The organism is Halomonas sp. DP5Y7-2, assembly GCF_019802025.1.
Lineage (GTDB): Bacteria > Pseudomonadota > Gammaproteobacteria > Pseudomonadales > Halomonadaceae > Halomonas > Halomonas litopenaei_A.
In genome coordinates this window covers 401587-459257 of the sequence record NZ_JAHVHY010000004.1, presented here as the reverse complement: position 1 = coordinate 459257, position 57671 = coordinate 401587, and the positions used below count along the sequence as shown (strand labels likewise).

The window sequence follows — 57671 nt, the reverse complement described above, 5'->3', positions numbered from 1 at the left end:
AAGGTACCTGGAGCAAAGGGCGCCGCCCCACTGCCAAGCCCGAAGGCAAGAAAGTGGGTCGGCCGGTGCCAGACGCTAGCCGGTGCTTTGTTCACGATGTCCCTCCGTGGAAATGTTGCCAGCCAGCCCTGGATGGGATCTTCACGCCCTGTATGCCCGGCGTCTCGGTCAAATGACCGATCGGCGTCAGCTCGATGCCCAGAGCCAGCAGCGAAGCCTTCGCCTGGGCGACCCGTGACGGGGGCAAGGAGACCAGCAACTCATAGTCATCCCCGCCGCATAGCGCCGCCTCAATGGCGGCATCCTGGCCCAGCCTCGCGGCCAGACCGTCGGCCAGAGGCAGCGACGCGCTGTCCAGGACAGCACCGACGCCTGAGGCGCTGAGCACGTGATCCAGGTCAGCCAGCAAGCCATCGGACACGTCGATGGCCGCATTCGCCAACCCGCGCAGGACTTCACCGGCCTGCCAGCGCGCTTCGGGCAGCAGGTAACGCTTCAGCAGAGGCTGCTCCATATCTCGCGCTCCGCCTTGCCATGCGGCAAGACCGCCGGCGCCTCCGCCGAGGGCTCCGGTCACCGCCAGCACGTCACCGGCCTTGGCCCCATCACGGCGCAGTGCCTGCCCGGTCGGCACCTCGCCCATGACGGTGACACTGATGGCGCGCTGACCGCGGGTCACATCTCCGCCGACCAGCACCATACCGGCGCTATCGCACACAGCATGGAAGCCACGAGCGAATTCTGCCACCCAGTCGTCGTTGGCGTCAGGCAGGGTCAATGCCATCAGACACCAGCGTGGTCTGGCGCCCATGGCCGCCAGATCACTGAGACTGACAGCCACGGCTCGATGCCCCAGCGCAGCGGCGGGCGCACCTGGCGGAAAGTGCTGCCCCTCGACCGACGTGTCGACGCTGACCACCAGCTCATGGCCCGGGGTGGGCTGCATCAGGCTGGCATCGTCACCGACGCCCAGGCTTACGCCGGACGCGTCAGCAGACCCGCGTCTCGCCGGTGCCAGCCAGCGCTGGATGAGTTCGAATTCTCCGTACATCAGCAGCGACCTTCAGCGGCGACGGGCACTGACCTCGGCACTTCTCAGCTTGATCGCCAGCTTGTCGAGAATGCTGTTGATGTACTTGTGCCCATCCGTCGCACCGAACGACTTGGCCAGCTCGACCCCTTCGTTGATGACCGCACGGTACGGCACTTCGAGGCGCCGCGACAGCTCGTAGGCACCGAGGCGCAAGATGGCCAGCTCGATCGGATCGATGTCCTCGAGACGACGGTCGAGCAAGGGAGCGATGTCCGCGTCGAGCTCCTTGCGATAGCGAGCGACGTTGTGCAGCAGCTCATGGAACAGCGCCAGGTCGGCGATTTCCATCACCTTGAGCCAGTTCTCATGGGTTTCCAGGTCATCATCCGGCACCTGGCTGCGGAACTCGGCTTCCACCGCGCTGATCGATTTCTCGGTCATCTGCCACTGGTAGAGTCCCTGCACCGCCAGCTCGCGGGCGGCACGACGGGATTGCTGAGCCTTGGTCGGCGCACGCTGTTCACGGCTCATGCGGAGGTCTCCTCGCCATCGTCACCAAAGTGGCGCAACAGGGAGACCATTTCCATGGCGGCCATGGCCGCTTCGGTTCCCTTGTTGCCTGCCTTGGTACCGGCACGCTCGATCGCCTGCTCGATGGAGTTCACGGTCAGCACGCCATTCGCCACCGGCGTGTCAAAGTCGAGCTGAAGACGCGACAGGGCCGAGTTGCACTCGCCGGCCACGTGCTCGAAGTGAGGCGTGCCACCGCGGATGACGGCGCCCAGGGCGATCACCGCGTCGGGCTTGGCCACCTGCAACACCCGCTTGACGGCCAGAGGCAGTTCCCAGGCGCCAGGAACATGAACGATATCGATCATCTCCATGTCCACGCCATGGCGCACCAGGCTGTCCACAGCGCCTTCCACCAGAGAGTCCACCACATGGTGGTTGAAGCGGCCCACGACGATCACGTAGCGGCCCTGAACCTCGACAAAGCTGCCTTCGACTTGGGAGATAGGTTGCATCTTGAAATTTCCTGAATTCGCCGGCACCTGGCCGGCAGTCGGGGATAATCCCCTAATGGATAGCCGAATCCCCAGGTGATGCCTTGGGGCATCGCCTGGGAATCATCATGCGTCTAGATCAGTGGGCGACACGATGTCCACCACTTCCAGGTCAAAGCCTGACAGCGCCGAAAACTTCCAGGGGGAGCTAAGCAGGCGCATCTTGCCCACTCCAAGCTCGCGCAGGACCTGGGAGCCGGTGCCGATGGTCAGGTAGTTGCCCGACCCGTCCGACTCACTGCCGCGGGCAGTGCGGCGGCGCTCGAGAAAGACCTGTAGCAGGTCGTTGAGGTCCTGGCGGGAGCGCATGTCATCGAGTAGCACAAACACGCCGTGCTCGGCTCGCGCCACCTCTTCCAGGGCCTGATGCGCACGCCAGGATGCTTCTTCACCCTTGACCAGGCACATCAGGTCACGCATCTCGTTGGCCAGATGGACGCGCACCGTGGTCACGCCATCCGGTGTCGGGTGTCCCTTGACCAGCGCCAGATGGTGCACCTTGTGGATGCGGTCGGCAAAGACGTGGGCCGTCAGCTCGCCATAGGCAGTGCTGACCGGCAACCGCTCTACCTCTTCCACCGTCTGCTCGTTATGGATGCGGTAGTGGATCAGGTCGGCGATGGTGCCCATCTTGATGCCATGGGTCTCGGCGAAGCGCTCGAGCTCCGGCCGGCGGGCCATGGTGCCATCTTCGTTCATGATTTCACAGATCACACCGCTGGGGTCACACCCGGCAAGCGCCGCCAGATCACAGGCCGCCTCGGTGTGGCCGGCACGCCGCAGCACCCCACCCGGCTCCGCCATCAGCGGAAAGATGTGGCCCGGCTGAACGATGTCCTCGGGGCGCGCATTGCGAGCGCTGGCCGCCTGCACGGTGCGTGCGCGATCCGCTGCAGAGATGCCGGTGCTGACGCCCTCGGCGGCCTCGATGGACAGGGTGAACTTGGTGCCGTAACCAGAACCGTTATCCTGCACCATCAGCGGAAGCTTGAGCTGCTCGCAACGCTCGCGGGTCATCGGCATGCAAATCAGGCCGCGGGCGTGAACCGCCATGAAATTGATATGGCTGGCCTCTACCTTCTCGGCCGCCATGATGATGTCACCTTCGTTTTCCCGGTCCTCATCATCCATCAAGATGACCATGCGGCCTTGACGGATATCCTCGACGAGTTCGGCAATAGGGGCCAGGCCCCCGCTGGAAGACTGCGACATGTGTGCTCCCTGGATCTGAAGTGGCCACACGGCGACGGCGGCCAGAAACGGCCGTCAGGGTACCGTGGGACGCGGCTGGGCGCCAGTGGCGGCGAATGAGAGGGTATGCGGATAACCACGTATCCACGCGGGCACCTGCACCCGCCCCGTATCGGGGCGCTAGAATAATCAGGGCTCTAGGTCATCAGGGCTCTAGGTTATCAGGGCTCTGTCATTTTCAGGGCGTTAGCTCAGCGCCCTGTGCAGGCAGGCAGTGCGGGGCGAGCCAAAATTCGCCAGTCCTGGCCCAAGGCGCGAATATCGATGATCTCGAGCGGTCGCTGATGAGCCATCTGGTCAATCCCGCTCAATGACATCAGTCCACGGGCCTCGGGTCCAAGCAGCGTCGGCGCCATGTAGAGGCGCAGCTCATCCACCAGACAGGCATCCATCATGGCACCGGCAAGGGTCGCACCGGTTTCGACCAGCAGCTCGTTGCATCCTTCTTCACGCCCCAGCCAGTCGAGCAGCGTCGGCAGATCTACGCGACCGTCCTCGCCGGCCGGCATTTCCAGTACTCGGGCCCCGCTGCGCTCCAGCGCTTCCCGGCGAGGAGACTCGACGCCTTCGACGCAGACCACCAGGGTCTGACCGGGCTCGCTCAGACAGGCAGCCGCCAACGGCATGCGCAGACGCGAATCGACCACCACGCGCAGCGGCTGGCGACGGGCAATGGTGTCAGCCTGATCGAGCCCCAGTTGCTCGGCTCGCACCGTCAGTCGCGAGTTATCGAAGATGATGGAGTCGACGCCAGTCAGAATCGCGCAGCTCTGGGCACGCAGGCGCTGCACATCGCGGCGTGCCGCAGGGCCGGTGATCCACTGGGACTCGCCGGAGGCCATGGCGGTACGCCCATCGAGGCTCATGGCCAGCTTCAGGCGCACCCGCGGGCGCCCCTTGGTCATGCGCGATACGAAGCCCGCATTCAAGGTCAGCGCATCGTCCTCAAGACAACCGACCAGCACCTCGATACCTGCCTCACGCAGCCTCTGGATGCCACGCCCAGCGACCTGTGGGTTGGGGTCCTGCATGGCCACCACGACCCGGGCGACGCCCGCCTTGATCAAGGCATCGCAGCAGGGGCCGGTGCGACCATGATGCGAGCATGGCTCCAGCGTCACATAGGCGGTTGCACCACGGGAGCGCTCACCGGCGCCGTTCAGCGCATGGATTTCCGCATGGGGCTCACCGGCACGCTCATGAAAGCCCTCGGCCAGCCACTCGCCGTCCTTGACCAGCACGCAACCGACACGCGGATTCGGCATGCTGGTGTAGCGGCCATGCTCAGCCAGGCGAAGCGCCCTCGCCATCCAGTGGGCATCATGGCCAGGGGCTGACGCCGGAGGTGCATCGTCGCGGCTCATGACGGCTCCTCATTGTCGGGGGTGAAGCTCGGCTCCTGAGCCAACCGGTCAATCTCGGCACGAAACTCGTCGATGTCCTGAAATCTGCGATACACCGAGGCGAAGCGAATGTAAGCCACCTGGTCCAGGCGCTTGAGCGCATTCATCACTTCCTCACCCACGACCCGCGCCTGGACCTCACGCTCCCCTCGGGCCCTCAGGTTCTGGCGTATGCGCTCCACCGCCGCTTCGATGGATTCCGCACTGACCGGGCGTTTTTCCAGAGCCCTCAGCATGCCCGCTCGCAGCTTGCTCTCGTCAAACACCTCACGGGAGCCATCGGCCTTGACGATCCGCGGCATCACCAGTTCGGCGGTCTCATAGGTAGTGAAGCGCTCCCCGCATCCCGCGCACTGCCGACGTCGACGCACCTGGTCGCCTTCGGCAACCAGCCGGGAATCGGTCACACGAGTCTCTTGAGCGCCACAGAAAGGGCAATGCATAGCGGGCAGTCCGGCAGGAGAAAATGTCGCCATAGTGTAACGGTTGCGGCCTTTTTCGCCCAGCGCAACCGTCCGCCAAGCCCTTTGCGCGATGCCAGTTGGCACGCCCTGTGCTTGATGTTGTGCATTATCCTGCCAATAAGACGTCGGGCACAGGCGCAACCTCCCGCCTCGCCCGCCCAAGGAGGACGCCATGGCCCCACCACTCACAGCGATGGACGCAGACCGCTTCCAGCAGCATGCCAAAGCCTTGCTGACACCTCTTTATGGAGAACGTAGCGAGGAAGTGCTGCGCCGCCTGCTGCGCCTGATCGAAGCGCAGGGCGCCCGTCTTTCGCACCGTCATGGTGCAAGAAACGAACTGTGGAGTGAAAAGGATCAATGGCTGATTCTGTACGGTGATTCGCTGATCGATGAGCACGAATCACGCTCGGACAGCGGTCAGGAGACGTCGCCCAAACCTCCCCTGGCCGTGCTCGATGACTTTCTTCACAGCCGACTGGCTGGCGTGTTCAGCGGGGTGCACGTGCTGCCCTTCTTTCCCTGGAGCAGCGACGATGGCTTCTCGGTCATTCACTACCGCGAGGTCGACCCGGCCCTGGGCGAGTGGCGAGACATCAGGCGGCTGGCCAGCCGCCACGACCTGATGGTGGATCTGGTCTTGAATCATGTCTCAAGGGAGTCGCTGTGGTTTGCCGACTACCTGGGCGGCAACCTGCCCGGTCGCGACTACTTCATCGAGATGGACCCGGAAACGGATCTCAGCGACGTCGTACGGCCACGCAGTTCTCCACTGCTGGTACCGGTCAGTACCCGTCGGGGGGTACGCCATCTGTGGGCCACCTTCTCGGAGGACCAGATCGACCTGAACTTTGCCAACCCCGACGTGCTGATCGAATTCATCGGCATACTGCTGTTCTATCTTCAGCAGGGCGCGCGGATCGTGCGCCTGGACGCCGTCGCCTTCCTGTGGAAACGGCCCGGCACCCGTTGCATTCACCTTCCCGAAACCCACGCCGTGGTGCGTCTGCTGCGCGCCATCGTCGATCATGTGGCTCCCGGCACCTTGATCATCACCGAGACCAACGTGCCTCACGCCGAGAACATCAGCTACTTTGGCCTGGAGCGTGAGCACACACCACCGGATGAAGCCCATCTGGTCTATCAGTTCCCGCTGCCCCCACTGCTGCTGCATACCCTGACCAGCGGTGAGGCCGGCACCATCGCCCGCTGGCTCAACACGCTGCCCGAGCTTCCAGAGGGCTGCAGCTATCTCAACTTCACAGCCAGCCACGACGGCATCGGGGTACGACCGCTGGAAGGCTGGCTCGAGCAACACGAAATCGATGCTCTGGTTGGCTTGATGCAGCGCTTCGGTGGCTTTGTCAGCATGCGCCGCCAAAGCGACGGCAGTGACAGTCCCTACGAACTGAACATCACCTGGTTCGATGCCATGAGCGGCACCCGCCGAGGCCCCGACCCCTGGCAGGTCGAGCGCTTCTTGTTGAGTCAGCACCTGATGCTGGTCCTGAAGGGCATTCCCGGGGTCTACATTCACTGTCTGACGGCTACCCAGAATGACCATGATGGCGTCGAGCGCAGCGGGCGCCTGCGCTCCATCAACCGCAAGCGCTGGCAGCGCCAGGAACTGGGGATGCTGCTGGACAGCCGGCACACGCCGACCCGTGAGGTATTCGTCGCCCTCACGCGTCGCCTTGAACTGCGCCGCCGAGAGCCTTGCTTCCACCCCGACGCCGCTCAGACGGTGGTGCCAACCGCGCCACAATTGCTGGCCATTCAGCGTGGGCCGATTGCCAGCGGCCGTCGCCTGCTGGCGATCCATAATGTTACCGACCGCCCGCAACCTCTGGTCATGGCGGAACTCGAACGTCCTGGCTGGGAGGACCTGCTGGAGGGCGGCGAATGGCGCCATTGCGATACCCTGGCGCCCTATCGCTCACTATGGCTGGTGCGTCATGATTGAGCATTCAGGAAACACTGCATCACTGCCTGCACCAACGATTCGCTGCGTTGCGCGCCCCTCGATCGCCTCACCTGTAGCGCAAAGGCTCCGGCGCCTGCGCTGCGGGCGCCTGGCGCCGCTCGGCTGATGACTTCAGCGTTTCCTTTATCCGTAACCCCACCAACCGGGCCGGCCACCGAACTGACCTCTCATCCTGTTGTCCCAGCTGGTGTCACAGCACTGGCCGCCCTACCACCGGGATGATCAGGTCACCTCTGCGCGCCCCTCCGACAACGACATGCGAGCCCGAACACCGATGAGTCAGGACACCCCCCGCCGCCCCGATGCCCCATCGCGCCCGCGTTACCCGCGATCCTTCATGACCCTTGCTGCGGTGGCCTTCGGTCTGCTGCCGCTATCCAGCGTCGAAGCCAAGGATTACCCCGCGCCTATCGAGGCCCTCGAGAAAGAAGGCCTGGAAGTGCATGGAGAATTTGATGCCCCTGGAGGCCTGGAGGGCTACGCTGCCAGCCACCGAGGCCAGCCCATGACAATCTTCGTGACTGCCGATGGCGAGCACGCCATTGTCGGCAACCTGATTGACGGTGAGGCCAACAACCTGTCGGAAGAGCCGCTGGAGCGACTGGTGCAAGGACCTCAGGATGAAGCGGTGTGGCAGGACCTGGCTGACAGCGCCTGGATCGCTGATGGCGACCCGGACGCGCCGCGCACGGTATACGTCTTCACCGATCCCAACTGCCCATACTGCACCCGCCTGTGGCAGATGACCCGCCCCTTCGTGGAGAGCGGAGAGGTCCAGCTACGCCACGTCATGGTGGGCATACTGGATCCAGCGAGCCCACGCCAGGCGGTCACCATGCTGGCCGCGGACGACCCCTCTGCCGCCCTGGCCGCTCACGAAGGGGGTGATCCAATTACGCCGATGCGCCAGCTACCCCGCGACCTGGAACAGCGTCTACAGAGCAATCATGAGCTGTTCCGAGGCTTCGGCATGGTGGCCACCCCAGGCATGGTCTATCGCCATGATGGCAAGGTCGAAATGACTCAGGGACTGCCGGGACAGGCCCTGTTCGAGACCATCATGGGAAGCGCCAGCCCCTGAGGGGCTGGCACCACAGCGGATCAACTTTGTCATCACCGGGGCCTTGCCATGGCGAGCCCCCGTGACAGGCACTCTCCCTCCTAGACATCTCCGGCGTTGTCGGCTTCCACCGCCTGATAAAGGCGCTGTGGAAGATCCGGCAGCGCCGCTCTTACCCTGTTCCAACTGGGAATGAAGGGCTTCTCCCGGGGGTTGTCGAGGAAAGCATTTCCCGCCTCGATCAGATTCGCCGCAAACAGCTCTACGGCCTGCTCTTCGGCGTGGCGATCGAGGCTCAGGCCATTCATGGTGGCATCGTGGTCGTAGGACTCGATCAAATCCAGAGCGAGTCGGTAGTAGGTCGCCTTCAGCGTGCGAAAACCCTCGGAGGAGAACCCCACCCCCTGCGTTGCCAGCTTGCGATACAGCGCCTTGGCAATATCCAGACTCATGCGGTTGAGCCCCGCACTGGCATCATCGGCAGAGACCGGCTGATGCTTATGATCGTAGACATCGGCAATGTCGACCTGACACAGACGGTTGGTCGAATGGTCACGGTGCACCTCGGACAGCACCCCGATCTCCAGTCCCCAGTCGGCGGGTATGCGCAGGTTGTCGAGCACCTCCGTGCGCATGGAAAACTCGCCTGACAGCGGGTAGCGATAGCTATCGAGATAGTCCAGATAAGGCAGCGGCCCGTGCATGATCTTCAGCGCCCGCAGCAGCGGCGTGACCAGTAGCCGGGACACCCGTCCGTTCAGCTTGCCTTCGGCGATGCGCGAGTAGTAGCCCTTGCAGAACGCGTAGTTGAAGCGTGGATGCGCCACGGGGTACATCAGTCTGGCCAGCAGCGAGCGGTCGTAGGTCAGAATATCGCAATCGTGCAGTCCCACCGCTGCTGTGCGCCCCGATGCCTGGACATAGCCCGCACAGAACCAGACGTTGCGCCCCTTGCCCGGCTGCTGTGGGGCAAGCCCCTCGGCAGACAGGTCTGCGTCGAGCTCGCGCAGGCGAGGTCCATCATTCCACAGGATGCGGTGGTGCTGAGGCAGGCGGGAGAAGAATTCCCGAGCACGCAGAAACTGATCGCGGTCGGCACGATCCAGGCCGATGACAATCTCGGACAAGTAGTCGGCACTCGACAAGGTCTCGACGATCGCATCCAGTGCCGGTCCTTCCAGTTCAGAATAGAGCGACGGCAGGATCAGCCCCAGCGGCCGCTGTCTGGCGAACTGCTCAAGGTCCGCCTCAAGCTCTTCGGCAGAACGACGGGTCAGGTTGTGAAAATCGGTAATGATGCCGTTCTGATGGAAATCGCTCATGCGTCGTCCTCTTTTCCGCCAAGATGGTGATGCTGATCGTCTGTCTGCACGCCCTGGTCACCCCTGGCCGCTGCCTCGAGGGCCTGAGGGTTCGCTCCCCAGCAATGGGCTACCCCTTCGGCCCAGCCCCGTGGCCCCATCGCTTCACTGCGGTAGAGGTTTGGCTGATCCGGCCGGACATCCAGACCATGCTGGCCGCGAATGACCACCGCGGCGTCGGTTGCCTCCAGCATGGCCACGTCATTGGGGCCGTCGCCCAGGGACAGGGTGGTCGGTCGTTTGCCCTTCAACGCCTCGTAGCGCGCACACAGCCAACGCACCGCCTGGCCCTTGTCGGTGTCCCCCAGCACATGCCAGAAGCGTCCGCCACGGGTCATGCGCAGGCCATCGCCTGCCAGCCCTTCGCGAAAGCGTTGCAACAGCGCATCGTCGTCTTCCCACAGCAGCGGCTCGCTGCCTTCGCGCAGGCGCGCCAGGCGTGCCTCCTGTTCATCCAGGCCGGTGAACGCCACGACGTCCTCCAGTGCCATTTCACTCATGGTCAGAAAGCGCGCCGACAGACGCTCCCGCCAGATCGCCACGCGCCGACGAATCAGTCCGATATCGACACCCAGGGTGCGAATGACCAGGCCATCGGGGCCCACTGGACCCTCGCGCCTGGCATGGCACCAGCTTTCGGGCAGGGCGATGACCGCTCCGTTCTCGGCAATAAAGGGCTGATCAGCAAGTCCCAGCGCCTGGCGCAAGCCAAGCAGCTCACTGCGCGTCTTGCTGGTCACCGGAATCACCCCGACACCGGCCTTGCGCAGCGTCTCGAGCCACGGCTGGGCAGGCGCCCAATCGTAGTCATGGTGGTCAAGTAGAGAGCCATCCAGATCGGTAAACAGAAGGCGGGGTTCAGCGCTGTCGCCCAGGCAGGGCGTGGCAGTGGCGTGCATGGCAGGGCCTTCGCATCAAAAGAGTTCACCTTGACTCATAGCAAGGGGTACGCCACCGCGTTAAGGAAGATAAATAAAACAGTCACATGCAAAAACATGTGCACAACGAAGCATCCACCGAGGTCAGGACAGGTGCACACCCAGGCACCAACATGGTGCAGCAGCACCCGGCAGGCTTGGCCGGCCCCCTGGATGAGCCTGCCGCCAGCATGAAAATGCCCCCACGAGCAGGGCTCATGGGGGCATTCCGTCGTGCAGGCTACGTCATCAGGCTACGGTTCCTGATGGTGCTTACCCTGCCGCTATCAGGCGTAGACCGGAAGACGAGCGCAGACTGCCTCGACCTTGGCTTTTACGTCCGCTTCAACGGCTTCGCTGGACTCACCGCTGGCCATGACGTCGAGAATGTCGCAGATCCAGCCGGCCAGGTCGCCGCACTCGGCCTCGCCAAAGCCGCGAGTGGTCACCGCCGGGGTGCCGATACGCAGGCCAGAGGTCACGAACGGGCTCTGGGGATCGCCAGGCACGGCGTTCTTGTTGACCGTGATATGAGCGCGACCCAGAGCGGCATCCGCATCCTTGCCGGTCAGGCCTTGCTTGATCAGGGAGAGCAGGAACAGGTGATCTTCGGTGCCACCGGACACCACATCGTAGCCGCGCTCGATAAACACCTTGGCCATCACCTGGGCGTTCTTGACCACCTGCTGCTGGTAGGTCTTGAACTCGGGCGCCATGGCTTCCTTGAAGCAGATCGCCTTGGCCGCGATCACGTGCTCGAGCGGCCCACCCTGGCCACCAGGGAAGACGGCGGACTGCAGCTTCTTCTCGATGTCGGCATCGTTCTCGGCGGACAGGATCAGGCCACCGCGGGGTCCGCGCAGCGTCTTGTGGGTGGTCGTGGTGACCACATGGGCGTGGGGCAGCGGCGTCGGGTAGACACCCGCCGCCACCAGACCCGCCACGTGGGCCATGTCGACCAGCAGGTAGGCGCCCACTTCGTCAGCGATCTTGCGGAACTTAGCCCAGTCGATGATCTGGGAGTAGGCAGAGAAGCCTGCAATGATCATCTTCGGCTGGTGCTCGCGGGCCAGACGTGCCACTTCCTCGTAGTCGATACGTCCGGACTCGTCGATGCCATACTGGACGGCATTGTAATGCTTGCCGGAGAAGTTGGGACGTGCGCCGTGGGTCAGGTGGCCCCCAGCGTCCAGGCTCATGCCGAGGACGGTATCACCCGGCTTGACCAGCGCCTGGAAGACCGCGCCGTTGGCCTGGGAGCCAGAGTGCGGCTGAACGTTGGCGTAGCTGGCACCAAACAGCTCCTTGGCGTAGTCGATGGCCAGCTGCTCGACAATGTCGACGTACTCGCAGCCACCGTAGTAGCGCTTGCCGGGATAGCCTTCCGCGTACTTGTTGGTCAGCTGGCTACCCTGAGCCTCCATCACGCGGGGGCTGGCATAGTTCTCGGAGGCGATCAGTTCGATGTGGGCTTCCTGACGAGCCACTTCCTTTTGCATGGCATCGAACAGGGCATCATCGAAACCGGCAATCTGCATATCACGGCTGAACATCGGCGGCATAACCTCGCGGCAGGGGAAAGACGACAGAGAATCGTATAAATCGGGCCGCCATAATAGCGCAGCCCATGACCGCTTTCACATGAAAGACCGTCATGAGCTGTTCCATGATTTCTCATCTTGGGGTTAGTTTTACTGAACCACGCCTGAACAGGCCGGTTATTTGGACGCCGACGACGTGGCCGCCGTCGGCGCAGCGACTCATCCTTCCCTTGCGATGCGCCGCTTTACCGCGATTACTCCACCGTGACCTGCATCGACAGCGCGTCCGGCAGACCCATCGGGTCTTCCTTGGCCAGTTTCTGAATATGCTGGCTGGGCGGAAGCTCGGTGGTGATCTGCATGCTGCTGGCTTCGCCCGCCATCATCTTGACGATACCGCTGAGCACCGCCCCGATCTGGGGCCCCATCATGATGCCGAAGCCTTCCGCCTGGGTCCGGAACTGCTCAAGCAGCGCGTCCTCCGAGACTCCCTGGGTCGCCGCGATCACCGGGGCAATCCGTCCGAAGACGCCGAGATCGCCGATATCGAGCGACACATCGCCGCCCTGCAGATCCAGCTCGGTCCAGTCGTTCAGGCCCGCGAAATAGGTCGCGGGGTCCTGGCCCTTGGGAAGATTGACGGGCAGGTCGCTATCGAAACCGATACGCAGGGCGTCACGGGCCGTCATGGTAAAGCGACTGGCCACCTGGCCATTGGATCCCTGTGCTTCCCAGGTGCCGTCCATGTCGGCATCCAGGGTCAACTGCCCGGTGCCTCCGGTCAGCACATTGGCGACCATGCGCAGCTGGGTGCGCTCATCCGCCGGCGCCAGCTCGATCATCTTCGCCAGGTCCAGGGCCAGTCCTTCCATGCGACCGCTGTAGGCCCCATCCGTCATGTCGCCATCCGCCACCAGGCTGGCCAAGGAGGCCACCACACGATCGGAATCCAGCGAGAAGTCGGACAGCTCAAGCACGTCGACGGTCGGCGAATCGCCTTCCATTCCCTTCAAGCCGGTCAGGCTCAGCGACGGCAGGGCAAAGGTCCCGGTGCCCAGGTCTTCGTCCCCCTGGAACGCCCCCGTCAGACCCGACAGCACCAGACTACCGATGGCATCCTGGCTGAGTTCAGTCGCTTCCAGGCTGTCGATATTGATCTGTCCGGGAAACTCGCCCCAGGGCAGGTCCGCGCCCACCGATCCTTCGCTCTGGTCCATGACCAGGCCTTCCAGACGTAGCCCCGCCAGGGGATTGTCCTGGCCCCAGGGCAGTTCACGCAGGTCCAGAACCGCCTGACCGGGCTCCTCGAAGCTTAACCGGGTGAGGGTCATGCTCGCGCCACGGTCAATCAGTTCCACCTCTTCCAGCACGACTTCGTCGGGCGACTCGTAGTCACCTTCGACCAGATAGCGAGCAACACTGAGCCGCTCTCCATCAGGGCCCGTCAACACCAGATCCTCGGCGCTGGTGGTGCTGCCGAAGAGTTCATCGGACACGTCACCGATCTCCAGCGTGCCCTCGCCTCCCAGCATCGTCTTGAGGTCCGCCTCAAGACGCTCGGCATCGGCCTGCGCCATACCGGACCCCAGCGCCAGCAGTAGCGCAAGTGGCGCCCCATGGCGCGGTTGAATCAGATACTTCATCGAGGTTCACCTCCCCTGTGAATTCGGTTATCAGCCTTTCAGCCATCTCAACAATTGGCTGTCGCAACGTCTGTGTCGTCCGACCGGTCCATCCGTCCGGTCGCCAGCAAGATGGGCCTGAGTGAATCACTGTAGCCTGTCGTCATGACCGCCGACAGCCTTGTTATGACGCCAGCCCTGACGCCACACTGCTATCACACCACTCTTACACCTCTCGACGACACCTCTCGACCGACTCAGGCACCGTCGCTGTGGTACCCGGTAGACCCGAAGGGATAATCATGCCAAGGGCAGCCTGGCGGCAAGCCGCCGACTGACTTCCTGGATCACCTCCAGCCGCGCCCTGCGCTTGTCATTGGCGTCGATCAGCGTCCACTCGGCACCGGGCACATGAGTCTGGCTGAACATCTCGTCGATCGCCTGCTGGTAATCGTCCCACCGCTCGCGGTTACGCCAGTCCTCATCGGTCAACTTGTGGCGCTTGTGGGGCGTGGCGGCGCGAGCCTCGAAGCGGGCCAGTTGCTCATCCTTGTCGATGGCAAGGAACAGCTTGACCACTACCGCCCCATGCTCCAGCAGACGCGCCTCGAACTGGCGTATTTCTTCGTAGCCTCTACGCCAGTCATCTTCCACGGCCAGGCCCTCCACCCGCTCGACCAGCACGCGGCCGTACCAGGAGCGGTCGAACACCGCGACCCTGCCATCCCTGGGGAGTCGCTGCCAGAAGCGCCATTGCCAGGGATGCAGCAACTCTTCCTCGGTCGGTGCCGCGATCTGGTGCACCTGATAGAGCCGGGCATCCAGGGCAGACGTCAGGCGGTGAATGCCACCGCCCTTGCCCGCCGCATCGTGGCCTTCGAACATGACCACCAGCGGGACTCGCTGGCGCGCGGCGCTGCGGGCCAGTTCCGCCAGGCGGGCCTGAGACTCGGACAGGCGTTCAACATAGTCGCGCTTCTTTAGCCGCTCAGGTGCTTCTCGCTGCACCAGCGCCGCCAGGGAGGGAGGCTGAACCGCCTCCAGCGCCGGTGACGACTCCGCTTCCAGGGCGGGAGGAGGCGTTGTCATGACGTTCTCGAGAAGCGTGGCCACCTGGGGCAGCAGCGAGTCGCCAGAACTGGCGTCCAGCTCAATCCAGGGACTGTGGCGGCGGTGGGTGCGCTTGCGCAGGTCCCGCGCCAATTCATCCAGCAGCCCGTGCTGAGCGTGCCGCCGCCACTTGTCTTCGGTGACCTGCCAGCGAGTCGCCGGGTCTGCCGCCAGCATCTCGAGCCGTCGGCGTTGACTCTCGGCGTCGATCTGCAGCCACAGCTTGACCAGCTGCACCCCATCGGCCGCGAGCTCGGCTTCGAACTGGCGCATCTGCTCGATACGGTCACTGTAAGCGCCTTCGCCCAGCGCCCTGGAAGCCCGCGCGAGGACCGCGTCGCCAACCCAGCCGTGCACGAACACTCCCAGCCGTCCGCGCGTCGGCAGGCGATGCCAGAAGCGCCACCAGTAGGGACGACAGCGCTCCTCGTCTCCTGGCGCCAGGGCGTGCACCTCCGTCAGCCGGTTCTCCAGCCAGTGGTTGAGCTGATTGATCAGCTCGCCCTTGCCGGTCGCCGCATGTCCCGCAACCAGTACCAACACCGCCCGATCCGCCTGCTGAGCCAGGGTCAGTTGCGCAGACAGCAGGCCGAAGCGCAGCCGCTCTTCGGCCGACATCTTGTTGCTGGCCTGTCGTTTGTCCGGCTTGGCGCGCTTGCGCTTTACGCTCGCCCCTGAAGCGCTCTGCATACCATCGCCACTGGCTCCCTTCTCGGTCGTTCCCTGCGCAGACTTGCCCATGTTCACTCCTTCGCGGCGGTCGCGACCGCTGCGCTGATGTCGCTTGCCCAGGAACCACTGTGCGCCCTGCCCTGCTCGACAGCTACTCAGCGCTTCCCAACAGCCCAAGGCTTGCCGCAGGCGCTTGGCGCCGCAGGCCTCGAGACAACAGGTGCCCTACCGCCCCCAGGATCAACGCGCCAGACAACGGCACCACCAACCAGATCCATAGATGAAAGCGGGGAGGAAGGTCCAACCACAGCAGGTATAACGCCGCAGTGGCGACCTCGGCCAGCAGTGCGGCCATCAGTCCACTGGCCAAGCCCAGAACGGCAAACTCGGACCACTGCACGCGGTCCAGCAGCCGTCGTCCCGCGCCAAACACGCGCAGTAGTCCACTTTCGTGGGCCCTTACCGGCTGACTGGCAATCAGAGCGGCATAGAGCACGCTAACCCCCGCCAGCAGCACGAACGCCAATACCACCTCGACGGCGCGAGTCACCTGTCCCAGCACGTCGCGCACCTGGCCCAGCAGCGCATCCACATCCAGCAAGGTCACGCCGGGAAAGGACGCCACCAGCTGCCCCAGGTCAGCCTTGCGATCCGCCTCCAGATAGAAGGCGGTGATGAAGCTGTGTCCGAAACGCTCCAGCACTCCCGGCGGGAAGATCACATAGAAGTTGGGCTTGAAGCTGTCCCAATCGAGATCACGAAGGCTGGTGATTTCTCCGACCAGGGTGTCGGCCCCGATACTGAAACTGAGTCGATCCCCAAGCGTTAGTCCCAGGCGCTCTGCCAGCTCACGTTCCACAGAAATGGGGGCTGTCACTGTCTCGGGAGACGACGCGGCTGGCTCAGCGTCCACCTGCGACAGCCAGTCATCTGCGTTGGCTGACGCGGCGAACCACTCACCAGCCACCAGCCGATTGCCGCTTGGCAGTGACGCTCGCCAGGTCAGGTTAAGCTCCCGGCGCAGCGCATTCTCTCCCTGAGCTTCGGCGGGGACGGCCTGCCGCGGGGGCTCGCCATTGATTGCCGTGATTCTTCCTCTGACCATGGGATAGAGGTCACTGGTGGTCTGGGCAATATCACCAAGCTGTCGTTCGAAGGCATCTCGCTCGGTCGGCTGGATATTGATCGCAAAGTGGTTGGGCGTGTCGTCGGGCAGTTGGGCCTGCCAGGTGGTCAGCAGATCCCCTCGCACCAGAGCAATCATGGTCATGGCAAAGAAGGTGACCGCGAAGGCGAGCATCTGTCCAAGACTCGCGGTGCGGCGACGGGCCAGCTGGCGGGCGCCGAGACGCAGGGCATTGGCGACGCTGTCAGGTCGGCCATGTTGCCACCGGGAGACGAGCTTCAGCACTCCGTCAAGTATCAGCCCGGCCAGCCCCCACAGCAGCGCCAGTGCCAGCATCCCGCCCACCAGTAGTCCTGCCGCCAGTCCCAGACTGCCAGAATACAGCCACAGCAATCCGCCAAAGGCCAGCGCTGCCGCCCCCAGCAGGGTCCAGCCGGAGGCCGGCAAGGGGTCAAGCTCACGCCGCAGGACCTTGAGTGCGCTGACACGCTTCAATCGCAGCAGCGTCGGCCCGGCGAAGCCCGCCAGCACCGCGACGGCGGTCAAGATGCCAAGCCATAGCGGCAAGATGCCAGGAGGCGGCAGCTCCAGCGGCAGAAAGCGTTGCATCAAGGCGAGCAGCGCCGCCTGGCCTGCCAACCCTAATGCTGCTCCCAACGTACTGGCGACAACAGCCAAGCCCGCCAGCTGCAGCGCAAAGACACGGGTCAGGTCCTGCTGCGACGCGCCGAAGCAGCGCAGCAACGCAGCGGTATCCAGATGTCGGTCCACATAGCGACGGGTGGCCATGGCAACCGCCACGCCAGCCAGCAGGACAGCAGCAAGGCCGGCCAGGCTGAGGTAGGTCTCCGCCCGCTCCAGGGCCGAGCCAAGACGCGGTCGATCCACCCGCACATCGCGCACCTCGACACCTTCGGCGCGAAGCTGCGCCAGCCAACCGGACAGGGAGGCCACTGCATCAGGCGAGCCGGCCGCCAGAATTTCGTACTCGATACGTGAGCCTGGCTGAATCAGGCCGGTGGACTCGACGTCATCGACGTGCATCATCACCCGGGGATTGAAACTGCCGAACCCGGCGGACTGATCGGCCTCGCGTTCGATCCAGCCAGATACGCGAAAGCTCCCCTGCCCCAGGTCCAGCTGGTCGCCAAGTTCGATATCGAGCAGGGTTTCGAGCCTGGGGGCCAGCCACACCTCACCCGGAGCCGGGCCCGTGGTCAGTTCCTCGGTACCCTGCCCCTGGTCGACCCGTGACGCCCCGTAGAGGGGGTAATCCTGATCAACGGCCTTGATACTGACGGGCTGAAAGGCACCGTCACGACTGGCCATGGAGACCAGGTCGACCTGGTCGCTCAGCGTCATTCCTGCCGTTTCGAGGCGCTGACGCACCTCAGCGGTAAAGGGATCGGACTGCTCCAGCACCACGTCCCCGCCCATCATCTGGCTGGCCTGGCGGGTCAGGCCTCGCTCGAGACGATCGAGAAAGAAGCCCATCATGGTGGAGGCAGCCACCGCCAGGGTGAGTGCCACCAGTAGCGCGCGCACGTCCCCGGCCCGCAGATCACGCCGCAGCGAGCGCAGTGCCATCAGGCACTGCCGCATGAACACCCGGGCATGACGGCTTCCCATCCCCTCGGCGGCTGACGCCGATGCTGTGCTGCTTGGCTGGTGGGAGCCTGCACTCATGACGACACCTCCGCGGCGGGACCCAGCTGCGACAGGGGCATGTCGACCAGCTTGCCGGAGGCCAGCTGCAGGCAGCGATCGCAGCGCCGTGCCAGGGCATGGTCATGGGTGACCAGCACCAGCGTGGTTCGCTCGGAACGGTTGAGCTCAAACAGGGTCTGAATGATGCGCTCCCCGGTCTCGGGGTCCAGATTTCCCGTGGGCTCGTCCGCAAAGACCAGCTCGGGCCCAGTCACAAAGGCGCGCGCCAGGGCGACACGCTGCTGCTCGCCACCGGACAGCTGCTTGGGCAGGTGAGCAAGCCGCTCACCCAGGCCAACCCGCTCGAGCCACTGGCGGGCACGCTGCTCGGGGCGATCCAGCGGGGTTAGCTCGGTAGGCAGCAACACGTTTTCCAGCGCGGTCAGGGTCGGCAACAGCTGAAAGTTCTGGAACACGAAACCGACCCGGCCGTTGCGCAGCGCCGCTCGGCCGTCTTCATCGAGCGCGGTCAGTGACGTACCGAACATGTCGAGCTCGCCAGCACTGGGCGTATCGAGACCGGCGAGCAGCGCCAGCAGCGTCGACTTGCCGGCACCGCTTTGCCCGAGAATGGCCAGGCTTTCCCCGGGCTGTACCTCAAGCTCCAGGTCGCGCAGGATAGTCAGTTCGCGACTGCCGCTAGCGACATGCTTGGACAGGCCACGCGCCAGAAGGACCGGAGCAGCAGCAGAGTTGACGGATTCACACGTGGGAGACAGCGACATGGTGATAGCAATTCCTCGGACGATGGCAAGAATAGGAGCGTCGTTCGCCGGCTCTTGCGTGAGGGCCACCAGGCGCAGGTGGCTGCCGGTCTTGTCGGGACTTGTGCTGGCGCTGCCCCTGTCGGGGGCACTATGGGCCCAGTCTGACACAGCACCACCGACTCTGCTGGTGGTCGGCGACAGCCTTAGCGCCGCCTACGGCATAGAGCGCGAACAAGGCTGGGTGGCCTTGCTGGCACAACGCCTCGATCAGCGCGCCGATGTCGTCAATGCCAGTATCAGCGGCGAGACCACCAGCGGTGGCGCCACGCGTCTGCCCGAACTTCTGCGACAGCATGACCCGGATTTGGTTCTGCTGGAGCTCGGCGGCAACGACGGCCTGCGAGGCCTGCCCCCGGCCCAGATGTCCGCCAATCTCGAGAGCATGATTGAACGTAGCCAACAGTCTGGGGCCGAGGTCCTGCTGCTGGGTATCGACATTCCCCCCAACTACGGTGATGCCTATCGTGAGGCCTTTACCGGTGTGTTCAGAGAGCTGTCGCAGCGTCATCAGGTGCCTCTGGTCCCATTCCTGCTCGAGGGGGTAGCGCTGACACCGGAACTGATGCAGGACGACGGCATTCACCCCACCGCAGAGGCGCAGCCCATCATGCTCGACAACGTCTGGCCGGCCCTGTCACCGTTGCTGGATGGCGCCGCCACGACCAGCGAAGCGGGCGACCCGGCGTCAGCGGAGACCTCATAGGCCAGTCCGGCATCACCGCCAGCGCAGGCGAATCGCTGCCTTGCCTCATTCGCTGTCTTGCCTCACTCATTGGCAGTGGCGACCGCTGGCGCCTTCTGCCACTGCTGCAGGCCGAGCCCTCCCAGAATCAGCACCAGCCCCAACAGGGTCGACGCCTGGATAGGCTCTCCGACCACCAGGTACAGCAGCATCAGCGATACCGGCGGCGATAGAAAGATCAAGTTGGACACCTTGGCCGTGCGCGAGACCCGCTGTATGGCCGCCTGCCACAGGACGAAGGCAATCCCCATCTCGAACAGGCCCACGTAGATGCCGGCGGCGAAGGACACCGTGCCATGCCATTGCATCCCTGGCCCCAGCACCAGCAGCACGGTCAGCACCGGCACCCCAACACTGAAGTTCTGCCATTGCGCCACCAGCGGAGGACGCTGATCGCGAGCATTGAGCAGCCAGTAAAGGGCCCAGATCAGGGTTGAGGCCAGCGCCAGCGCGACCCCCAGGGGGTCGGCAAAATCCACATTGAAGACCTGGCCGCGGGTGGCAATCACCCACACGCCGGCGTAGGCCACGAGTCCGGCTACCATGTCCATGCGGGTCAGGCGCTGCTTGAGGATCGGCACCGCCAGCAGCGCCATGGCCAGCGCCCAGGTGTAGTTGAGCGCCATGGCTTCCTGGCCGGGCAGTCGGTCATAGGCGGCGAACAGCACCAGGTAATAGGCCACCGGGTTCATCAGTCCTGCCCAAAACGCCGTCTTCCAGCCCCTCTTCAGCGCGTGGCGAAGCTGACCGCGATAGATCACCAGCCCCCCCATCAGCGCCCAGGACACCAGCGCCGCCAGCCACATCAATTCCAGCGGGCTCATGTGCGTCAGGGCCAGCTTGAAGGCAGTGGCCACGGTGGACCACAGCGCTACGGCGCCCAGCCCAAAGGCCATCGCCTGTCGATCAGAAGTCATTGCAGTTCCTTGCATCATGGCGCAGCAGTGGCAGCGACAGCGGGGCTACGCAAGATCACACGCAAGATCACACGCGAGACCACACGCGAGACCACGCTGATCGCACAGCATTCACAGCAGCAGGCCGGTTTCCCATGGCCTTCGGTGATTAGGCGGGGGCGCACCCGCGCCCCCCCTGCTAGCGGTCGATATGTCCCAGGTCGCGCCCTGGGGCGATGGCATCCCGAACACGCTGTTTCAGCGACTTGATATCCGGGAAGCCGCCATCTTGCTTGCGCTCCCAGATTACCTCGTCATCAACATGGATCTCGAACTGCCCCCCATGAGACGGCACCAGGGTGACTTCTGCCAACTCCTCGCCAAAGGTGGACAACAACTCCTGAGCGTACCAGCCGCTACGCAAAAGCCACTGACATTGCGTACAGTAGATAATTCGGATTCGTGCCAAGTTCAGTCTCCCTGTTCAAGCACGTGGATACCTTTAGCATCTTATCAGCCAGGAACCCTCACATGGCCATAGGCGAGACCCAGACCCGACTCTACGAATGGCTGACCGGCGACGAGGACAGCCGGCTGTGCAAGGACATCCCCGACAGCGCCTGCAACGAACAGCCCCGCAACTTCTTCCTGCACCTGTTCGCCGCTCTCGGCAACAAGCTGGCCGACGAGCTGTCCAGCGCACGTCTGGTACTGCCCTGGCTGCTGGGCGCGATTGGCGCGCCGACCTGGATGGTCGGCCTGCTGGTGCCCATCCGCGAAGCGGGCGCCCTGCTGCCCCAACTGTTTGTGGCTGGCTTCATTCGCCTCAAGCCCCAGCGCAAATGGGTGTGGGTGGTCGGGGGCTTGCTGCAGGCGATCGCCGCCGCCGTCCTCGCGGGACTGGCACTGTGGGGGTCCGGCAGCCTGGGCGGCAGTCTGGTGCTGCTGACCCTGATCGTGCTGTCGCTGGCCAGGGGGCTCTCCTCCATCGCTACCAAGGATGTGCTGGGCAAGACCATTTCCAAGCAGCGGCGCGGCACGTTGATGGGCTGGAGCGGCAGCGTAGCGGGCGCAGTGACACTGGCAGCGGGTGCGGTGCTGGTCCTGTTCGATGACCGGCCAGGTCAGCTGGCCCTGGCCATTCTGCTCAGCGTCGCTGCACTTGGCTGGACGCTCAACGCCTTGTGCGCGGCGGCCATCGAGGAAGCCGAGGGGGCCACCGACGGCGGCGACAGCGTCTGGCACTCGATCAAGACCGGGTTAGCGCTGATGCGTGACGACGTCGCCTTCCGGCACTTCAACCTGACTCGGGCATTGCTGCTGTCCAGCGCCCTGGCACTGCCCTATGTCGCGCTCATGGCCCAGAACAATGGCAGCGCCGAGCTGGGTGGCCTGGGCCTGCTGATCCTGGTATCCGGTGTCGCCGGCATGGTCGCGAGCCCCATCTGGGGCAAGCGATCCGACGCTTCCAGCAGAACCGTCATGCGCGATGGCGCCATCGGCACCACACTCTGCTGTCTGCTGGGCGCGGGGCTGGCCTGGGCGCCGGCGGCCGTTGCCGCCAGTACCTGGCCCTATGCCCTGGTCTACGGACTGCTGGTCATCGTCCACTCCGGTATTCGGCTCGGCCGCAAGACCTACGTGGTAGACATGGCTGGCGCCGATGACCGGGCACTGTACGTGGCACTCTCCAACACCATCACCGGTGTTCTGATGCTGGCCGTCGGTGCGTTCATCGGCGGCCTGGCCCAGTGGCTCGGCACGGGGCCATTGATGCTGGTACTGGCAGCCACGGCAGGCCTTGCGGCGTTAAGCGCACGCAGGCTCCCTGAAGTCGAGGAGTGACGAGGGGTTGCTTTGCTCTGGGTGACCCACAAGATGTCTTCGACAGACATTGATTTAAATGACATGCATCCCCATGCTAGGGACCCAACTATGCTGAAAGTGACACCACTTCCCTCGGCCTTCCGGGTGAAGCCCCCGTGCAGCCTTTAACAGGACGTCCCATGAAACGACCCAGCATGATCGACCCGGAACTGCTTGAACGCATCATCAATGCCTCTGAGGACGGGATCGTGGTGGCCGAAAAGGAAGGCGACGAACACATCCTGATCTACGTCAATCAGGGCTTTGAGCGTCTTACCGGCTACAGCGCAGACGAGATTCTCTACCGCGACTGCCGCTTCCTGCAGAATGACGATACCGACCAGCCTGGCCTCGATGCGGTCCGCGAGGCGCTGCGCGAGCTGCGCCCCTGCCGGGAAGTCCTGCGCAACTACAAGAAGGATGGCACCCTCTTCTATAACGAACTCTCATTGACCCCCGTCTTCGATGAAAGCGACGAACTGGTCTACTTCATCGGGGTCCAGAAGGACGTCTCGGAGCGCGTTGCAGATCACGAGGAGCTGGGACGCCTACGTTCAGCCGCCAGCGGCGCCTGACAGCCCATTGCTCTTCCCCTCTTGCACTTTTCTCGATTCGCGCTTATATAGCCAACAGAATCCAAGGATTCTGTTGGCGCTTTCCGGGTACCGGAAGCATGGAGTGATATTACGCGCCCCGGCGCTCTGGCCATGGGAGACTCCACATGAGCCGCGATTCCCTTCTCGATGATGCCTATCTCGACCTGTCCGATCAGGACGCGGTCAACGACGAAGACTACTCACGCAGTCGATCCTCAAGCCGCAGTGATACCCTGCGCGCCAGGCGACGAGTCGAAGCCCTGCTGGAAGAACGCCGATTGCGCCAGGCCATCGACGATGACTGGGACTACGACGAGGAAGAATAGGGCAAGTCTCTGACGCGCAAGTTGCCAAACGAGCCACCGAGGCCATAGGGATGCCGATCGGGCTTGCGCGTACTGCTCTTGCGTCTCTCTCGGTGGGGCTTGCATAAGCCCTTCCGCTGTCGGCAGGCGGTGAATCTTGGTTGGTGGCTGGCGTTCGCTGTGCTCCGGCTCTATCATCTGTGGCCAGCATTTTTTCCGCGAACCCAACTGAGGAAGCCGGACAACATGAGCGCTGACGACGTCCAGGTACGCCGACAGCCCTGCATGGCACCGCTTCCCAACTTTAGCGAGTTCCCATGGCGCAATACGTCTACACCATGAACCGGGTGGGCAAGGTCGTGCCCCCCAAGAAGCAGATCCTCAAGGACATCTCTCTGTCCTTCTTCCCGGGGGCAAAGATCGGCGTGCTCGGCCTGAACGGTGCCGGTAAATCCACCCTGCTGCGCATCATGGCCGGCGTGGATACCGAGATCGAAGGCGAGGCTCGTCCGATGCCCGGCCTCAACGTTGGCTATCTGCCGCAGGAACCCGAGCTCGACGACAGCAAGAACGTGCGCGAGACCGTCGAAGAGGCACTGGGCGAGATCAAGGACGCCCAGACTAAACTGGACGCCGTCTACGCTGCCTATGCTGAACCGGATGCCGACTTCGACGCTCTGGCCGCCGAACAGGCCAAGCTGGAAAACCTGATCGAAGCCGCCGACGCCCACAACCTCGAGCGCAAGCTGGAAGTGGCCGCCGACGCTCTCAGGCTTCCGCCCTGGGAGGCCAACGTCGGGCACCTGTCTGGAGGTGAACGCCGCCGCGTAGCGCTGTGTCGCCTGCTGCTGTCAAGCCCAGACATGCTGCTGCTGGATGAGCCGACCAACCACCTGGATGCCGAGTCCGTGGCCTGGCTGGAGCGCTTTCTCCACGACTATTCCGGCACCGTGGTGGCCATCACCCACGACCGTTACTTCCTCGACAACGTGGCCGGCTGGATCCTGGAGCTGGATCGTGGCCAGGGCATCCCCTTCGAAGGCAACTACTCCCAGTGGCTGGAAGCCAAGGAAAAGCGCCTCGAACAGGAAGCCAAGGCCGAGGCCTCTCGCCAGAAGGCGATCAAGCACGAGCTCGAGTGGGTGCGCTCCAATGCCAAAGGCCGCCAGGCCAAGAGCAAGGCGCGTCTTAACCGTTTCGAGGAAATGCAGTCCGGCGATTTCCAGAAGCGCAACGAGACCAACGAGATCTATATTCCGCCTGGCCCGCGCCTCGGCGACAAGGTCATCGAATTCCACAATGTGACCAAGCGCTTCGACGACAAGCTGCTCTACGAAGACCTGAGTTTCACCATCCCCCAGGGTGCCATCGTCGGTATCGTCGGCGGCAACGGTGCCGGCAAGTCCACCCTGTTCAAGCTGATTCAGGGCAGCGAGTCACCGGACGCTGGCGAAGTGGTCAAGGGTGACACCGTCGATATCGCCTACGTCGAGCAGATGCGTGATGCCCTCGACGACAAGCAGACCGTGTGGGAGGCGGTGTCCGACGGACAGGACATCCTCAACATCAACGGTTACGAGGTGTCTTCTCGCGCCTACGTCGGTCGCTTCAACTTCAAGGGCAACGATCAGCAGAAGTTCCTGCGTGACCTGTCCGGCGGTGAGCGTGGCCGTCTGCAGCTGGCGCAGACACTCAAGCAGGGCGCCAACGTGCTGCTGCTTGACGAACCGTCCAACGACCTGGATATCGAGACCCTACGCGCCCTGGAAGAAGCCCTGCTGGCCTTCCCTGGCTGCGCCATGGTGATCTCGCACGATCGCTGGTTCCTGGACCGCATCGCGACGCATATCCTGGCCTTCGAGGGCGACTCGCACGTCGAATTCTTTGATGGCAACTACACCGAGTACGAGGCGGACCACAAGAAGCGTGTCGGCGACGACACCCCGCACCGCATGAAGTACAAGCGCATCGACGCTTGATCTGACAGGTTGTTGACCTGACGCCTCGACGCCACCGGTAGCTCCGGTGGCGTCGCTGTTTGTGACCGGCTCACTGCCTCTGCAACACCCCCTGCCTTGAGCGCTCACTCCCCCTGAAACAGATAGCGCTTGCCAGCTCCCCCCTTCCGGCGCCATAAACGTCAGGGTAAATGCATCATTGCCTCGTCCTGACGCCGAGGTGATACCAAGGATCCGCCGGGACGCTTCCATGTCATCTGTCAGTCTGAATCCGGTGCGCCTGTTGCGTGCCTTCTACACCAGTATCGCCTATCTGCCGACACTATCTGCCTTGATCTATGGCGCACTCGGCCTGCTGGCATTGATGCCGCCCATCAGCGATACCTCCTTGCCCGACGTCATTCAGCGCTTGAGCCTGACCGCGCCAGGAAGTGCTCAGTCGCTGCTGGCTGCGCTGCTGGGGGGCATGATCTCGCTGATGGTGTTCAGTTTTTCGATGGTCATGTCCGTGCTCTCCCAGGCCGGCGGAAATTTCTCCCACAAGCTGGTCTTCGGCCTGGTGACCGAGCGCGCCAATCAGTGGGTGCTTGGCCACTATCTCGGCACCATCCTGTTCATCCTGATTCTGCTGATCGTCCCGGAGGTCGATGAAGGCGAGGCCGCCTGGCGCTCACTGGCTCTGTACCTGGCCTGCGCCATGGTCCTGCATTGCCTGGCACTGTTCGTCTACTTCATCCATAACGCCTCGCAGTCGATCCAGGTCGACGCGGTGATCTCCGGCCTGCATGCCGCCACCCAGCGCAGCATGGAGCGCAAGCGTCAGACCGAAGCCTCAGACCCCTGGCGGTATCTGCCCGCCAGCGCCCCCGCTCAGGGGGCGTGGCATCCCCTCAGGGCCCAGATGACCGGCTACGTGCAGAACGCCAATCTCGAGCGCCTGGCAGCGCTGGCGGAGAGCATCGGTGGCACCCTGCACCTCGATTTTCGCTTTGGCGACTACGTGGTGGAAGGCACGCCGATCATGATTCTGGAATGCGACGATGCGCCCAACGAGGAGTGGTGCAGCGAGGTGCTTGCCACGCTGACCTACCTCGACGGCGAATCCATTGATGAGCACTTCGTGCACGGCATGACCCAGATGATGGAGGTCGCCATCAAGGCGCTGTCACCGGGTATCAATGACCCTGGGACCGCCAGGCTCTGCCTGCATAGGATGACGGATCTGCTATGCCGCTACATGTCCTGGCAACCTGCCAACACCTTGGTCGATGCCCAGGGCAGGCGCAGGGTCTGCTGGCCGGTGGAACGCTTCGATAGCCTGCTGCATCGCCTCTTCGTGCCCCTGCTGCACTACGGAGCAAACGACCAGAGCATTCTCCTGGGGCTGCTCAAGTCATTGAAGTCGCTATCGCTGTTTGCAGAACCTCATCATCTCGAGACCCTGCAACTGATGACACAAAGAGTTGGCCAGGCGCTGGCTCATGACAGCGCCCACCGCATGGACCTGACGTTCGTTCTCGAGCGGCTGGATCAAGGGGCCCACCGCCTCGACATGGCCCCGGTTCGGGACCAGTTGACGGTGCGACTGCATGAGATTGCGTGAGGCGTGGGCTGCCGGCCAGGGGCACTGTCCTGGCTAGCCTGCCTAGGGCTTCTACGAAAAGTGCCTGCGCTTGGTGATCCGGCGTTAAAAATCGCATCAAAATGCTCATTTACACCTCGTAAACTGCGCTTTCTCACCGATTTTTGCCTTGTCTAACCTTCGCTCGTCGACTTTTCGGACAAAGCCTATCGAATCAGTAGATCTTGGCCTCGCCCCTGGGCCTGGTCTTGAAACGTCGATGCATCCACAGATATTGCTCCGGGTGACGGCGAATCGCCTGTTCGATCACCTGATTGATCCGGGCCGCATCGGCAACTTCATCTCCGCTGGGAAAGTTATCCAGCGGTGGCAGGTATTCCAGACTGTAGGTCCGGTCGTCGGGATTGCGATGGAAGATCAGCGGCATCACCGGCGCCCCGGTCATCTTGGCGATCTTGGCGGTCAACTTGATCGACGCCGCCTCGACGCCAAAGAAGGGAGCAAACACGCTGGCATCGCGGCCGAAATCCTGATCAGGGCTGTACCAGACGTGGTGTCCCGTCTTGATCCGACGCACCACGCCACGCAAGTCATGGCGGTCGATGGCCGTACCAAAGATGCCGTTGCGCGCCCGGGTCATGAAGCGTTCGAATACCGGGTTGTCATGGGGACGGTAGACCACATCGGCGGGGAAAAACAGCGAGTGCAGGGCACCGCCAAGATCCAGCGTGGAAAAGTGAATGCCGATGATCAGCGCGCCCTTCCCCGCCTCCTCGACCCGAGCCATATGCTGCTGGCCCTTGAACGTCACGCGGTGGCGCAGGTGCTCGGGATCGCGACACCAGCCCGTCGCGGTCTCGAAGATGCCGATACCGTTGGCCATGAAGCTGTCCTTGACCAGGCGGGCCTGGGCCGCCTCGTCCAGCTCGGGAAAGCACAGACGAATATTGGTCTCGGTGATCTGGCGACGGCGCTTGGCAAAGCGCCAGGCGGCAAGCCCCGTCAGGCGCCCAAGCCCGAGCTTGACCCGCCAAGGCAGCCAGGCACTGACACGCATGCCGGCAATCGCCAGGTAAGTCGGCCAGTAGCGGGGCTGGGTCCAGTAGCGTGGCTTGGTCGATGTGTCCTCTGACATGCGATCCCTCGTCGGTCGGTCCAGGCGACCAACGGAGGCAGGCCGTCAGTCGATATGGCCGCCATTGTAACGCCTGGGCACCCTGGGCAGCACCCCGGTCAGCAAGGTATAGCTGATGGTATCGCAGTAGGTCGCGACCTCATCCACGGAGAGCACAGTACCAGTCTGGCTGCGCCCCCACAGCACCACCTCGCTGCCGATATCGGCCTGAGGCATGTCGGTGAGGTCCACCGTCATCATGTCCATGGATACCTTGCCCGCCAGACGACAGCGTTGACCATCGACCAGCACAGGGGTGCCATCTACCGCGTGTCGGTCGTAGCCATCACCGTAGCCGCAGGCCACCACACCGATGCGAGTCGGCGCAGAAGTGACAAAGCGGCCGCCGTAGCCAACCGGTTCACCTGCGCCAAGTTCGCGCACCGCGATGATCTCGCTGCGCAGCGTCATGACCGGAGACAGCTGCTGGCTGGCGTCATTGGCCTGTTCGAGGGGATCGGAACCATACAGCATCACCCCCGGCCGGTTGATCGCCCCGTGGGCCTCGACGTGGGCCAGAATGCTGGGAGAGTTGGCCACGCACAGCGGAGCATCAAGCTGTTCCGCGAGCGCCATGATGATCTCTCGCTGCTGCGCGAAGTAGCGGTCGTCGCGACTGTCGGCGGTGGCAAAGTGGCTCATCAGATGCAGGTCCCTCACCACTTCAGGTGCCGCCTTGAGCGCCTTCCACACGGCGGCGGCGCGGTCGGGAGAAAAGCCGAGCCGATGCATGCCGGAGTCCACCTTCAGCCAGGTCATGACCGGCCTGGCCGGCCGCCAGGCCAGCACCGCTTCGAGCTGCCAGTCACTGTGAATGGCCATACCCAGCTCCAGCGACTCCACCAGCGCCAGCTCATCGGCGCTGAAGATTCCCTCGAGCAGCACGATAGGCTCGCGAATACCGGCCTCACGCAGTGCCATGGCCTCCTCGATCGCCGCCACAGCGAACATCGGCGCCAGGCCCGCCAGCGCCTTGGCACAGGTCACCGCCCCGTGACCATAGGCATCCGCCTTGAGCACCGCCACACTCAGGCTGTCGGGAGCAAGCCCGGCCGCCAAACGGTAGTTATGACGCAAGGCGTCCAGGTCGATATGGGCGATGAGCGGGCGGGACATGGGGGCTCCGATGACAGGATTCAGGGATGGTTCGCCACCACATTATGCTCGATACTCGGAGCCATTTCATGGCATTAAACGCCATTAAATCCTGTGTACCTAGCTGTTCTTTCTCAACAAATAGAGCTCTTTAGAAAAATCCCATAAAAAACGCCGGGAGTGCATCTGGAGTGATCCAGAGCAGCGCCCGGCGCTTGAGCAAGTCGGTTGATGTTTCCACGCCGCACTGGCGTTCACTGAGCGATCTCTTCGCTCAACCGCCGTCCATCCGGCGGCGTCAAGCGACTCGGCTTACTCGAAGATGGCGTCCAGGGACAGGCCCTGCTTGTCGAGCATGCGACGCAGCTTCTTGAGTGCCTCGACCTGAATCTGGCGCACTCGCTCCCGGGTCAGGCCAATCTCTTCACCGACCTGCTCCAGAGTTGCCGCCTCGTGCCCGCGCAGGCCAAAGCGACGTACCACGACCTCGCACTGTTTCTCGGTCAGCTCGGCCAGCCAATGATCGACGTGGGCCTTGACGTCGCCATCCACCAGCGTCGACTCGGGCCCCTGATCGTTGTCATCGGTCAGGGTCTCGATCAAGGGCTTGTCGCTCTCGCCGCCCATCGGGTAGTCGACCGAGGATACGCGCTCGTTAAGCCCCATCATCTTCTTGACCGTATCCACCGGCTTGTCCAGATGCTCGGCGATCTCTTCGGCGGTCGCCTCGTGATCCAGCTTCTGGGTCAGCTCACGGGCCGCGCGCAGGTAGATATTGAGTTCCTTGACCACGTGGATGGGCAAGCGAATCGTGCGGGTCTGGTTCATCAGTGCCCGCTCGATGGTCTGGCGAATCCACCAGGTGGCATAGGTCGAGAAACGAAAGCCACGCTCGGGGTCAAACTTCTCGACAGCGCGAATCAGACCGAGGTTGCCCTCTTCGATCAGGTCGAGCAGCGTCAGCCCACGGTTGAGGTAGCGGCGCGCGATCTTGACGACCAGGCGCAGGTTGGACTCGATCATGCGAGCCCGTCCCTGGGGGTCTCCCTTGCGCGCCAATCGCCCGAAATAGACCTCTTCCTCGGGCGTCAGCAGCGGGGAAAACCCGATCTCGTTCAGATAGATCTGGGTGGCATCCAGACTCTGGCGCGCGTAGCGATCCTCACGGCCCAGAGCCTTCTCGAAGGCCTCGGAATCGTCATCGGCGTCCTCGATGTCATCGGCCTCGTCTGTCACATCCTCGACAGCGTCATCATCGGCCTCGTCTACGGTATCGAGGTTCACATCCTGAAGGTCCCGTTCAAGCATGCTCATCGTATAACTACCCCGTGGTTGCGACCCGGCGTTGTCGTGAACCTCCACGATCAACGCCAAAGATTATTATTGTGTGACGCTCATCCGGGAGAAACGTGGAGTTTCTCAACGGGAAGGAAGATATTTCGTCGGATCCTGTGGTTGGCCATCCTTGCGCACTTCAAAGTGCAGGCGAACATCCTCGGCGTCGCTGTCTCCCATCGTGGCGATCACCTGACCGGCCTCGACGACGTCATTCTCGCTGACCTTCAGGCTGTCGTTATGAGCGTAAGCACTGAGATATTCGTCGTTGTGCTTGAGCAGGATGAGCTTTCCATAGCCCCTTACACCGCTGCCCGCGTAGACCACCTTGCCTGGACCCGCCGCTCTGACAGGTTGCCCCTTTTGACCGCCGATATCAATGCCAGCGGTGATGCTGGAACTTTCGCCAAATTGGCTGACTACCTGGCCATCGGCAGGCCACTGCCAGGGCACCTCGTCCACTGGCGTGTAGGTACGCGTGGTGCTGGCTGAAGCGCTACCGGAGCCGCTGCTGGACGCTTCCTCGGAGGCGGCTTGAGCAGTGCTGGAATCCGCTTCACTGGCCGAGCCAGATTGTGCAGATTCGCTATTTTCAGACATCTCACGCGCCTCTTCATCGGCGGCGGCCACCACCGACTCCTCGGCCTCGCGTCTGGCCCGCTCGGCCTGGTCACTGTCGCTCAGGCCTTCGGCTCCGGGGCTGTCATAGTCATAAACAGGACCCGGGCTGCCAGCGCTGGCTCCCGCCACACCGGCAGCGCCCTGCACGGCCGCTGACGATACCTGCTCAGCGCCATTGCTGACCGTTTCCGTGCTGCCGTCCGGCAACAGCCATTCGAGATCTTCACCGGAGGGCTGGCTGGCCGGAGTGGATTGGCCCAATGGCGTGGCCACGGCGCCCTCGTTGGCGCTGGCGACAGCACCGGTGGCCGCCATGCCTCCTGCCTGGGAGCCATCGGCGGACAGGCGCAGCGTCTGGCCGACGTCGATCCGATAGGGCGGTGTGATGTTATTGAGACGTGCCAGCTCACGAAAATCCATGTCATGCCGCCAGGCGATACCGTAGAGCGTGTCGCCGGACTGCACGGTGTACTGAGCCGGCACCTGGGCCGCTCTGGCCGAGGACAGGTCCTGGACCTGAACCGGTTGACTGGCGCCCTGCTGATTGGCACAGCCTGCCAGGGCCAAAGCCAGGCTGGAGATGACGAAAATCTTGTGCATCGTGTGATGTCTCCTTGTCGGCAGTCCGCTAGTGGCGGCCGGCGATAGTGTCTTTGCGAGTGGCTGAGGTGTCTCCGACCCTGGCGACGATGATCACCAGCAGCATGCCGAAGATAGCCAGCGCGGTCACCCCCACCAACTGCGCGGAGTCTCCGGTAACCGCAGAATAATCCCAGGGCGCCAGATAGCGGTAGTCCAGCGGTATGACCTGGCCATCGGATCCCAGCTGATAGCGGGTCAGCTCGCGCCACGGCCACAGAATCGGCAGTGAACCCACGATAAATCCTACCAGCAGTTGCAGCGTGGCCGTGTGATGACGTTGCAGCAGCCAGGACAGGACCCGGGAAAAGGTGAACAGGCCAATCAGACAGCCCAATGCGAACAGTCCCAGCAGCGGAATGTCGAATCCGCGTATCCCCTGCATCACGACATCGTAGAGGCCCATGCTCAGCAGCAGGAAGCTGCCGGAAACCCCGGGTAACAGCATGGCGCTGATGGCGATGGCACCGCCCACGATCAGCACCAGCGCCGGCGTGCCCAAGGCATTGACCAGCGGCATCAGCGACGGCAGAGCCTGGGCCAACACCAGCCCGAGCGCCAGCGGCAAGATGTGCCACCAGCGCCAGTCGGCAGGGTGCTTGCCCACCACCAGCGCGGAGGCCGCGACCAAGCCAAAGAAGAAGCCATTAAGCAACAGCGGGTGCGCGTCCAGCAGCCATACCACCAGGTGGGCCACCGTGATCAGGCTGGCCAGGATGCCCGCCATCAGCGGAAGCAGGAAGCTCAGGTTGAGATGAACCACCAGCCCCTTGAGGCCACCGCTACGCAGCGCACCGAAAGCGCTCGGGCCGAAACGCTTGATGGTGTGGATCAGTTCTTCATAAATACCGGTGACGAAGGCAATCGTGCCCCCCGAGACTCCCGGTACGGCATCTGCCGCCCCCATTCCCGCCCCTCGCAGGAACAGGCCAAGCGAATGTTTCAACGAATCACTCCTTCCAATAAGGGCACGAAGCGCACCGGCTCCAACCGTTCGTATTCATAGCGTTCTCCATGGCGGCGCACCCGCGTCAGCCACTGCTGTCCGTCCTGCCCCTCCAACGGAGCGATCAGTACCCCCTGATCGACCAGCTGTGACAGCAAGGGCTCCGGCAATTCGCTGGCACAGGCGGTCAACAGGATGACATCAAAAGGGGCCGCTTCCGGCCAGCCATGCCCACCGTCGGCCAACCGCAGCCTGGCGTTGTGGGCTTTCAGCAGGCGCAGTCGAGATGCCGCCACGCGATGCAGAGCATTGATCCTCTCCACCGACCAGAGTTCCTCGACAAGGCGCGCCAGGATCAAGGTCTGGTATCCCGACCCGGTACCTACCTCGAGCACCCGCCGGGGAGACTCCTGCAGCACCAGCTCGCTCATGCGCCCGACTATCCATGGCTGGGACAGGGTCTGACCGTGACCGATGGGCAGCGCCGTGTCCTCGTAGGCGCGGTGCGACAGCGCTTCATCAAGGAAAAGATGGCGCGGCTCGCTAGCCATCACCTCCAGCACCTGGGATGCACACACCCCTTGATCGCGAAGCCGCTGGACCATCCGGTCCCGCGTTCGCTGGGAGGTCATGCCGACGCCTTTGAGATCAGGTGAGCGCATCAAGCCAATCCTGCACATCGTTGCGCGCGGCGTGGCGCGTCAGGTCGGTCTGCAGCGGGGTAATGGACACGTAGCCCTGCGCCACGGCAGCAAAGTCGGTGTCATCGGCATCGTCTGCGTTGTCCCCGACAGGAGCAATCCAGTAGCGCACGCGGCCGCGGGGGTCTCGCGCCTCAATGGGACGCTCGGCGGGTCCACGATAGCCCATGCGGGTTACCCGGAAGCCCTTGATCTCCTCCCAAGGGAGATCAGGCACATTGACATTAAGCAAGCTGCGCGGCGGCAGAGACAGTTGCTCGAGCCCTCCCACCAGGCTCGCCGCGACCCTTCCCGCAGTGGCAAAGTGGTGCTCGCCGACCAGTGACATGGCAATCGCCGTCATGCCGAGGTTTCTGCCTTCCATGGCGGCAGCCACCGTGCCCGAGTAGAGCACGTCATCGCCAAGGTTTCCGCCATGATTGATGCCGGAAATGACCAGATCCGGCGTCTCGTCCCACACCCCATTGGCGCCAAGATAGACGCAGTCGGCGGGGGTCCCATCGACACTGTAGAACCCATCATGGGTCGGGGTCAGCGACAGCGGCCGCGACAGCGTCAGCGAGTTGCTGGCTCCACTGCGATCACGGTCAGGGGCCACGACCCTGAGCCTGGCGCAGGGCACCAGCGCGTCATGCAGCGCCTTAAGGCCAGGCGCATGGACGCCGTCATCGTTCGATAGCAGCAGTCGCCTCATGGGGTATCTCCTTGTTCGTCAGCGATGTTCCGCCCACCTGCGGTGGCCTCTGACGCAGTGCGAAACTGCAGGCTCGGGTGGGTCATCAACTCGCGCAACACGGCGGTGGCAAAGGCACCGGCGGGTAGCCGAAAGCTCAACCACACGGCCTCCCCTTCCCGCACCAGGCTGGCCTCACCAAGCATCACCCGCAAGGCCCTGCGCGATGCCTGCACGCCCGCCTTCTCCAGGCCCTGACACAGTGCGGAGGCGGCGCCAAGCACGTCCTTCTCCCACGCGCCGGCATCGGCCCGGGCGCGGCTTCCGCCGCGGCCCCACAGCACTGCAGTAGGATGAATGTCACCCTGGGCGAGCCGCAGGGACAGGTCATCATCCGACGGCCCCTCGCCACTACCTGAGTCGGCGCTCGCTGCGTGGCTGCCTGCTGGCACGCTATCTGCTGACGTGGCTGCGAGCGCCTCGCTGGCGCCGACCTCGAACAGACTGCGGCTGCCTTCCAGCATCATCACGTCACCCGAGAGAACCTGACGCCACTCTCCCCGGCGCAGTCGTTCGGCGAGCTGGGCGTTGAACAGGTAGCTGCGCGCGGCGGACAGCAGCATGCCATCGCGATCATCACGCTTGCGCCAGCCTCGCGCCAGCACCGCCACGGCGCGGCTGAGGTTACGTCCCTCTGGACCAAAGCGCTGCGGGCCAAAGTAGTTAGGCACGCCATCCTTGATGACCGCGTCAAAGCGCGCCGCCAGCTGTGTATCGTGCACCACCGGCCCCGTCACCTTCAGTCGAAACCGGTTGCCGCGATGCACGCCACGCTTGAGCTTGCGCGGGTGACGGGCGCGCGCTTCCACCTGGTAGCCCTCGGCGGCCAGGCGCGCTTCCAGGTCGGCGGGAGCCTCCTTGCCGGGCAGGTGCACCGAGAACCACTGGCGCGTCACCGCCACCCGGTCCTTCATGCCGGCATACCCCACGTCACGGCGAGTGACGCCGCATAGATGGGCCAGGGACGAGGCGACCCGGGAGGTGGTGGCATCACGCTTGGCGATCCACAGCCAGAGATGTTCCCCCTGCCCTTCCGGCGCAAAGCCCAGGTCCTCCTCGACCAGGAAGTCGTCCGGCGTCTGCCGGTACTCACCCGGCTGGGGTGCACCCAGGCGATCATCCAGATAACGAGGCCACTCTGGCGGCCAGACAATGGCGTCGGTCATGGACGCTCCTGTCCCTGAGCCCGCTCCCGTTCTCCCTGCTGGTCGATACCGACCGCCTCGATTGCGGACAGCAGCACCACCGCCTCGGCGGCGATGCCCTCGCCCCGGCCGGTAAAGCCAAGGCGCTCTGTCGTGGTGGCCTTGACGTTGACGGCGGCGAGATCGATTCCCAGGTCTTCCGCCAAGTGCCCCCGCATGGCCAGGAGATGAGGCGCCATCTTGGGCGCCTGAGCCATCAAGGTGGCATCCAGGTTGGCCACCTGATACCCCGCAGCGGTCACTTCCTGCATCACGCGCCGGAGCAGGTCGCGACTGTCGGCACCCTTCCAGGCCGGATCGGTATCGGGAAACAGGTGGCCAATATCTCCCAGCGCACAGGCTCCGAGCAGCGCATCACTGACGGCATGGAGCAGCACGTCCCCATCGGAGTGAGCGACGAAGCCGTGAGCAAACGGCAGGCGCACGCCGCCGATCATCAGATGGTCGCCGTCGCCAAAGCGATGTACGTCAAATCCGTGGCCTATCCGCAAAGGCAGTAGCATAGTCGATGAGTCTCTTACGTTTCCCGCGGCGCGCCCGCGCTGGAGAGCAACAGCTCTGCCAGACGCAGGTCCTCGGGATGGGTGATCTTGATGTTGTCGCGGCGTCCTGACACCAGCCGGGGCGAGAGGCCCAGCGCTTCCACCGCCGAGGCCTCATCAGTGATGCGCGCAACGCCGATGCCATCGGCGGACAGCGCCTGCCCCAGCGCGCGCTGCAACAGCGCAAAACGAAAGGCCTGCGGGGTCTGGGCCTGCCACAGGCCGCGACGATCTTCGGTGCCGGCGATGTGCCCCTGACCGTTGTCACGCTTGATAGTATCCGCCACCGGCGAGGCCAGCAGGGCACCCTCCGTAGCCTCCAGTGCCGCCTGATACAGATGCTTCAGGTCCTCGCTGCTGACACAGGGACGAGCCACGTCATGCACCATCACCAGGTCATCCGGCTGGCACTGGGTCTGGATCGCTGCCAGCGCATTGACCACGCTGTGCACCCGTTCGGCACCGCCAGGAACACGCTGCCAGTGTGGAAACGGCACCAGCGCTGGGTCGAACCAGACATCCTCCGGCGACAGGCAAAGACACAGGTGGGCATCGGGAAAGGCCTGATACAGGCGTTCAAGGGTATGCGCCATGACCGGACGCCCGGCCACCTCCCGGTATTGCTTGGGCATATCGCCCCCGACTCGGCGCCCGACGCCGGCGGCTGGCACGATCAACCACAGTCGTGGAGCGGCAGCACTCATTGGCTACTCGCTCCCTGCCCGCTGCCTGGCTCAGGCTGGGGAGACGGCGCGACGTCCGTCTCGACCCCGGGCACCCAGAAGAACTGCTCGTCGGTGCGCACCATCCCGACATCGCTGCGCGCACGCTCTTCAATGGCATCCAGACCGGTCTTGAGGTCCACCACCTCGGCGCTCAGCCGCGAGTTACGGTCACGCAGCGGCTGATTCTGGGCTTCCAGTGCTTCCACACGCCCGCTGACTTCATTCATTTCCATGACACCACCCTGGCCCAGCCACAGTCGATACTGAAGCAGGGCGAGCAGTGCCAGCAGCACTATCGCCAAGGTCTTGAGCATGAGGGTACCGTCGACATTCGATTCGGCGCCTAGTATGCCATCGCCCGCCCATCCGGGGCGAGCCGCAGGGCCATCCGGAGCGTGCGGCGGCTATCCCCGGCTCGATGTCGCCACAACACACCGCGGCCACAACCGCTCGCTACCGCAGCAGACGGATATGACAGGGAGTCGATATGCCAGGGTGCCGATACGACAGCGGCCGCCATATCATGGCGGCCGCTGGGTCACGGGTCCGACTACTGTTGCATCCGACTACCGTTACAGCTGGAACGGCATGCGGAAGGTCAAGCTGATGTCCGAGGCGTCATCGGTCATGCCGATGCCCAGGTTGGTGACCACCGAGGTGGAGTCGGACATGGCGTAGGTACCACCAATATTGAACACACCGATGTTGGCATCACTGCCGATGACGTCGGTCTTGCGACCGCCATCCGGGGTGATCTCGGTCTTGCGGATGTACTCATGTGAATACGACAGCGCAAGGCTCAAGCGCTCGTTCAAGGCAAACGCCGTACCAAAGCCCGCGCTGATGCTGTCCCCCAGGTCCACTTCGGCCTTCTGGTCTCCCTCGCCTGCCGAAATGTCGTCGAACTCTTCCTCGATATTGTAGGTGTACCCCAGGTTGGCAAAGACGATGGCGGGATCCAGGGTCTTCAACACCGAGACCCCAGCCGTCACGCCCCAGACCCCGTTACCGGTAGGCAACTCCTTGGGCACCGAGAGGTTACCCGCCGAGTCGACCTGCTCGATCTCGATCCCGTAGGGGTCCTTGCCGGTCGGTGCGCGCACTCCGAGACTCACCACCACGTCGGGCCGCTCCGTGGTCTCGGGCAGCAGGCGATAGGACAGACTCGCCGAGATGTCACCCAATCCGGCCTCGTCGACATCCTCCTCGACATTCTGTTCGGTGGAAAACTCGCCACCGATGGACTGGATGGTGGTCGTCCGATAGACGAAGGGCACGTTGATGCTGGCCTCCAGCCTGTCGGTCAAACCATAGCGGGTGTTGATATCCAGCGTGGTGATATGGGTCTCGACATTATCCAGATTGAGCTCGCCGAGGAAGATCGCATCGAGGGCCAGAAAGCCGCGTAGGGCCAGGCTGTCGCGATCAGAGTAGGTATAGGTGATGCCCGGCTCGATGGTCAGTCGGTCCGAGAACAGCGCGTGTTCCTCACGGAAGATATCCTGCACGCTGCGCGAGGCTTCCTGAGACTCCAGCGCCTGCTGCTGCTCGGCACCCACGGTCTGCTGGGCGAAAACCGGTGTCGCGGCACCGGCAAGCAAAAGGCCCGCCAGGGGCGGGCAGAGCGTCCTGTTGATGACGATATTCACGTCGTTCTCCTTGTCCCCGAAATGGTCGCTTGTCGTTCTTCACTCTTTCTCGAGGGGCTACCTGCAACCGGTCGTCTGGCGCGCCCGTCAGGGGGAGGCCTGGCCCACCTGCATGCCAGTACCAGCGTGCCTCCCGTGCTCCTCTCCCGGCAGGAGTTCCCTGTCACCCCTGCTCAAGCGTAGTTAATGTGTACGTTAAAAGAGTCTTAAATACCGCGATTCGGGCATTTATTGTCAACGCAAGGCGGCTGCCGCCTTGATTCCACTCAGCATGCCGGGCGTCGCACGATCCCCCACGCCGGACTGATTGCCCATATACAGCTGCAGCCGGGTGAGGTTTCGCACCTGCTGCAGGCTGCTGGACAGCTGAATCGCCTGACTAAGCCCACTGCCTGGCACGATGGCCTGACGAATGTTGCCCATGCCCGGCATGTCGATGGACACGCTCATGTCGTTGCCCACCGCGGACACCGCGATGGTGCTGCCAGCGACCTGGCGGGTTCGGGTACCTCCCCCACTCGCGCTGCTGGTGCTGAAGCTGGAGGCATCCAGCACATCGATCACCAGGTCATTGGCGGCCACGTTGAAGTCACCGCCGGCCTGGATCGACTGCACGACCCCGGAGGCATTGGCGGTCCCCTGGTCGACCACCCGGGCGCCATTGCCAAGTCGCGCCAGACCCGCTCGGCTTTCCACGACGGTGATCGTGGGTTCAAAGCTGACACTGGGCTGCTGCCGGCTGAGATCCCCCAACATGCGAGCGCCCGCGGCCAGCTGGTCACCGGCGGCGGTGCGCCACTCACTGACCATCTGCACGCCAAAGAACATCAGCCGCCCCTTGTCGGCAAAACGGCCTCGCTGCACGCCAAGCTCGTTATCCGAAAGCTGGCGTGCACTGGCGAAGCCTTCAAAGGTGGTAAAATCGGTGGTGGCGGCCTGTGCCGCCGGTATCGACAGGGACAACGCCAGCGCCAACAGCATGGCGCCCCTGCCTGCCCCTGTTCCCTTGTCCTGTCCCATCATGTTCGTGCCCCCTGATCGACGGCGCCTCACCACGCCGCAGAGCCTTGCCGCTTTGTGATCGTTGTTGTCAGAACAGCTCGGCGTGACGGAAACCGAAGTCGATCATCTGTTCGCGTGATACGGGAGAAAACACGTCCTTCATACGATGCGCCGTCAACGGCTGGCGCGGATCCAGCAAGGCGGTATAGCGGTCGAAACCGTCTCCCACCACCGCGAAAATGATGTTGTTCCAGGCGGCCAGGAAGTCGTCACGGGTCATTACCCGATTGCCCAACGCCGGATCGCCGATGTAGACGCGATCCCCGCTGGCCTTCTTCATGACCACGAAGTGTCTGTATCCGTTGAGGTCCAAAAGGACGATCACCGGTATCGATACCTGGTCCAGGGTGTCGCCATCGACTTCATAGCCGCGGCCCCTGAGACCCAGCGTCTCGACATAGTTCTTGAGATCCAGCAGGGAGAAGCCCTGCTGCTGCACCAGCTCCAGATCGGCCACCTCGAGCATGCCCGCCAGGACATCGTGCTCGGTGGTATCGGACATCTGGTAGGCGTACTTGAGAAGCGTGGCTAGTGACGCGGCACCACAGGAAAAGTCGGTGCGCTGCTCCACCAGGTTCTCGTAGCGACGTTCACGGATGGACTGGACGTCCTTGTTGATCACCGTCCCCGGCACAATGCCGCCCAGGCGGATGGTGGCGGCGTGCCCGTCGAGGGCGGGCAGTGCCAGGCCAAGGGCGATTGCCGTGGCCAGCGACCAGCGTGGCAGCGTCATGGTCGGTCTCCCTTCGTGCTGAACGTCGTGGTGAAAGAACCCCGGCCCGCAAGGGCCGGGGAGTATCACGAGAGTGATGTTGGCTTAGTTCTCGCCACCGCCACCACCCATGGAGGTGCCACCCATGCTGGAGGCAATGGACAGCGAGTTGCGCTGCATGTTGCCGCCGCCAGCGGCGATGTTGACGCCGATGTTGCCGGTGGCCCCGGCCAGGGCGTTGGTGCCGAGAGAGGCGTTGTTTTCCTGGTAGACCAGGCGCTGGCGTGTATCGATGCTGAAGCCAGCGGAGACGCCACCCAGGCTGATCCGGCCGCGCTCGCGGAAGCTCAGAGTGCCGCTTTCCTCACCCTCGAACTTGCCTTCGTTCTTCAGGCCGCCAATGGTCGGACCATTGTCGTCGAAGTCGATGTGGCCCCACAGCACCTCGCCACCAGAGTGTCCAGCGCCGCCCTGCCAGATTTCCGGATAGACGTCGTTGGTCTGTGCCCAGTCACCTTCGTAGGAGCCGCGACCGCCACCCACATAGCCACCGCGCAGTGCGGTCTTCTCGAGATAGGCAGAGGTGTTGGTCAGAGTCACGACTTCGCCGCCTGTCATAGAGGTGTTGCCAAAGCTGGCCTGGACGCCGCCGGATGTGGCATCGGCGCTGCCGCTGGCAGTGTTGACCGACGCGGCCAGACTGTTGTGCTGGGCGTTGCCGATACCGGCGGCCACGTTGACACCCACATTACCGCTGGCATTACGCAGCGCGTTGGTGCCCATGCGTGCATTGTTCGGGCTGGCGCTGATGTCGGTAGTGTTGTTGGAGGCGGACTGGAAGGAGAACGACGCAGACTGGCCGAACACGGTGGCGGCGTCAGAAGATGACAGCGCGGCATCGTTGGCCTGCTGGTTGTTGTCACCGGCCGCCACGTTGACGCCGACGTTACCCGAGGCGCCCTGGAGGGCACCGCTGCCCAGGGTGGCATTGTTCTTGGTCAGGCTCTGAGAGGCTTCGTTGTCGTCGCTGAACTGCTTGCTATCCACAGTCGCGCCAGAGTAGTTGGGATCATAGAAGATCGACCCGCCCAGGGCGCCCAGGCGCTTGTAGGTGTGGGAGTCGTTCTTGATATGAACGTCGTAGCGGTTGTTGACGTCGGAATCCATGTAGGAATCGGTGTCGAAACGGTTTTCCGCCATTGCCGCGGGCGCGGCCAGAAGTGCAGAGATGGCCAGAGCGAGCGGAGCTTTTTGGAAAGTTTTCATGGTCGTTCTCCTGAATGAACCGTACTGCCTATTCACTGCTGTTATTGACGTCACCCTTTGCTTCGTATCTTGACGCTATTGGTTGAAGCGAAAGCTGAAGCTATTGCGAGTGGCGTTCCCCGTGCCGGCTGACTGGTTGACTTGAATCACTCCTCTGGCCCCCGCAAAACTGCTCTCGTCAATGTCGAGATTGCGGGTCACGCCGTTGGAGTCACTGCCGTCCCCCCCGTTCAGCCCCTGCCTTGGAGCCAGCACCTGTTGCAGACTGTCGTCGCTCAGGCCGCTGACCGTGCTCCCCAGAGCCATGCCGAAGCTGTTGCTCTGAAGGTTGCCTACTCCCGCCGTCTGGTTGACGGACATCCATCCGGAAGATTGCCCAAAGGCCCCTTCTCTGATGGCCGTCCCTACCTCCATGTCGGCGAGTCGCTCGTCGATGCGCACCTGCTGCACCAGACGATTGTTGATCGTGGCAGCGTCACCGGTTGCCAGTGAGCCGCTGCTGGATTGAAGATTCTGACTACCGGCGGCCAGATTGGCCGACGTCACACCGCTGACACCGCTGAGCGCCTGTCCACTGATGACGCTGCTGTTTCTCAGCACCCCCAGGTCTTGTCCCCTGGCCGAATCCGGGCTGACCATCACCAGCCCCAGGGCCGTGGCGAACATCACCACCCGTGTCAGCCGCAGCGGTATGGAGGACAACGCTGACATCTCGGCTGAGGCGTCCATCGCAGGCTTTAGTTGTTGAGTCAGCATGCTCAGCGCCTCCCGCCGGTCAGGGGCGCCAGCGCCCCGGTCACGGTGTTGGCGATACCTGAGGTGGCTCCGATCACGCTGCCACCGGTGGATCCGCCGCCCACGGATGTCGCCACTCGATTGCTCGAGCCGACGCCGCCACTGCCAAGATGGGTGCCGGTGCCGAGGGCGCGGTGCATCTGGTTCATGCCTTGCCCGACGCCGGCACTGATGCTCGCGGCCCGGGTATCGTCGAGAACGATGGCGGTGACGCCTCCCATACGGCTGTGGACGCTACCGGTCGCGCTGCGCGCCATATTGCTGCTGCGCATCAGGTCAGCCCGCGCTCGGATAGGGCCGCTGTCGCGATTGACGTATCCGAAGGGTGCTGTCTCGACTTCTCGCAGCACGATGATTTCACCCGGCTGGACCCCAGGGCGTAGCTCGGCAGCCTGACTCTGACCGGTCCCCACACCGGTCAGAGCCGCCACTGCTGCAGCAGCCAGCATCAGACGCCACTGGCAGGCCACGGCCACGCCGCCCCCTTGCCCTGCTTCCATCCCCTGCCCTTCGTTGACTTTCAGGTGTCCCATGGTGATCACCAGTCCCGTTGCGTAGTGACGGTGGCGCTCTGCCGGTTGTTCAGGCCGTTGGCGACACGATGGCTGCTATCGCCGCCACCGCCCCCTGCGCCGCGCCCTGGACGCTCGTCCCAAAGAATGACGCCGTCAGCGTCTATTGCTGTGTCGGGAACAAAGCGTCCGCGAATCTGGTCCAGCGCTCCGTCATTGACGATGTGCTGTTCTATCGGAGTGGCGAATACCTGGGTCGCATCCGTCAGCGAGTTGTCGGACTGGGCCTGACCTGCCGCGGCTAGCGCAGCGGTCGCAATGATCGCGCTGGCTACGCAGCGAAACTGAATTCGGCCTTTCGCGATCATCTGGTTCATGTCGGCATCTCCTGCGGATGTTGATCCCTGCGCCCCTTTGCTCCTCGCCAAGTACAGAGCAAACGGCGTGCCAACTTTTAAACCATTGATATTTAATAAATTTTATTTTCCACGCTGTCGGAAACTGTTAACTGGCTGATACAACGAGCCGAGACACCACCTGAAGGACCTGCACAAAATGAGATTTAATCCATTGTTTTTAAATGGATTTAAAGGATAAGTAACAGGACTGGTACAGCCTTGGGCGCGACCGAGCTCGCCGAGGCCAAACGCCAGGAGCTGAAAAGGAAGGGAGTGCACGCGAACCCGCACAAATCGTAGGTTTCAGCGCACAGGAAAAAAAATCGACACACCGGTGAACAGGCTGTTGGCATGCGTTACGCCAACGTCGCCTCCGAGTCAGCAAGGACGTACCCATGGGCAGCCGATATGCTGACCAATGCCTTCCGAGAACCAAAAGCCATCGGCAAGCAACTGTTTTTATTGGATGAAAAAAGAATCGAAGGACATGAGGCGGGATGCAATTATGCTGTTTCACTCACGATACAGTTTCTGTTTCGAGCCCCTTCAGGCTCACTTCAGCTCACTGCATGGCTTTCACTGCCTGGTTGTCACTACTTGGTTTTCACTACCTGGTTTTCACTACCTGGCTTTCACGACATGGCCGCCATTGGACGGCCTTCTCTCGGCGACCTCCATCCGGGGTGTCAGTATCAGCAGGTCAACCTCAGGAGAAAGTGGCTTGCCAGACACGCAAAGGCCCCGCCATCGCGGGGCCTTGCAGGGTATCGGCCCTGAGCCAGTGCCACCCTTGAAAGCCGAGACAGTCATATAGGCTCGGGGCATGGGAAAACGGCTAGACAGCGCCTGTGTGGCCTCACTGTCCACCGACATGGGGTTGAGCAGGCCTCAAGGAATCGACAGCTTCAGGCGAGAAAAGGGGCACCGCCTCCCTAAGAGAAGGCGGCCTCCTGGGGCGGGGTTCGGGAGATACCGTGCTTGTCGAGCAGGCGATAGATCGTCACTCGGGAGACTCCCAGCTCCTTGGCCGCGGCATTGACCCGGTACTTGTTGCGCCCCAGCGCCGAGAGCAGGGCATCCCGCTCGGCTTCTTCACGCACCTCTTCCAGGGTCATCTGGTGCCTGTTCAGGCCGCGACGCTCGATCCCGAGGTCTTCTGGCTGAATCAGCCGGTTTTCACACATCACCATGGCCCGACGCACCCGGTTGATCAGCTCACGCACATTGCCCGGCCAGTGGTAGCGCTGCATCACCGACAGCGCCTCGCGGGAAAAGCCTTTCAGACAGGAGGCCTTTTCGCTGGAAAAGCGTTCGAAGAAGAACCGCGCCAGGATCTCGATATCTTCGGAGTGCTCCCGCAGCGCAGGCACCTTGACCTGGAGCACGTTAAGACGGTGGTAGAGATCCTCGCGAAAGCGCCCCTCCTTGACCGCCAGGTCCAGATTGACATGGGTCGCCGCTACGATGCGCACATCCACGGGGATATCGTCGAGTCCCCCGACACGCTGGATGCAACGCATCTCCAGAAATCTCAACAAGTTGACCTGCAGCTCCAAGGGCAAGTCGCCAATCTCATCGAGAAACAGGGTGCCCCCGTCAGCGGCCTCGATGCGTCCAATCTTGCGCTGGGTGGCCCCCGTGAAGGCGCCCTTTTCGTGACCGAACAGCTCAGACTGAATCAAATGCTCGGGCAGGGCTCCACAATTGATCGCATGGAACGCTTCTCGTGACCTGGCCGAGCGCTCGTGGATGGCCTGGGCGGTCAGCTCCTTGCCGGTGCCGGATTCCCCGCTGATAAAGACAGGCGCATCGACCACCGCGACCTTGCGGATGGTCTTGAACAGATTCCACATGACCGGGGTCGTGCCGACAAACTCGTATTCGGAATCTTCTGCGCTGGTCGACATGCTCTGCTCTTCTCGATCGCGCTGCTGCAGGCGCGCCAACTCGGACGCATGCTCCAGAAGAATCGACAGACGCAAGATATCGACCTGGGGTGACACCAGCGAATGGCTAAGATGGGCCATGATACGGCGCTTGTCGGCATCGCCTATCTGTTCTTCCGAGCCCACCGCAATCCAGGGCCTTTCGCTCTTGAGAATCAGCGGCTCCAGGTGCCTGAGATCATGGCTGGACAGATCCCCCAGCACCATCACCCCTACCTGGCAAGGGTCATCTACCTGTAACCGGCAATCGGACAAGGGGGTGATCAGGGGATGCATCTGCCATCCACTGCTCTGCAAGCCTTTCAGCAGATGACCGGCGTCCCCCTCTGGATTGCCGATCCACCAACTGCACCGCGGCATCACATCCATCGTGTGTCCCCTGAACCCGACGCCTCGCCCAGCAGGCCATGATCACGGCAATCGCGCGATCCATGGCCCAATCGGCACAACCTTGACACGCTGCGCCGGCACCAGCCCCATGGACATCACGCTCGTTACCTTGCGACATCACGCCGGGTCGGTACTGCCGTCCGGTAAGTGACGGCCAAGATGGCCACTGGGTTGCCTGGATACGCTTCGTCGGTATGTCGTCGTTGTCTTACATTCTTATCGGTTGAATCATAGCACCGTATCACTCGCTGCCTCGAAACGGTAATCCACGCTCGGCAGCCTTGACGTAGCCGTCCACATGCAGGGCCTCTTCTCGACAAAAGCGCTGCACCGCGTCAGCAAGGCGCGGGTCGGCGATGTGATGCAGGGAGGTCAAACGCCTGGGGGCGAAGCCGCGAGCCACCTTGTGCTCGCCCTGGGTACCGGGATCGAAACACGTCAGACCTTGCTCCAGGCAATGTTCGATCCCCTGGTAGTAGCAGGTCTCAAAGTGCAGGCAGTCTGCCATGACCTCACTGCCCCAGTAGCGGCCATACAAGGTGTTGCCACCTTGCAGGCACAGCGCTGCGGCGACCGGGCGTTCGTCAACCAGCGCCTGAATCAACACCAAGCTGTCCGGCATATTGCGCCGTAGCTGCTGGAAGAAGGGTTCACTGAGATAACCGGCGCTGCCTCGCTCCAGATAGGTGATGCGGTAGCAGCGATAGAAATGGTGCATCGCGGTCTCATCGATGTCGCGACCCTGAAGCCGGCGCATGCGTATGCCCTGATCGGCGACCCGACGCCGTTCTCGCCGCACTTCCTTGCGGCGCCTTGAGGTCATGGCAGCAAGATAGCCATCGAAGTCGCCAAATCCCCGGTCGCGCCATTGAAACTGCTGTCCCTTCCTCGGGATGAGCTCAGGGCAGGCCTGTTGCCAATGAGCGATTTCATCGTCTTCGGCGAACAGCAGATGCCAGCTTGATAGGCTATCGTCGGCCTCCCACTGGCTGGCCAACAGCCTTATGGCGGCACCAGGGTCTTCGCCTTCGGCCAGGGCTAGTCTCGGCCCAGGAGCTGGGGTGAAAGGTATGGCGCTGATCGCTTTCGGATAGTAGCGACCTCCTGCTCGCTCCCAGGCATCGGCCCAGGCCCAGTCGAACACATACTCGCCCCAGGAATGCTCCTTGTAATACCAGGGCAACGCCCCGACGAGACGATCTCCTCGCCACAGGGTCAGGTGCGCGGGCAGCCACCCCGTTCCCTCTCCCACCGCCGCAGTCGCCTCCAGCGCATGCAGAAACTCATGGCGCGCAAAGGGATAGTCCGGCCCGACGACGGCGTTCCAGCGGTGGGCCGGTATCTCCGCCATGGCCGTCAGTCGGCGCAGCTCCAGCGCCGGTTCCTGATCGTTGCTGTTGGCCAGAGGGGGTATTGGCATCACAACTGCCTCCTAGCGCTTTGCGATTGCGCCACAGAGTGCCAGACTTTACGGCAGGACGCCGCTGCTCACCGGTAAAGGTGAGAAACCCACCCTTCACTCCCGTAAAATAACTACATATTCGACCAAAGCATTCGGTTAAAAGGGAGGAATGCGGTCAAATGTTTGGTAAAGTTACATACCTGACCCGCATCAACACGTTTGAGGTTGACCATGGCTAGCCAGCAAGCTTCTTCGCTCGATCCCACTGTTGCCCGCGTTACCGAACGCATCCGCGAACGCTCTCGTGAGAGACGTGCGCTCTACGTGGAGCGCATGGAGGCCCAGCATCGTCGCGGAGTTCATCGTGCGGAACTGTCCTGCGGCAACCTTGCTCATGGCTTCGCGGCCTGCGGTAGCGAGGACAAGAATCAGCTGAAACTGATGAACAGCGCCAACCTGGGAATCATTTCGTCCTACAACGACATGCTGTCCGCCCACCAGCCGTTCGAAACCTTTCCCGAGACCATTCGGGAGAGCGCTCGCCAGATGGGGTCCACCGCACAATTCGCCGGCGGCGTGCCCGCCATGTGCGACGGGGTCACGCAAGGCCAGCCAGGCATGGAGCTATCACTGTTCTCCCGTGACGTGATTGCCATGGCGGCCGCCGTAGGCCTGTCCCACAACATGTTCGATGCCGCACTCTACCTCGGGGTGTGTGACAAGATCGTGCCGGGCCTGTTTATCGGCGCTGCGCGCTTCGGCCATCTGCCCACCACCTTCGTTCCCGCCGGCCCCATGCCAAGTGGCCTGCCCAACAAGGAAAAGGCGCGGGTCCGCCAGCTGTACGCCGAGGGCAAGGTGGGTCGCGACGAACTGCTGGAGGCCGAGTCCGAGAGCTATCACAGTCCGGGCACCTGCACGTTCTATGGCACCGCCAACTCCAACCAGCTGATGATGGAATTCATGGGGCTGCACCTGCCCGGGGCTTCCTTCGTCAACCCCGGCACCCAGATGCGCGAGGCGCTGACGCGGTTTGCCACCGAACAGACCATCCGTAACACCGAGCCCGGCGGCAACTACCGCCCCTTCTATCGGCAGATCGATGAACGCGCCATCGTCAATGCGATGGTCGGGCTACTGGCTTCCGGTGGCTCCACCAACCACACCATGCACCTGGTCGCCATGGCGGCTGCCGCTGGCATCACGATCACCTGGGACGACTTCTCGGAGCTGTCCTCGGCGGTACCCAGCCTGACGCGGGTCTACCCCAACGGCCAGGCCGACATCAACCACTTCCAGGCCGCAGGCGGCATGAGTCTGTTGATTCGCGAGCTGCTTGGCGCGGGCCTGATCCACGGCGACATTCCCACCGTGTTCGGCGACGACCTCACCGCCTACACCCAGGAACCCTTCCTGGAAGACGGCAAGCTGGTGTGGCGTGAAGGCCCATTGGAAAGCCTCGACACGGATGTGCTGCGTCCGGTGGCCAATGCCTTTGCCCCCACCGGAGGCCTGAATGTGCTGCAGGGCAACCTGGGCCGCGGCGTCATCAAGGTCTCGGCAGTGGAGCCCCAGCACCGCATCGTGGAAGCCCCGGTCAAGGTCTTCGAGGAGCAGAATGACCTGAAGGCGGCCTTCGATGCGGGGGAGCTGGATCGGGACGTGATCGTGGTGGTGCGCTTCCAGGGGCCAAAGGCCAACGGCATGCCCGAGCTGCACAAGCTGACCCCCTACCTCGGCGTGCTCCAGGACCGCGGCTACAAAGTGGCACTGGTCACCGATGGCCGTATGTCGGGTGCGTCAGGTAAAGTGCCGGCAGCGATTCACATGACACCGGAAGCACTGGACGGTGGCCCCCTGGCGAAACTGCGTGATGGCGATATCGTCCGCCTTGACGCTGACAAGGGCGAGCTGTCCGTGCAGCTCGATAATGCCGAGTGGCAGGATCGTCCGAAGCGCGTGGCCGAACTGGACCACTATCATGTGGGCCTGGGACGTGAACTGTTCGGCGGTTTCCGTCATCTGGCCATGGGCGCAGAGGAAGGTGCTGGCGTATTTGGCGGTTTCGAGGCCGACGACCTGGTACGCCAGCAGCAACAGATTCACGACGAGGACGCCTGACCACGCCATGACACGTCAAGCGCTGATCGGAGATATCGGCGGCACCAACGCGCGCTTTGCGCTGGTGTCGCCGGACCACCCTGCCCCCCACCACATCATGACGCTTCCCTGCGCCGACTATCCGGGAGTGGTCGAGGCCGTTCAGGACTACCTGGGCCAGGCAGGTGCCAGCGGCCAGGATGCGCCGAAGGAAGCCTGTCTGGCCTTCGCCTGTCCGGTACACGCCGAACGGGTCAGCATGTCGAACAATCACTGGGATTTTCTCAAGAGTGATGTACGACGCGAGCTGGGGCTCGATAACTTCAAGGTCATCAACGACTTCATGGCACAGGCCCTGGGCGTCCCCCATGTCGCTGCCCATGAGCTGGTCAGCATTCAGACGGGTGACGAGGTCGAGCATGCCGCGCGCCTGGTGATCGGCCCGGGCACTGGCCTTGGCATGGCGGGCGTGTTCCCGGCGCGGCGTGCCTGGGTGCCCTTGCCCAATGAGGGCGGACACGCAAGCTTTGCCCCCACGGATGAGCTGGAGCTGGACATCTATCGCCACTTTCACCGCCGCTACGGGCGGGTCAGCGTGGAGCGCATCCTGTGCGGCCAGGGTCTGCTGGACCTGTACCGCGTGCTGGCCGACATGGACGGCCAGCCGGCACTGGCGTCATCTCCGGCGGAGGTGACCAGCGCGGCCAACAGCGGCGACCCTCTGGGGCGTGATACCATCCTGCGCTTTCTCAAGATCCTCGGTGATGTGTCAGGCGATGCCGCCCTGACCCTGGGAGCCAGAGGGGGCGTCTATCTGTGCGGAGGCATCGTGCCGAGACTGGTGGACTGGCTACCCCACAGTGGTTTTCTCAGCGCTTTCAGCAGCAAAGGCCGTATGCGCCCCTACAACGAAGCCATCTCCATACAGGTGGTCAAGGCCCCCTGGACGGGCTTGCTGGGCGCCGCCGAGGCGCTCCACAACGAGGAGGTCGAATGATTCCGGCAACGCTGCAGAGTTTGATCAATGACGTGCAAGGCCAGGGCCGTATCCACTGGGCCGGTCGTGAGGTCTGGGTGGCCAACGAGTCCTGGGGGCAGCTGGCGATCTCGCTCCAGGGGGCCCAGGTACTGCACTTTTTACCCGCGTCCGACCCCACGCGAGCCGCAGGCGCTTCTTCTTCCGCGCCCGACCCCGCGCGAGCCGCAGGCGCTTCTTCTTCCGCGTCCGACCCCGCGTCAGCCGCAGGCGGCGAAGTCGATAGCGGTGCGGATGACGCGCTGGTGCCCGGGGGTTGGCTGTGGGTAACGCCGACGCCCCAGCAGGTGCCGGGTGCCATTCGCGGCGGGATTCCGCTGTGCTGGCCATGGTTTGCCGACGAGAACACGGCGGACGAGTCTGCCGATCGTTCTGGGCCGATGCACGGTCCGGCGCGCAAGGCTGACTGGCAGCTGGATGCGGTGGATGAGCACGAGGACGGCGTCGAGGTGCATCTGTCGCTGCCTCAGCGACTGCACAGCCAGCTTCATCCCCGCGCCGTGGTCCAGGCCAACGCCCAGCGCCTGCATGTCGAGCTGATCACCGAGCACCTGGGGGAAACCCCGGTCAAGATGACTGCCGCGCTGCATAGCTATCTGGCCGTGGATCAGGTCTTTGCCTGCCGCGTCGAAGGACTGGCTGGCGCCCGCTACCTGGACAAGCTCAAGGGCTTTGCCGAGAGCGAGCAGATCGGCGAGCTAGGCGTGCGCGAGGGCATTGACCGGATCTACCACTCCAACGCCGAGGTGGTGCTGGATGACGGCCACCGGCGCCTGCGCATCGCTCGTCAGAACAGCGACTCCGTGGTGGTGTGGAACCCGGGCGAGTCTCCCAACCCGGACACTCCCCTCGACGCCGCACGTCGCTTCCTGTGTGTGGAATCCGCCAACACCCGCCTTGACCCGGTGTGGCTGGTACCTGGAGCCCAGCACATGCTCGGCACCACCCTATCATTGGCCAACGACTGATCGCCGAGGAGCCTCCCATGACCCCTGTGATCGCCTTCGGAGAAGCGCTCGTGGATATGCTGTCCAGCCGGCTGGGCAGCAGCACGCAAGGTCCAGAGACCTTCACGCCCTACGCCGGTGGCGCACCGGCCAACGTCTCGGTGGCCTGCGCCCGCCTGGGTCTCACCAGTCGTTTTCTGGGCATGCTGGGAGACGACCACTTCGGTGACTTCATCGCTGCCGAGCTTCAGCACCACGGTGTCGATGTCAGCGGCGTTGCGCGCACGAAAGAGGCCCGCACCGCCCTGGCCTTCGTCTCACGTGATGACCAGGGTGAGCGCACCTTCGACTTCTATCGGCCGCCTGCCGCTGACCTGCTCTACCGCACGGAACACCTGCCCCAGGGCGTCTTTGCAGAGCCCGCCATCGTGCACCTCTGCAGCAACAGCCTGACGGATGAGGACATCGCCGAGACCTCGCTGGCCATCACCGAGATGGCCGCGCGAGCAGGCTGCCTGGTCAGTGTGGACGCCAACCTGCGCCATAATCTGTGGCCAGATCATCAGATCGACATAGGCCTGGTCACCCGCCTGCTGGACCAGGCGGACCTGATCAAGCTGTCGACCGACGAACTCGACGCCCTGCGTGGCGATCACCCCCGGGAAGACTGGTTGGCCGAACGACTGGCGGCCGGAGCACGCCTGATCGTGATCACTGATGGTCCCGGCTCGGTGGCAGCCCATACGATTCGCGGCGTGACTCACATGACACCGCCAGCGGTGACGGCGGTTGACACCACCGCTGGCGGCGATGCCTTTATCGGCGGCCTGCTGGCGGCCCTTGCCGACCACGACTGGCAGCAGCCCGACTGGGCCCAGGACGGCGCCTTTCTTGAGCGCGCCCTGACCCTGGCATGTCGCTGCGGCGCCCATGCCGTGACGCGCCCCGGTGCGTACTCGGCGCTGCCCCGGCGAGAAGATGTGATCGACTGAAGCGATCCGCTACGGTGACTGCCCGCCCCCGGGGCCGTCGCCTGTCGTTCCATCCGCGCAGCGTAGTGTCACGTCAGCGCATGGATGCAGATGCAGTGTTTGCTCAGGCCAGATCCCTGGCCTCGACAAGGTGACGCCCAGCCGGGGCCAGGACGGCACCGTCGACCAGCGCCTGGGCAATCCTTGATACCGGACTCGGGCGCCACTGCCTGGGCAGCAGCGGCCGCAGCAGACGCGACGCGGCCAGGCCCAGGCGCTCGCCGCGACGTACCTCGAGGCGCTGGCCATCGATCAAGCCAGGCCGCACTATCGTCAGGCTATTGAAGTCGAGTCCCCCTAGCGCGTCTTCCAGCTCACCCTTGACCCGGGAATAGAAGAAGCGTGAGTGGGGGCTGGCGCCCAACGCCGAATTCAGAGAGAAACGCTGGGCCCCTCCAGCTCGCGCCTGGCGGGCGAACCACAGCGGTAGTTCCAGATCGACCCAGCGAAAGGCGTCGCGAGATCCTGCCGCCTTGAGGGTGGTACCCAGGGCGCAGATGACGGCGTCGACGTGCCACCGTTCACCGCCTTGTTCGAGCTGGGCAAAGTCCACGACAGGACTCGTCAGGCAGGAGTGCTCGCGCTGCAGCGGTCTACGCACCGGCGCCACCACGGCACTGACCTGCGGATGATCCAGCAGCCTGCTCAGCACCTCCTGCCCCACCAGTCCCGTCGCTCCCAGTAACAGCACCTTCATGTCGCCGCCTCCGCCGCGTTGAGAATGCCCTGCATCTTGCCATGCCGGGACGATATCCGAAGCCATATCCGTGGCTATAGCGACATTGTGTGGACGAGCTCACGACGAAGCAAAAAAAATCCGGCCAGAGGCCGGATCAAGGACAGCACCAGCTGTCGAGAGAGAGCACATGGATCATCATCCAGTGCAGAGAGCTCAGTGATGGAAGCGGTCAGCGGCTTCCTTGGCCAGGGCGCGAATGGCATCCCAGTCACCGGCATCGACCAGCGACTTCGGCGTCAGCCAGGAACCGCCAACGCACATCACATTCGGCAGTGCCAGATACTCGGAGGCATTGCCCAGATTGATGCCGCCGGTAGGACAGAAGCGCGCTTCGCCGATCGGGCCACCGAAGGCCTTGAGCGCCTTGACGCCTCCGCTGGCCTCCGCCGGAAAGAACTTGAAACGACGGTAGCCATACTGCCAGCCGGTCATCAGCTCGGAGATGGTGGCGACACCGGGCAGCATGGGCACCGGGCTTTCCACGCCATAGCGATACAGTGCATCCGTGGCGCCGGGGGTGACCACAAAATCCGCACCGGCCTGCTCGACCTGACGATACTGGGCCGGGGTCAACACCGTTCCGGCGGCGATGCTGGCCTGAGGCAGTGCCTTCTTGAGGCGCGCGATGGCCTCGATGGCGCAATCCGTGCGCAGGGTGACTTCCAGCACGCTGAGACCGCCTTCCACCAACGCACGCCCCATCGGCACAGCATCCTCGATGCGGTCGATGACGATGACGGGAATGACCTCTGCCTTGAGGCAGATGCTGTCCAGTTCAGTGGTACGAGTGGAGGGAAGCTGTTTTTCAATGGTCATGAGTGACTCCAGAATTCAGGGTGCCCAGTAGACGGCCAGCGGGCAGCTCAGGAAGGCGCGGATGGGCAGTTCCCGCACGTCGTCTCCGGCCATGGCGGAGGCCAGCACCGAACGCTTGTCGTCGCCGGTAAGATGCAGCACGTGGCGACGTGCATGGTGCAGTCGCTCGGCACTGAGGGTGATGCGAGCCTGAGGCTGACTGGGGGTGCGCACCGCCACGGTCAGTGCATCGGTGCTCAGGGCCAGGTCCAGCTCGCGGCTATCGGGGAACAGCGACGCGGTGTGCCCATCACCGCCCATGCCGAGGATGACCACCGACGCCGGCCAGGACAGACCGGCCAGCCGCTCGGCCACCTCTTCAGCGCCCTGCTCCGGGGTGGCATGGTCTGTCGTCAGCGACACGAAGTTGGCGCTTTGAGCGTGATTGACCAGCAGATGTTCACGCACCAGACGGGCATTGGCGTCATCTGCATCAGCCGCGACCCAACGTTCATCAGCCAGCGTCACGTCCACTCGTTGCCACTCCAGCGACTGTCGCGACAGCGCATGAAAGAAGGGCACCGGAGTCGAGCCCCCGGAGACCACCAGCAGAGCCCGCTGCTGCACCGTCAGGTCTTCACGCAACGCCGCCGCCACACTTTCGGCCAGCTGATGGGCCAGTTGCTCGCGCGGCGACAACTCGGAACCTTGTGCACTCATATCAGTAGTCCTCGTACCAGCTGCGACCATCCTGGGTGATCATGGCGATCGAGGCCACCGGCCCCCAGGAGCCCGCAGGATAGCGACGCGGCGGTTCATTGCGGTCTTCCCAGGTGGCGATCAGCTCGTCGCACCAGCGCCAGGCATGCTCGACTTCGTCACGCCGCACGAACAGGTACTGCTGCCCCTTCATCACCTCGAGCAACAGCCGCTCGTAAGCATCCGGAATACGGGCCTTGGGGAAGGCGCTGTTGAAATCCAGATGCAGGGGCCCCCGGCGCAAGCGCATGCCCTTGTCGAGGCCGCTGTCCTTGGTCAGCACCTCCAGGCGAATGCCTTCCTCAGGCTGCAGCCGGATGATCAGCTTGTTGGCGGCGATCGCGCGCTGATCCGGGTCAAAGATGTAGTGCGGTTGCTGACGGAAGTGGATCACGATCTGCGACAGCTTCTCCGGCATGCGCTTCCCGGTGCGCAGATAGAAGGGCACGCCCGCCCAGCGCCAGTTGGCCACTTCGGTCTTCATGGCCACGAAGGTCTCGGTGTAGCTTTGGGTATTGGCGCCCTCTTCCTCGAGATACCCCGGCACACCCTGGCCGTTGCTGGTGCCCGCCGTGTACTGGCCCCGCACCACGTCGCGACCAATCATGTCATCGGTAAACGGCTTCAATGCCTTGAGTACCTTGACCTTCTCGTCACGAATGGCATCCGCGTCCAGGTTGGCTGGCGGGTCCATGGCGATCAGGCAGACCAGCTGCAGCAGGTGGTTCTGGACCATGTCGCGGAGCTGTCCGGCCTGGTCGAAATAGCCCCAGCGCCCTTCGATCCCGACCTTCTCGGCCACGGTAATCTCGACGTGAGAAATATGGTTCTGGTTCCACTGGGTGCCGAACAACGGGTTGGCAAAGCGCAGTGCAATCAGGTTCTGCACGGTCTCCTTGCCGAGGTAGTGATCGATTCGGTAGATGCGCGACTCCGGGAATACCGCTCCCACCGCATCATTGACCTCACAGGAGGACTCCAGGTCGTAGCCGATGGGCTTTTCCACCACCACGCGGCTCTCGTCATCCAGACTGCCACTGGCCTCGAGATGTCGACAGATATCCCCGTACAGGCTGGCACCCACGGCAAGATAGACCACCAGCGGGCGCTGCTGGGCCTGCTGCTTGCGCCAGTCGGCAATCGCCGTGTAGCCCTCCACCGTGGTGAAGTCGACGGTCAAGAAGGACAGGCGCTCCAGGAAGCGCGACACCACCTTGTCATCCAGCTCGCTGGCCTTGACGTACTCCTTGAGCGACGCATGGATGCGCTCCCGGAAGGCGTCGAGATCGATATCCTGGCGTGCCAGTCCCAGCAGCCGGGTATCCGGATGCAGCAGACCTTCACGATCGAGCTGGTAGAGCGCGGGAAACAGCTTGCGGCGAGACAGGTCGCCCAAGGCGCCAAACAGCGCCAGATCAATGTCGGTGCGCTCGGCGTCACTGGAGCGGGAGTGTCGTGTCATAACCGTCCTCGTGTGCTGGTAGACTCCTGACGGGCGGGGCCAAGGCATCTAATGGCTGAGTGACTCGCCGCAGGGATATCTAAGTTTACAAAAAAATAGTCGAAATTCCGCGGCGAGTACACACAATATTTTGTAAACTTACACAAAATTTGAGCTCGCTGCGCTTATACATTCGGTGTACATTGCGGGGACATCGAATGTGGATTGGATGTCGTCGGCGAGACAGCTAGGATAGCTGGCATTGTGTAGTTAAATCACCACATCCCCTGAGGGAGTCGCCCTGGCTACCCCTTCACCCCACCGTCCCATTCACCCACGCCGCTACGGAGCCACTGCCGACCATGGTTCGCCACGATCTTATCGAACGCATCCGCGCCCGCCTGGACGAGCTGAATCGCTCCGAACGCAAGGTCGCCGATGTCATTCTGGCCGACCCTGCCGCCGCGACCGGCATGAGTATCGCCAGTTTGGCTCAAGCCGCATCGGTCAGCGAGCCTACCGTCAATCGCTTCTGTCGCAACTTCGACGCCAAGGGCTACCCGGACTTCAAGATTCAGCTGGCCCAGAGTCTGGCAGGGGGCACCCCCTATGTCAGCCAGGCAGTGGAACCCGATGACAGCGCCGAGGCCTACACCGGCAAGATTTTCGGTGCCACCATCGCCGCACTCGATCTCGCCAGCCGCGAGGTCTCGCCCGAACGTATCGACCGCATGGTCGACTATCTGATCCAGGCCAAGCAAATCCATTTCTTCGGCCTTGGCGCCTCCGGAGCCGTCGCCCAGGATGCTCAGCACAAGTTCTTCCGCTTCAACCTCCCGGTCAGCGCCTACGTCGATGTGCTGATGCAGCGTATGGTGGCCTCGGCCTGCCACACCGGGGACGTCGTGGTGGTACTGTCCTACACGGGACGAACGCGAGAACTGGTCGATATCGCCGCCATCGCGCGGGAACATGGTGCCGTGGTGCTGGGCATCACCGCCCCGGATTCTCCCCTGGCTCGTCAGTGCACCGAAACCCTGACGGTCAGCGCACCGGAAGACACCGATCATTACATGCCCATGACGTCGCGGATGGTGCAGCTCGCCCTGATCGACGTCCTCGCCACCGGGGTCACACTGCGACGCGGCGAGGACTTCCTTCACCACCTCAAGAAGATCAAGGACAGTCTGCGCAGCACTCGCTACAGCGTGGACGACTGAGTCGAGCCGCTGTCGCGGCATGCGGCTTGCCTCAAAGGGGTATTGGCACAACAATAGGCGCCCTGCCCCGCGGGAATGCCCTCGCGATGGCTGACCATGCACCTCATTGCTCAAAGGCTGCCCCATGCGCTCACTTGCTTCGCTGACGTCGTTGCTGGCTATCGCCACCGCCGGCCTGATTGGCCTGCCCTCCGTCGCCGCCGCGGACACCTTCCGCTTTACCGCCATTCCCGACGAAGACGAGTCGCGCCTGGTTGAGCGTTTTTCCAAGGTAGCCGACTATCTCTCCGACACCCTTGAGGTGGACGTGGAGTATGTGCCCGTCAAGTCCTACGGCGCCGCCGTCACAGCCTTCCGCAACGATCAGGTGCAGCTGGCCTGGTTCGGCGGACTTTCCGGGGTACAGGCACGACGCCTGGTACCTGGCTCCCAGGCCCTGGCCCAGGGCGTCGAAGACGCGGCCTTCGAAACCTATTTTCTGGCCCACGCCAGCACCGGCCTGGAACCCGCTGATACGCTCCCGGACAGCATCGAAGGCAAGACCTTCACCTTCGGCGCCAAGACGTCCACGTCAGGCCGCCTGATGCCCGAGCACTACCTGCGCGAGCGCTTTGATGCCGCCCCGGAAGAGCTGTTTACCCGGGTGGGCTTCTCCGGTGACCATTCGCGCACGATTGCGCTGGTAGAAGCTGGCACCTACGACATCGGTGCGGTCAATTTCAAGGTCT

Annotated in this window: 55 protein-coding genes (2 of these 55 only partly in view); 14 read left to right on the top strand and 41 right to left on the bottom strand. The window is 63.3% G+C overall.

Annotation, left to right across the window (positions count from 1 at the left end; all coding sequences use genetic code 11):
* From KUW18_RS08820 to nrdR, 7 genes are all read right to left on the bottom strand, one after another.
* A protein-coding gene (locus KUW18_RS08820) for a phosphatidylglycerophosphatase A (protein WP_206941153.1) crosses the window boundary here: on the bottom strand, positions 1-95 show its beginning. It extends 379 nt beyond the left edge of the window; only the first 95 of its 474 coding nucleotides appear in the window; the start codon lies at positions 93-95; the stop codon falls past the left edge of the window.
* Positions 92-1051, bottom strand: coding sequence for a thiamine-phosphate kinase (gene thiL, locus KUW18_RS08815; protein ID WP_222484033.1), 960 nt, complete (start codon positions 1049-1051; stop codon positions 92-94). Before thiL ends, KUW18_RS08820 begins: the two co-directional genes overlap by 4 nt.
* A gap of 12 nt (positions 1052-1063) precedes the next feature.
* The gene (gene nusB / locus KUW18_RS08810) at positions 1064-1564 is read right to left on the bottom strand and encodes a transcription antitermination factor NusB (protein WP_206941158.1); all 501 of its coding nucleotides are present in this window, start codon (positions 1562-1564) and stop codon (positions 1064-1066) included.
* Positions 1561-2058 carry a 6,7-dimethyl-8-ribityllumazine synthase gene (gene ribE, locus KUW18_RS08805; protein WP_206941160.1) on the bottom strand — a complete coding sequence of 166 codons (498 nt, stop codon included), beginning with the start codon at positions 2056-2058 and terminating at the stop codon, positions 1561-1563. The genes nusB and ribE overlap by 4 nt, the downstream gene beginning before the upstream one ends.
* Before the next feature lie 105 nt (positions 2059-2163).
* Complete coding sequence (gene ribBA / locus KUW18_RS08800; RefSeq protein WP_206941162.1) at positions 2164-3309, bottom strand: bifunctional 3,4-dihydroxy-2-butanone-4-phosphate synthase/GTP cyclohydrolase II; 1146 nt, start codon at positions 3307-3309, stop codon at positions 2164-2166.
* A 230-nt stretch (positions 3310-3539) separates the two neighbouring features.
* Complete coding sequence (gene ribD / locus KUW18_RS08795) at positions 3540-4712, bottom strand: bifunctional diaminohydroxyphosphoribosylaminopyrimidine deaminase/5-amino-6-(5-phosphoribosylamino)uracil reductase RibD (protein ID WP_222484906.1); 1173 nt, start codon at positions 4710-4712, stop codon at positions 3540-3542.
* Positions 4709-5194, bottom strand: coding sequence for a transcriptional regulator NrdR (gene nrdR, locus KUW18_RS08790; protein WP_222237561.1), 486 nt, complete (start codon positions 5192-5194; stop codon positions 4709-4711). The genes ribD and nrdR overlap by 4 nt, the downstream gene beginning before the upstream one ends.
* A gap of 193 nt (positions 5195-5387) precedes the next feature.
* Between nrdR and KUW18_RS08785 the strand changes: the two genes are divergently transcribed.
* Both KUW18_RS08785 and dsbG read left to right on the top strand, forming a co-directional pair.
* The gene (locus KUW18_RS08785; RefSeq protein ID WP_261389639.1) at positions 5388-7178 is read left to right on the top strand and encodes a sugar phosphorylase; all 1791 of its coding nucleotides are present in this window, start codon (positions 5388-5390) and stop codon (positions 7176-7178) included.
* Positions 7179-7374: 196 nt separating this feature from the next.
* Positions 7375-8280: a thiol:disulfide interchange protein DsbG gene (gene dsbG, locus KUW18_RS08780; protein ID WP_261315897.1), complete on the top strand. Its 906-nt coding sequence runs from the start codon at positions 7375-7377 to the stop codon at positions 8278-8280.
* A gap of 80 nt (positions 8281-8360) precedes the next feature.
* On the opposite strand, the gene KUW18_RS08775 is transcribed toward dsbG, so the two are convergent.
* The 8 genes from KUW18_RS08775 to KUW18_RS08745 all read right to left on the bottom strand — a co-directional run bounded on the left by KUW18_RS08775 (position 8361) and on the right by KUW18_RS08745 (position 19040).
* Positions 8361-9581: a glycosyl transferase gene (locus KUW18_RS08775; RefSeq protein ID WP_222162790.1), complete on the bottom strand. Its 1221-nt coding sequence runs from the start codon at positions 9579-9581 to the stop codon at positions 8361-8363.
* Positions 9578-10519, bottom strand: coding sequence for an HAD-IIB family hydrolase (locus tag KUW18_RS08770; protein ID WP_222162789.1), 942 nt, complete (start codon positions 10517-10519; stop codon positions 9578-9580). Before KUW18_RS08770 ends, KUW18_RS08775 begins: the two co-directional genes overlap by 4 nt.
* 305 nt (positions 10520-10824) lie before the next feature.
* Positions 10825-12090 (bottom strand): serine hydroxymethyltransferase, encoded by a 1266-nt coding sequence (gene glyA / locus KUW18_RS08765; protein WP_222561191.1) that lies wholly within the window; start codon positions 12088-12090, stop codon positions 10825-10827.
* Positions 12077-12205 (bottom strand): hypothetical protein, encoded by a 129-nt coding sequence (locus KUW18_RS19750; protein WP_261315895.1) that lies wholly within the window; start codon positions 12203-12205, stop codon positions 12077-12079. Before KUW18_RS19750 ends, glyA begins: the two co-directional genes overlap by 14 nt.
* A 127-nt stretch (positions 12206-12332) precedes the next feature.
* On the bottom strand, positions 12333-13721 hold the full coding sequence (locus KUW18_RS08760; protein WP_222561190.1) for a hypothetical protein: 1389 nt from the start codon (positions 13719-13721) through the stop codon (positions 12333-12335).
* A 279-nt stretch (positions 13722-14000) separates the two neighbouring features.
* The gene (locus tag KUW18_RS08755) at positions 14001-15551 is read right to left on the bottom strand and encodes a polyphosphate kinase (protein ID WP_222561189.1); all 1551 of its coding nucleotides are present in this window, start codon (positions 15549-15551) and stop codon (positions 14001-14003) included.
* An 82-nt stretch (positions 15552-15633) separates the two neighbouring features.
* Positions 15634-18210, bottom strand: a complete 2577-nt coding sequence (locus KUW18_RS08750) for an ABC transporter permease (protein WP_222561293.1) — start codon at positions 18208-18210, stop codon at positions 15634-15636.
* Between the two features lie 80 nt (positions 18211-18290).
* A complete protein-coding gene (locus tag KUW18_RS08745; RefSeq protein WP_222237564.1) occupies positions 18291-19040 on the bottom strand; it encodes an ABC transporter ATP-binding protein in 750 nt (249 codons plus the stop codon).
* A gap of 91 nt (positions 19041-19131) precedes the next feature.
* Between KUW18_RS08745 and KUW18_RS08740 the strand changes: the two genes are divergently transcribed.
* Positions 19132-19785: an arylesterase gene (locus KUW18_RS08740; RefSeq protein ID WP_308126702.1), complete on the top strand. Its 654-nt coding sequence runs from the start codon at positions 19132-19134 to the stop codon at positions 19783-19785.
* 62 nt (positions 19786-19847) lie between these two features.
* On the opposite strand, the gene KUW18_RS08735 is transcribed toward KUW18_RS08740, so the two are convergent.
* Positions 19848-20741: a DMT family transporter gene (locus tag KUW18_RS08735; RefSeq protein WP_222561188.1), complete on the bottom strand. Its 894-nt coding sequence runs from the start codon at positions 20739-20741 to the stop codon at positions 19848-19850.
* Positions 20742-20919: 178 nt separating this feature from the next.
* Complete coding sequence (locus KUW18_RS08730) at positions 20920-21189, bottom strand: SelT/SelW/SelH family protein (protein ID WP_206941189.1); 270 nt, start codon at positions 21187-21189, stop codon at positions 20920-20922.
* 62 nt (positions 21190-21251) lie between these two features.
* On the opposite strand from KUW18_RS08730, the gene KUW18_RS08725 reads away from it, so the two are divergent.
* From KUW18_RS08725 to KUW18_RS08705, 5 genes are all read left to right on the top strand, one after another.
* The gene (locus KUW18_RS08725) at positions 21252-22565 is read left to right on the top strand and encodes an MFS transporter (RefSeq protein WP_222561187.1); all 1314 of its coding nucleotides are present in this window, start codon (positions 21252-21254) and stop codon (positions 22563-22565) included.
* Between the two features lie 161 nt (positions 22566-22726).
* On the top strand, positions 22727-23161 hold the full coding sequence (locus KUW18_RS08720) for a PAS domain-containing protein (RefSeq protein ID WP_206941193.1): 435 nt from the start codon (positions 22727-22729) through the stop codon (positions 23159-23161).
* A gap of 146 nt (positions 23162-23307) precedes the next feature.
* Positions 23308-23508, top strand: coding sequence for a PA3496 family putative envelope integrity protein (locus KUW18_RS08715; RefSeq protein WP_206941195.1), 201 nt, complete (start codon positions 23308-23310; stop codon positions 23506-23508).
* A gap of 296 nt (positions 23509-23804) precedes the next feature.
* Positions 23805-25466, top strand: a complete 1662-nt coding sequence (gene ettA / locus KUW18_RS08710) for an energy-dependent translational throttle protein EttA (protein ID WP_206941197.1) — start codon at positions 23805-23807, stop codon at positions 25464-25466.
* A 229-nt stretch (positions 25467-25695) separates the two neighbouring features.
* Positions 25696-27048: a DUF2254 domain-containing protein gene (locus tag KUW18_RS08705; protein ID WP_222561186.1), complete on the top strand. Its 1353-nt coding sequence runs from the start codon at positions 25696-25698 to the stop codon at positions 27046-27048.
* Between the two features lie 193 nt (positions 27049-27241).
* On the opposite strand, the gene lpxL is transcribed toward KUW18_RS08705, so the two are convergent.
* The 20 genes from lpxL to KUW18_RS08605 form a co-directional block, all read right to left on the bottom strand.
* Complete coding sequence (gene lpxL / locus KUW18_RS08700; RefSeq protein WP_206941201.1) at positions 27242-28162, bottom strand: LpxL/LpxP family Kdo(2)-lipid IV(A) lauroyl/palmitoleoyl acyltransferase; 921 nt, start codon at positions 28160-28162, stop codon at positions 27242-27244.
* Positions 28163-28207: 45 nt separating this feature from the next.
* Complete coding sequence (gene alr, locus KUW18_RS08695; RefSeq protein ID WP_222561185.1) at positions 28208-29317, bottom strand: alanine racemase; 1110 nt, start codon at positions 29315-29317, stop codon at positions 28208-28210.
* Positions 29318-29608: 291 nt separating this feature from the next.
* Entirely contained in the window at positions 29609-30604 is a 996-nt protein-coding gene (rpoS, locus tag KUW18_RS08690) for an RNA polymerase sigma factor RpoS (RefSeq protein ID WP_206941780.1), read from the bottom strand.
* Positions 30605-30715: 111 nt separating this feature from the next.
* The gene (locus KUW18_RS08685) at positions 30716-31852 is read right to left on the bottom strand and encodes a peptidoglycan DD-metalloendopeptidase family protein (protein WP_222162780.1); all 1137 of its coding nucleotides are present in this window, start codon (positions 31850-31852) and stop codon (positions 30716-30718) included.
* Between the two features lie 28 nt (positions 31853-31880).
* The gene (locus KUW18_RS08680) at positions 31881-32798 is read right to left on the bottom strand and encodes a DUF368 domain-containing protein (protein ID WP_222162909.1); all 918 of its coding nucleotides are present in this window, start codon (positions 32796-32798) and stop codon (positions 31881-31883) included.
* Between the two features lie 35 nt (positions 32799-32833).
* Positions 32834-33499 (bottom strand): protein-L-isoaspartate(D-aspartate) O-methyltransferase, encoded by a 666-nt coding sequence (locus tag KUW18_RS08675; RefSeq protein ID WP_206941207.1) that lies wholly within the window; start codon positions 33497-33499, stop codon positions 32834-32836.
* Positions 33486-34232 carry a 5'/3'-nucleotidase SurE gene (gene surE, locus KUW18_RS08670; protein ID WP_222162779.1) on the bottom strand — a complete coding sequence of 249 codons (747 nt, stop codon included), beginning with the start codon at positions 34230-34232 and terminating at the stop codon, positions 33486-33488. Before surE ends, KUW18_RS08675 begins: the two co-directional genes overlap by 14 nt.
* Entirely contained in the window at positions 34229-35437 is a 1209-nt protein-coding gene (truD, locus tag KUW18_RS08665; RefSeq protein WP_222561184.1) for a tRNA pseudouridine(13) synthase TruD, read from the bottom strand. Before truD ends, surE begins: the two co-directional genes overlap by 4 nt.
* Positions 35434-35967, bottom strand: coding sequence for a 2-C-methyl-D-erythritol 2,4-cyclodiphosphate synthase (ispF, locus tag KUW18_RS08660; protein ID WP_277987379.1), 534 nt, complete (start codon positions 35965-35967; stop codon positions 35434-35436). The genes truD and ispF overlap by 4 nt, the downstream gene beginning before the upstream one ends.
* Positions 35968-35993: 26 nt before the next feature.
* Entirely contained in the window at positions 35994-36722 is a 729-nt protein-coding gene (gene ispD / locus KUW18_RS08655) for a 2-C-methyl-D-erythritol 4-phosphate cytidylyltransferase (protein WP_222237573.1), read from the bottom strand.
* Positions 36719-37057 (bottom strand): cell division protein FtsB, encoded by a 339-nt coding sequence (gene ftsB / locus KUW18_RS08650; protein ID WP_206941219.1) that lies wholly within the window; start codon positions 37055-37057, stop codon positions 36719-36721. The genes ispD and ftsB overlap by 4 nt, the downstream gene beginning before the upstream one ends.
* A 258-nt stretch (positions 37058-37315) precedes the next feature.
* Complete coding sequence (locus KUW18_RS08645; RefSeq protein WP_224851990.1) at positions 37316-38392, bottom strand: transporter; 1077 nt, start codon at positions 38390-38392, stop codon at positions 37316-37318.
* Between the two features lie 234 nt (positions 38393-38626).
* A complete protein-coding gene (locus tag KUW18_RS08640; RefSeq protein WP_222162775.1) occupies positions 38627-39415 on the bottom strand; it encodes a hypothetical protein in 789 nt (262 codons plus the stop codon).
* Between the two features lie 67 nt (positions 39416-39482).
* Entirely contained in the window at positions 39483-40187 is a 705-nt protein-coding gene (locus KUW18_RS08635; protein ID WP_206941223.1) for a C39 family peptidase, read from the bottom strand.
* 84 nt (positions 40188-40271) lie between these two features.
* Entirely contained in the window at positions 40272-41432 is a 1161-nt protein-coding gene (locus KUW18_RS08630; protein WP_222162774.1) for a hypothetical protein, read from the bottom strand.
* Positions 41433-41507: 75 nt separating this feature from the next.
* Positions 41508-42188, bottom strand: a complete 681-nt coding sequence (locus tag KUW18_RS08625; protein WP_222561183.1) for a hypothetical protein — start codon at positions 42186-42188, stop codon at positions 41508-41510.
* A 2-nt stretch (positions 42189-42190) separates the two neighbouring features.
* On the bottom strand, positions 42191-42760 hold the full coding sequence (locus tag KUW18_RS08620) for a hypothetical protein (RefSeq protein ID WP_222561182.1): 570 nt from the start codon (positions 42758-42760) through the stop codon (positions 42191-42193).
* Between the two features lie 5 nt (positions 42761-42765).
* Complete coding sequence (locus KUW18_RS08615; RefSeq protein ID WP_206941231.1) at positions 42766-43116, bottom strand: hypothetical protein; 351 nt, start codon at positions 43114-43116, stop codon at positions 42766-42768.
* A gap of 953 nt (positions 43117-44069) precedes the next feature.
* Positions 44070-45443: a sigma-54 interaction domain-containing protein gene (locus KUW18_RS08610; protein WP_224908422.1), complete on the bottom strand. Its 1374-nt coding sequence runs from the start codon at positions 45441-45443 to the stop codon at positions 44070-44072.
* 271 nt (positions 45444-45714) lie between these two features.
* Complete coding sequence (locus KUW18_RS08605) at positions 45715-46893, bottom strand: GNAT family N-acetyltransferase (RefSeq protein ID WP_206941233.1); 1179 nt, start codon at positions 46891-46893, stop codon at positions 45715-45717.
* Between the two features lie 213 nt (positions 46894-47106).
* Between KUW18_RS08605 and edd the strand changes: the two genes are divergently transcribed.
* From edd to KUW18_RS08585, 4 genes are read left to right on the top strand one after another with little or no spacing between them, the layout of a single operon-like run.
* Complete coding sequence (gene edd, locus KUW18_RS08600; protein WP_206941235.1) at positions 47107-48996, top strand: phosphogluconate dehydratase; 1890 nt, start codon at positions 47107-47109, stop codon at positions 48994-48996.
* A 7-nt stretch (positions 48997-49003) separates the two neighbouring features.
* Positions 49004-49972, top strand: a complete 969-nt coding sequence (gene glk / locus KUW18_RS08595; protein WP_222561181.1) for a glucokinase — start codon at positions 49004-49006, stop codon at positions 49970-49972.
* Positions 49969-50979, top strand: coding sequence for a D-hexose-6-phosphate mutarotase (locus KUW18_RS08590; RefSeq protein ID WP_222561180.1), 1011 nt, complete (start codon positions 49969-49971; stop codon positions 50977-50979). Before glk ends, KUW18_RS08590 begins: the two co-directional genes overlap by 4 nt.
* A gap of 17 nt (positions 50980-50996) precedes the next feature.
* On the top strand, positions 50997-51950 hold the full coding sequence (locus KUW18_RS08585; RefSeq protein WP_222484888.1) for a carbohydrate kinase family protein: 954 nt from the start codon (positions 50997-50999) through the stop codon (positions 51948-51950).
* A 103-nt stretch (positions 51951-52053) separates the two neighbouring features.
* On the opposite strand, the gene KUW18_RS08580 is transcribed toward KUW18_RS08585, so the two are convergent.
* The 4 genes from KUW18_RS08580 to zwf form a co-directional block, all read right to left on the bottom strand.
* Positions 52054-52686 carry an oxidoreductase gene (locus KUW18_RS08580; RefSeq protein ID WP_206941243.1) on the bottom strand — a complete coding sequence of 211 codons (633 nt, stop codon included), beginning with the start codon at positions 52684-52686 and terminating at the stop codon, positions 52054-52056.
* 195 nt (positions 52687-52881) lie between these two features.
* Positions 52882-53544: a bifunctional 4-hydroxy-2-oxoglutarate aldolase/2-dehydro-3-deoxy-phosphogluconate aldolase gene (locus KUW18_RS08575; RefSeq protein WP_206941245.1), complete on the bottom strand. Its 663-nt coding sequence runs from the start codon at positions 53542-53544 to the stop codon at positions 52882-52884.
* A 15-nt stretch (positions 53545-53559) separates the two neighbouring features.
* Positions 53560-54243: a 6-phosphogluconolactonase gene (gene pgl / locus KUW18_RS08570; RefSeq protein ID WP_222561179.1), complete on the bottom strand. Its 684-nt coding sequence runs from the start codon at positions 54241-54243 to the stop codon at positions 53560-53562.
* A gap of 1 nt (position 54244) precedes the next feature.
* Positions 54245-55744, bottom strand: a complete 1500-nt coding sequence (zwf, locus tag KUW18_RS08565) for a glucose-6-phosphate dehydrogenase (RefSeq protein ID WP_222561178.1) — start codon at positions 55742-55744, stop codon at positions 54245-54247.
* A gap of 341 nt (positions 55745-56085) precedes the next feature.
* Here zwf and KUW18_RS08560 point away from each other — a divergent pair, with 341 nt between their 5' ends.
* Both KUW18_RS08560 and KUW18_RS08555 read left to right on the top strand, forming a co-directional pair.
* On the top strand, positions 56086-56943 hold the full coding sequence (locus KUW18_RS08560; protein ID WP_206941251.1) for a MurR/RpiR family transcriptional regulator: 858 nt from the start codon (positions 56086-56088) through the stop codon (positions 56941-56943).
* Between the two features lie 124 nt (positions 56944-57067).
* Positions 57068-57671, top strand: the 5' portion of a protein-coding gene (locus KUW18_RS08555; RefSeq protein ID WP_222561177.1) for a putative selenate ABC transporter substrate-binding protein. 272 nt of this gene lie beyond the right edge of the window; only the first 604 of its 876 coding nucleotides appear in the window; the start codon lies at positions 57068-57070; the stop codon falls past the right edge of the window.

Coding starts and splice junctions, on each gene's coding strand:
- thiL (WP_222484033.1), bottom strand. CDS start 1,051: ATGTACGGAGAATTCGAACTCATCCAGCGCTGGCTGGCACCGGCGAGA.
- nusB (WP_206941158.1), bottom strand. CDS start 1,564: ATGAGCCGTGAACAGCGTGCGCCGACCAAGGCTCAGCAATCCCGTCGT.
- ribE (WP_206941160.1), bottom strand. CDS start 2,058: ATGCAACCTATCTCCCAAGTCGAAGGCAGCTTTGTCGAGGTTCAGGGC.
- ribBA (WP_206941162.1), bottom strand. CDS start 3,309: ATGTCGCAGTCTTCCAGCGGGGGCCTGGCCCCTATTGCCGAACTCGTC.
- ribD (WP_222484906.1), bottom strand. CDS start 4,712: ATGAGCCGCGACGATGCACCTCCGGCGTCAGCCCCTGGCCATGATGCC.
- nrdR (WP_222237561.1), bottom strand. CDS start 5,194: ATGCATTGCCCTTTCTGTGGCGCTCAAGAGACTCGTGTGACCGATTCC.
- KUW18_RS08785 (WP_261389639.1), top strand. CDS start 5,388: ATGGCCCCACCACTCACAGCGATGGACGCAGACCGCTTCCAGCAGCAT.
- KUW18_RS08775 (WP_222162790.1), bottom strand. CDS start 9,581: ATGAGCGATTTCCATCAGAACGGCATCATTACCGATTTTCACAACCTG.
- KUW18_RS08770 (WP_222162789.1), bottom strand. CDS start 10,519: ATGCACGCCACTGCCACGCCCTGCCTGGGCGACAGCGCTGAACCCCGC.
- glyA (WP_222561191.1), bottom strand. CDS start 12,090: ATGTTCAGCCGTGATATGCAGATTGCCGGTTTCGATGATGCCCTGTTC.
- KUW18_RS19750 (WP_261315895.1), bottom strand. CDS start 12,205: ATGGAACAGCTCATGACGGTCTTTCATGTGAAAGCGGTCATGGGCTGC.
- KUW18_RS08760 (WP_222561190.1), bottom strand. CDS start 13,721: ATGAAGTATCTGATTCAACCGCGCCATGGGGCGCCACTTGCGCTACTG.
- KUW18_RS08755 (WP_222561189.1), bottom strand. CDS start 15,551: ATGGGCAAGTCTGCGCAGGGAACGACCGAGAAGGGAGCCAGTGGCGAT.
- KUW18_RS08750 (WP_222561293.1), bottom strand. CDS start 18,210: ATGCGGCAGTGCCTGATGGCACTGCGCTCGCTGCGGCGTGATCTGCGG.
- KUW18_RS08745 (WP_222237564.1), bottom strand. CDS start 19,040: ATGTCGCTGTCTCCCACGTGTGAATCCGTCAACTCTGCTGCTGCTCCG.
- KUW18_RS08735 (WP_222561188.1), bottom strand. CDS start 20,741: ATGACTTCTGATCGACAGGCGATGGCCTTTGGGCTGGGCGCCGTAGCG.
- KUW18_RS08725 (WP_222561187.1), top strand. CDS start 21,252: ATGGCCATAGGCGAGACCCAGACCCGACTCTACGAATGGCTGACCGGC.
- KUW18_RS08720 (WP_206941193.1), top strand. CDS start 22,727: ATGAAACGACCCAGCATGATCGACCCGGAACTGCTTGAACGCATCATC.
- KUW18_RS08715 (WP_206941195.1), top strand. CDS start 23,308: ATGAGCCGCGATTCCCTTCTCGATGATGCCTATCTCGACCTGTCCGAT.
- ettA (WP_206941197.1), top strand. CDS start 23,805: ATGGCGCAATACGTCTACACCATGAACCGGGTGGGCAAGGTCGTGCCC.
- KUW18_RS08705 (WP_222561186.1), top strand. CDS start 25,696: ATGTCATCTGTCAGTCTGAATCCGGTGCGCCTGTTGCGTGCCTTCTAC.
- lpxL (WP_206941201.1), bottom strand. CDS start 28,162: ATGTCAGAGGACACATCGACCAAGCCACGCTACTGGACCCAGCCCCGC.
- alr (WP_222561185.1), bottom strand. CDS start 29,317: ATGTCCCGCCCGCTCATCGCCCATATCGACCTGGACGCCTTGCGTCAT.
- rpoS (WP_206941780.1), bottom strand. CDS start 30,604: ATGCTTGAACGGGACCTTCAGGATGTGAACCTCGATACCGTAGACGAG.
- KUW18_RS08685 (WP_222162780.1), bottom strand. CDS start 31,852: ATGCACAAGATTTTCGTCATCTCCAGCCTGGCTTTGGCCCTGGCAGGC.
- KUW18_RS08680 (WP_222162909.1), bottom strand. CDS start 32,798: ATGGGGGCGGCAGATGCCGTACCGGGAGTCTCGGGGGGCACGATTGCC.
- KUW18_RS08675 (WP_206941207.1), bottom strand. CDS start 33,499: ATGCGCTCACCTGATCTCAAAGGCGTCGGCATGACCTCCCAGCGAACG.
- surE (WP_222162779.1), bottom strand. CDS start 34,232: ATGAGGCGACTGCTGCTATCGAACGATGACGGCGTCCATGCGCCTGGC.
- truD (WP_222561184.1), bottom strand. CDS start 35,437: ATGACCGACGCCATTGTCTGGCCGCCAGAGTGGCCTCGTTATCTGGAT.
- ispD (WP_222237573.1), bottom strand. CDS start 36,722: ATGAGTGCTGCCGCTCCACGACTGTGGTTGATCGTGCCAGCCGCCGGC.
- ftsB (WP_206941219.1), bottom strand. CDS start 37,057: ATGCTCAAGACCTTGGCGATAGTGCTGCTGGCACTGCTCGCCCTGCTT.
- KUW18_RS08640 (WP_222162775.1), bottom strand. CDS start 39,415: ATGATGGGACAGGACAAGGGAACAGGGGCAGGCAGGGGCGCCATGCTG.
- KUW18_RS08635 (WP_206941223.1), bottom strand. CDS start 40,187: ATGACGCTGCCACGCTGGTCGCTGGCCACGGCAATCGCCCTTGGCCTG.
- KUW18_RS08630 (WP_222162774.1), bottom strand. CDS start 41,432: ATGAAAACTTTCCAAAAAGCTCCGCTCGCTCTGGCCATCTCTGCACTT.
- KUW18_RS08625 (WP_222561183.1), bottom strand. CDS start 42,188: ATGCTGACTCAACAACTAAAGCCTGCGATGGACGCCTCAGCCGAGATG.
- KUW18_RS08620 (WP_222561182.1), bottom strand. CDS start 42,760: ATGGGACACCTGAAAGTCAACGAAGGGCAGGGGATGGAAGCAGGGCAA.
- KUW18_RS08615 (WP_206941231.1), bottom strand. CDS start 43,116: ATGAACCAGATGATCGCGAAAGGCCGAATTCAGTTTCGCTGCGTAGCC.
- KUW18_RS08610 (WP_224908422.1), bottom strand. CDS start 45,443: ATGCCGCGGTGCAGTTGGTGGATCGGCAATCCAGAGGGGGACGCCGGT.
- KUW18_RS08605 (WP_206941233.1), bottom strand. CDS start 46,893: ATGCCAATACCCCCTCTGGCCAACAGCAACGATCAGGAACCGGCGCTG.
- edd (WP_206941235.1), top strand. CDS start 47,107: ATGGCTAGCCAGCAAGCTTCTTCGCTCGATCCCACTGTTGCCCGCGTT.
- glk (WP_222561181.1), top strand. CDS start 49,004: ATGACACGTCAAGCGCTGATCGGAGATATCGGCGGCACCAACGCGCGC.
- KUW18_RS08590 (WP_222561180.1), top strand. CDS start 49,969: ATGATTCCGGCAACGCTGCAGAGTTTGATCAATGACGTGCAAGGCCAG.
- KUW18_RS08585 (WP_222484888.1), top strand. CDS start 50,997: ATGACCCCTGTGATCGCCTTCGGAGAAGCGCTCGTGGATATGCTGTCC.
- KUW18_RS08580 (WP_206941243.1), bottom strand. CDS start 52,686: ATGAAGGTGCTGTTACTGGGAGCGACGGGACTGGTGGGGCAGGAGGTG.
- KUW18_RS08575 (WP_206941245.1), bottom strand. CDS start 53,544: ATGACCATTGAAAAACAGCTTCCCTCCACTCGTACCACTGAACTGGAC.
- pgl (WP_222561179.1), bottom strand. CDS start 54,243: ATGAGTGCACAAGGTTCCGAGTTGTCGCCGCGCGAGCAACTGGCCCAT.
- zwf (WP_222561178.1), bottom strand. CDS start 55,744: ATGACACGACACTCCCGCTCCAGTGACGCCGAGCGCACCGACATTGAT.
- KUW18_RS08560 (WP_206941251.1), top strand. CDS start 56,086: ATGGTTCGCCACGATCTTATCGAACGCATCCGCGCCCGCCTGGACGAG.